Raw genomic sequence first — 57223 nt, 5'->3', positions numbered from 1 at the left:
GCCAGGGTCAGCCGAGGCTCCACGACCGCCTCGGTGACGCGGCCATTGACGGTGATTTCGACGGGTAATTCATGCATTGCTAGGCCTCGGTGCTTGCGGAGGAAAGTGCTCGGGTCAATGCGCGTGCCACCATGGTGGCGCCCACCCGGGCGCGGTAGGACGCCGATCCCTGCAGATCGGCGGGGATTCCATCGAGTGCGCGCATCGCCAGTTCGCCGACATCTTCCGTGTTGATCTCGCCGGCTGCCCGGCCGAGCACTGCGTCCTCGGCCGCCGAGCCCCGCAGCGGGGTGGATCCCAGCCCGAGCAGCCCGATGCCGCAGCGCGAAATGCGATCGTCGTCGTCGAGTTTCACCGCGACCGCTGCGCCCGCGATGGCGAAGTCGCCGTGGCGGCGGGCGAACTCCTCGATTGCGAAGCCGGCCCGCTTGCCCCACGTCCGAAAACGCACAGCGGTAAGGATTTCCGCGGGTTGCAGCGACGTCTCCCATAGCCCGGTGAAGAAGTCGGTGGCGGGAATCCGTCGGGAACCTCGGGTGGACACCGCCTCCATTTCGGCGTCGAGTGCGACAGCGACCGCCGCGTACTCGGCGGCGGGGTCGGCGTGCGCGATCGCCCCGCCGAGCGTTCCGCGTGTACGAATCTGGAAGTGGCCGATGTATGGGGTCGCCAGGGTCAGCAGCGGCACCGAGTCGGCTACCTCGTCATCCATCCCGACGAACGCGTGCGGTGTCGCCGCGCCGATCCGGATCTCGTCGTCGCACAAGTCGATGCTATTGAGTTCGTCGATGCGCGAGATGTCGATGAGGTGCTCGAAGGACGTCAGGCGCATCGCAAGCATCGGCACCAGGCTTTGGCCGCCGGCCAGGACCTTGGCGTCGTCTCCGTACTCATCGAGAAGGGCCGCGGCCTCGTCGACAGAGTCGGGCCGGTGATACGCGAACGCTGCCGCCTTCATGACACGAGCCGCGACAGGGCTGCCGCAAGATCGTCGGCGCGCAGGGCGGCCGGATGTGGCCGGGCCTTACGGCGCCCCAGCAGGAATCCCAGAGCGACCCCGGCAGCGAGCCCTACCACGACGGGAGCGGCGCGCTTGGCCAGGGGCAGCGCGACCACTTTTAGCATGTCCACCGCAGGGCCCTCATCGGATCCGCGGTCCGCGGCGAGTGTGGTTGGGGGCGTATCGCTTCCAGTGAAAGGTGTGTGGTCTGCGCCGGCCACGTCGGCCTCCAGGCGCTGGGCGAATTGTGCGATCAGGTTGCCCGACACATCGGCGAGTACCCCGCGGCCGAACTGTGCGGCCTTGCCCGAGATGGTCAGGTCGGTCGTCAGCACACAAGTGGTGTGGTCGCCCTCGTCTTTGAGCTGTGCTGTCATCACCGCCGAGGCGTTGCCGCTGCCGCGCGTCTCTTTGCCGTTGGCGCTGATCACCGCGCGGCGATTCGACGCGTCCTTCTGCTGAAACGAGGCGTTGCCTTGGTAAGACACCGTGATCGGGCCGACCTTGACCTTGACTGCGCCAGTGAACTCGTCGCCGTCAACCGAGAGCAGCTGCGCGCCCGGGATACACGGTACGACGCGCTGCACGTCGGTGAGTACATCCCAGGCCTGGTCGATCGACACGGGCACCCGAAACTCATTGACTAGCTCCATTTTTGTCCTTACTTCGAGGCTTCCTCGATCAGGTCGACGATGGCGGCAGGGCTGGCGGGCAGTCGGGTGAGTGTTACGCCCAGCGGTGCCAGCGCGTCGTTGATCGCGTTGATCACCGCCGGAGTCGAGCCGATGGCCCCGCCCTCACCCACGCCTTTGTAGCCGCCGACCCCAGGGCCAGGGATTTCGATGTGCCCGAATTCGATTGCCGGCACCTCGGTTGCAGTCGGCAGCAGATAGTCGACGAACGTCGACGACAGCGGATTGCCGTCATCGTCGTAAACCATGTTTTCGAGCAGAGCACCGCCGATGCCCTGCACCGTGCCCCCGGCGATTTGGCCTTCGACGACGTTGGGGTTGATCATCGGGCCCACATCCTCACTGACGATGTAGCGCGTCAGCTTTACTTGGCCAGTCTTGACATCGACTTCGCAGGTGCAGGTGTGCGTAGCGTTGGCCCAGGTGAACGGCGCCACGGATGTGTAGCGGGCAGTCGCTTCCAAGGTCGCGGACATACCTGGCGGCAACTGCTGCGGCTCGTAGTAGGCCAGATAGGCCAGATCGGCGAAAGTAATGCTCTTCGACGAGTCCTCGCGCACAATGGCTTTCGAGCCGCTCAGCTCCAGCTCGGATTCCTCGACGCCTAATCGGTGGGCCGCCATCGCGATGATCTGCCTTCGCAGAATGGTGGCCGCCTCGTTGACCGCACCGGCGGTCATCGGACCGCTGCGGCTGCCCTGGGCCCCGGCGCCATACGGCGTTACTGCGGTATCGCCCTGTATGGTTCCCACATCTTCGATGTCGGCGCCCAGCGCATCCGCGGTCAGCTGGATGACTGTGGTCTCGATGCTGTTACCGGTCGAGCCACCGTTGACGTAAACGTTGATCTTCCCAGTTGACTCGATCCGAATCGTCGCACCTTCGGCTGCCAGGTTGCCGGTCGCGCCCGCGGTCGGCTCGATGTAGGTCGAAAAACCGAGGCCGATATAGCGACCCTGCGCCAAGGCATCGCGCTGCTCTTTGCGGAACCCCTCGTGGTCCAGAATCTTCACCGCCTGCTCGAACGTGTCGCTCGGGGCGACATGGTCGTAGGGCATGCCATTGGGGTTGAAGTACGGCATCTCGTCGCCGCGCAACAGGTTGCGACGCCGCAGCTCGACGGGATCCAAGCCCATCTCGCGTGCCGCCACGTCCAGAAGGATCTCGCGGGCGAGCGTTTCGTACTGCCACGGCCCCCGGTACGCGGCCAGACCGGCGGTGTTGGAGAAGACCGTCTTGAAGTTGAAGCTGGCCTTGGGCACCCGGTACGGGCCCGGGAAGAACATGCCGATCGCGGCCGCCGTCAGCACCGGGTAGGGCGTCGGATACGCGCCGACGTCCTGGAGGTAGTCGATATCGGCGGCCAAGATGTTGCCGCCGTCGTCAAAGGCCATCCGCACGGTGCCGTCGACGTGGCGGGCCTGCCCGGCCGACATCAGATTCTCGCGACGATCCTCGATCCACTTCAGCGCCGCCGGCACCTTCCGCGCGGCCAACAAGATGCACATGTCTTCACGCAGCGGAACGACCTTTTGCCCGAAACCGCCGCCGGTGTCACGCATGATGACCCGCACCCGTTGCGCCGGAATCGCCAGCAAACGCGCGGCGAAGGCCCGCAATTCGTGTGGGATCTGCGTCGACGCCCAAACGGTCAGCTCATCTGACGCGGCCTCCCACTCGACCACCAGTCCCCGCGTTTCGATCGGCACCGGCGCATAAATCTGCTGGTAAACATTCGCCGAGGCGACGTGCGCGGCCGAGGCGAAGGTCTCCTCGTCCGGCGGGGCACCGCCCATTCCGCCCGCGACGTTGTCCGGGTAGGCCTCATGGACCACCACCTCAGCCCCCACAGCTTTGGTGAAATCAGCGAGAGCCGGCAGCGGCTCATAGTCGACCTCGACCAGTTCGATCGCGTCTTCGGCGATGTACCGGTTGTCGGCGACCACCAATGCGACCGGGTCCCCGACGAACTTCGCTTCACCTTCGGCCAGCGGAGGGCGCGGCGTGTCCGGAACATCCCTGCCGACGACGGCGTGCCATGCCTCACCAATGTCGGAATTCAGATCAGCAGCAGTGAAGACGCTGTGCACCCCGGGAAGCGCCAAGGCTGCCGAGGCGTCGACGCCATTGATCCGAGCCCTGGCGAACGGGCTACGCACGAAACAGGCGTGCAGCATGCCGGGCCGCTGGACGTCGTCGACAAAGGTGCCGCGACCCGTGAGCAGCCGCAAATCCTCCACCCGTGGGACTCGACTACCCGAATATCGTGGGGTGACCGTGTCTGTCATCGGCTGTCATTCCAATCGGTCAGAATTTCCGCGCGTAGACGTCCAGTCCCAGCTTCGGGCTGAACCGCCTTAAGGAGTATAAATCCCGAGCAATACATGCGCATTGCTCGGGAGGGTGCAGATGATGTTACGGGCATCGGTCTATGCCGCACCTAACCATGATGGCGGCGGCTATTGCAACTGCGCAATTTGCCTCAAGGTCGAGTGAGCGTGAGGTGACATCCCACCGTGACCTAGATCCCCGGGTGCGCGCCACGGCCGAGCCGGACCCGTAGCCCTGTGTCGGCCCCAGGCTGCCAAGCCAACCGGAGAAACCGTTCGCTCGGCGACAAGCCGGACAGGTGATGGTCGATGGCGTCAAACATCGGCAACACCCGAAAGGCCGTTATGCTGCGCATACCGCCGCCGTCAGGTAATTCGGCGATGGCGAGAGGGCTCCGGGCAACGGGGTCTATGAGGCTAGTTGATCCAGACGTGACCCCAACCTGGTCTTTGCCGATCTCGTAATCCGCCTAGTCAAGTCGCCGCTCGTCATCGGTTGCCGGTCGGTAAATATTGAGAACACGTTGTTAGTTAGGAACCTTCGCTGTAACCCGTTGACATCTTCCACGATGTCCGGCTCTAATACATGCGTAATGAACTGGTCGTTGTGCGGTGCGACCGTATCGCTGCCTGATCGGTGCCAAGGAGGTAGCAACCGGTGTCGACACCAAGGCTGGCGATGTTTCAACTAGCTCGTTATGCCTGCCCCGCTGCTGGGTTGCTGTCACCGGACCCGGTCTCCTTACCGGCGCGGTCGCATGAGGAGCACGGGGTGGTGAAAGCGACGTGCGCGCCTACGCCGGGTGCTACGTTCTGTCAACCGAAGGACCACTTGGGGGGGCATTACAAACGGCAACCAGGTAGTTCGTCTGTTGCGGAAGGCCTTGGGGTGCAGGCCGTTAGGGGAGGCTTCGATGTGGCGTGACGGGGATTCATGACTGCTCGCGTCGACAGTCGTCGGCCGCAGCAGGTGTCGAGTGCACACCCCGGCGTGGCGGGGCGGTCGCGTCCCGACCCTTACTTGCTTCGCATACACCGAGCTGCCCAGCGGATAGTCAACATCCCGGGTCGCAGCGCGGCCACGACGGGTCGCGGTATGCAACTGTTTGCGTCCGTGTTGCGCTACGTGGTCACCGACTCCATTTCTATGCGGCTCCCGGTAGGCGACGTCCTTGTGGAGGCGTGGACGTTGCTGAAAGTGACGGCAACACCCGGGCTGCTGATGGCCATTCCGTTCGGCGCACTGTCCACCGTCGTGACTTCGGGACTGGTCAACCAATTGGGGGCAAGCTCACTGCTTGGTGCGGCGGCTGGGATCGGTGTTGTTCGGCAGGGAGCGCCGATCACGGCGGGACTGTTGATGGGCGGCGCGGCGGCCTCGGCCATCGCCTCGGACTTCGGGGCGCGGGCAATCCGTGAGGAACTCGACGCAATGCGGGTATTGGGTGTGGACCCGGTTCGCCGCCTAGTGGTACCGCGATTTCTGGCGTTGCTATTGATAGCTCCCATTCTGTGTATGTTCATCGTGGTGGCCGGTGCTGCAGCCGCATTCTCAATGGCAGTGGGGGCCACCGGTGTGGCGCCGGGAAGTTTCTGGATGTCGTTTGGGACATTCGCGAAGGTCGTGGACGTATGGTTTGCGATCGCCAAGACCATCGTCTTCGGGGTGATCGTGGCAATAGTCTCATCGCTGCGCGGAATGGAGGCAAAGGGTGGGCCGCGCGGTGTCGCCGACGCGGTGAATTCATCGGTCGTTCTCAATGTCGTTTGCATCGTGTTTGCGAACCTTGCGATCACGCAATTACAAACGATGTTTTTTCCGATGGAGATCGCCTAGTGACCTACCAGAGCGGCGCAAAGCCCAGCACGTATTTCACCACCCGATTGGCGACCGCGACAACGCGGCCACTCCGTGAGACATTTCGAGCGACCGGGCAGTGGATAGTATTCATCACGCAGACGTTCTGGCTGTTGCCGCTGACTGTCGTCAAGTACCGGCGGCAAACATTGGAGCAAATGAACAGCCTCGCGTGGGGACGAGGTTCGATCATCGTGGACGGCGGCGTGGTCAGCGTATTGCTCCTCCTCGGTGTCGCGGTGGGTGGCTCGTTGGCTGTTGAGGCATTCGCGGTGTTAAACATTATCGGGTTCGGCGCCTTATCGGGGATTGTCGCCGGCATCGGAAGCGTTCGTGAGATCGGGCCGCTTGTGGGGGGTATCGCGTTCACTGCACAAACAGGATGCCGGATGACAGCCGAGATTGGCGCCATGCGCATCTCCGAAGAGATCGACGCCGTCGAGGCGATGGCCCTGCGGCCCATACCGTTCGTTGTCGGTACTCGGCTGATGGGCGCTCTGTTGTGTTTGGTCCCGGGATACACCGTGACGCTGGTGACCAATTTCTTTGTCATGGACACAGTTATCCGGGTATTTCACAACCAACCAGGCGGTACATATAAACATTACTTCGTCGAATTTCTGACACCACGAGATCTTGCGTACTCTGTGATCAAAGTGGCTGTCTTCTGCGCGGCGGTGACGCTAATCCATTGCTATTACGGATATTTTGCATCGGGTGGTCCGGTCGGTGTCGGTCAGGCATCGGGACGTGCCGTGCGGGCAAGTCTGGTGACGATCATGGTCCTCGACCTCACAATGACCGTGGCACTGTGGGGCCTCCAGCCAGTGTTTGTGTTCAAGGGCTAGGTGCAGAGCCATGTTATTCCAAGCGTCAGAACACTATGAGCACCGAATGTTGACCGTTATCGGCGCAGGGGTGGTGTCATGCGTTGTAGCCGTGGCGGGTTTGCTCGAAGTATTCAACCCATTCGGCGGGCGGCCGGACAACTTGATTTCCGTGGTCATCGACACGCCCTATGTGGGGCCGGGTGTCGCCAAGGGTACGGCGGTGGTCATGCATGGAGTAAAAGTGGGCGAGGTCACGGCCATCTCCAGCTTTCCCCGAGGCGGAGTTCGCATCAATACCGACCTACAGAAAACTCCGATAGCCGGATTAACCAACGCGATGGCTATCGATTTTCGTCCGATCAACTATTTTGGCGTCACCGGTATCAACCTGATCATGGGAACAGGCGGTCAACCACTTCGCGATGGGATGCAGATAGAGATCGTTCCAAAGGGTAATTTTGCACTTCAAGTGTTGCTGTCTCGGCTCGGTAACCTTGCCACGGGCAAGTTAACGAGGCAGTTGATCGAGGTGGTCGACAAAGCTACTCGATATACCGATGCGCTGAATCCGCTGATCGAGACGGCATTGATTTCAGCCAATGCAGTCGCCGAGACGCAAACAGTGAGCACCGCGCGATTGTTGACCAACGTCACCGGACTAAGTGTTGCATTTCCCCCATTTGTCAAAGCGGCGATAGATGTCGGCGATAATTCGGTCCACGGTAATAATATTTCAAATTGGGGCACATGGAATATCGACGACGCCACCTACAACCGGGTGTTTGTGCCATACATGGACGAGGCATCGAACGGCCTCTTCGGAGCGGTGGGCAGGTTGGAGGCCACGCATGTCGATGATCTGCTGCCCGTGATCGACTCCGTCAAGGCGCTGACCGACGTGGTGCCGCCATTGATCAGGCCCGAAGGCATTACCCAGATGCTCGTTGAGTTGCGTTCGCGGCTTGAGAAGATGTACGCCGGTACGCCGGAGCAGCGTGCAATGCAGGTTCGGATTGTTCTCGACAGCCTTCCCGGTGTGGCCGCTCCGCTCGCTGCCATGGGAGGCAATTGATGAAGCCCAGAGCAGCACTGTGGCGCCTCGCGATAAGCGGTGTCATCGCGATCGTCTTGTTTATTCTGGTTGCGAATGCACTGACGCAACCTACCGCAACAGATAATCGGCCGTACACTGCGGACTTCACCGACGCATCCGGATTGCATTCGGACGCTGACGTACGTGTGCGCGGAGTTCGGGTCGGAAAGGTTCGATCGATCGAACTCGAGCGAAAGCATGGCCAAAGCCTTGCCGTGGTCACGTTTACACTCGACAAACGATACGGCGTAGTAGCCGGGACCAGGATTGCCATCAAATTCCAGGCTCTGACCGGATTGCGGTATGTAGACGTCGTGGACGCGACCGAGACGTATTCGAAGGCAGAGCTCGTGAGCCATGCGACTACTTCGATGACCCAACCTTCCTTTGACGTCACCTCATTGTTCAATGGGCTGCAACCTGTGATCGCCACCTTGAGCCCCGACGAGTTGAACACCTTCACGGCGAATGCAGCAACATATCTTTCCGGTGATGGCACTGGCTTGGCGCCGATGTTGGACAGCATCCGCAAGCTCACCAAGTTCGTCTCAAATCGTGAGCAGGTCATTGCAACCTTGATGCGTAATCTATCGGAAATTGCTGACTCCATGGGAGGTCACTCAAAAGATGTAATCAAGCTCATTGATTCGCTTAACAAGCCAATCAACGGTGCTTTGTCAGTGCTAGATGAGTTCCGGAAATCCGAACTCTACGGCGTTGACTTCATGGGTACAGTTCGTCAAATTCTGACTAATGTGGGCTTCTCGCCTGATGTGAATAACAGCGATCAATTCATCTACGGCACCCCCAACCACAATGCCAGCGACATAAACGAGGGGATCGACCGTGCGTTCACCGTCATCGATGATTTTACAGACGCATTCAAGTTAGTTCCGGCGATGTGGGACAACATCCCACCGCCGCCTCAGGCCGGCGCGCCGCTTCCATGCGCGCGGGGGCGTGCCCAGCTACCAGAGCAAATGGATATCCTTCTGAACGGGCAAAAAGTGGTCTTATGCAACCGATGAAAATCCTGCGCAACTCCACTCTGTGGGGTGGTGGTGCCCTCATTCTTCTGCTCGTGGTGGCGCTGGTCGCGGCCATGCTGTATACGCATCCCCTGGGGCAGAAAACCGTCACGTTCTACACCGATGATGCGGCGTCGATCCGTCCCGGGGACCAGGTGCGAATCGCCGGAATCAACGTGGGCAAGGTGCAAGACCTCGCTTTGGAATCGAACCAGGTGCGGGTCCGTGCGCAGGTCGAGGGCAGCGCATTTGTCGGTGACCGATCGCAGGTAGAAGTCCGCATGCTTACCGTAGTCGGGGGCTATTACGTCAGCATCACATCGCTCGGCGATACCCCGCTCGGCGCCAGGCCCATTCCGGTGGAACGGGTGACGATGCCGTATAGCTTGATACGGACGCTCACCGACGCGACGAAAATCACCGACACCGTTAACCCAAAGCCGATCAATGAATCACTGAACCAGGTGCAGAAGGGGCTTGCCGGCACCAATGTCGAGTCGCTCGCAGCAATCATCGATGCGGGCAACAGCGTTATGTCCACAATTGACAAACAGCGGGGACAAGTCACAGCGATCTTGAATTTATCGGACGAATATATCCGCGCCTTGAATAATTTCAGCGGAAACTTCAAAGAAATGATTGAAAAGATCTCGATCGTCGAGCAGTCGCTTACGCTCTACAGTAAACGCCTCACCGCTGCGCTTACGTTGTTTAGCCAAGTCATGGATGGGCTATCGCCCCTTGGCGTTTTTTACCGGGACCATCGCGACAAATTTATTACCAAAGTGCGGGACTGGACGCAAAAGGCACGAATGTGGTCCGACCGCAACGGCGTGATAATACGAGCGCTGCGGCTGGGGCGGAGGAAGCTTGAACGCATCCTGGACGCGCAGAATGCGCCGCCGGAGCTACTCGCCACTGACCTATGCATACCGATACCGGGAAGTCCGTGCTGATGGCCGTGTCGTCGGGTGTGCGCCGCATTTGCCGGGCCGCTGCCATCGCGCTCACCGTAGTGTCCCTGGCGGGCGTCGGCACTTCGTGTGGGCGGCTCCCGCCGACGCAGCCGCACGCCGAATACTGCGCTGTCATGCCGGACAGCATCGGGCTTTATGTCGGGAACTCGGTCACTCAGATGGGCTATCCGATCGGTAAAGTCACCGGCATCACCCCTGGTGCAACCGACGTCCGTGTCGATTTCAGCGTGACCGAGCGGCGTATGTTGCCCCGTGATGTCAAGGCGGTCATCAGGTCGACATCCATCCTCGCCGACCGGTCGCTTGAACTCGTCGGCAACGCCGGGCCGGGTCCGCAGCTCCGCGGGGGCGAATGCATTCCACTTAACCGGTCAGCGACCCCGAAGAGCCTGTCCGAAGTGATCGGCTCGGCGACCAATTTCCTCAACACGATCAACCCGGACGGTTCGAAGAATGTCGGCGATGCCGTGCATGAGCTTGATCTGGCACTGCACAACAATGGAGCCGGTGTCAATCGGCTGCTTAGTACGTCGTCAACAGTGCTCGATAGCCCCGATCAAGCGATCAGCGACATTGGATCCGTTATCACCAACCTCGCTCAACTGACCACAGCGCTCACCGAGATCGAGGGGCCGCTGAAGGACACCTTGTTGAACGCGCAACAGAACATGTCTGACGTCGGCGCCGCCCTCAAAAACGGCAGCCGGATTCTTGGCGGCACAATCCCGCTTATCCAAATGGCCGGGGAGATCGAGGCCGAACTCGGCGACGAGATTCAGTTCACCCTCGACGCGACCGGGGTTGCCACGCGGAAGTTCAGTGCACACGCCCCATGGCTGGCGAATCTCCTCAATCCCGTGCCCTGGTGGGTGAACACGTTGGCCAACCACTACAACAATCGCGAGTTCCACATCACATACCGTCCGCCGCTGTATCGCATCCGTACTCCAAATGGACTCGCGCTGTGCGGCATCATGAATGCGTCGATGCCCGGCAGCTGTGCGGACGTGGCCGGTCAGCCGTACGCCGTCGATGTGGCGTTGCTCCAGTACGTACTGAACCAGGCGCACCGATGAACCGCCGGATGTGGCCGGTGGCCGCGGTTGTTGCCAGTGTCGTTGGGATCTCATCGTGTGCGTCGATCAATGTCAACGCGTTGCCGCAGCCCGGCGCTTCCTATCGCGGCGGATACGACATAGTGATCGAATTCGACAATGTCCTCAATCTTCCTGAGCGCGCAAAGGTGGTCATGGACGGCACGGCTGTCGGGATCGTGACCCAGGTGGCACTGAAGAGCCATGAAGTCGACGTCACAGCACGCATCGCCCCCAGTGTCGTGGTGCCGTCGAACATTCACGCGGTGCTGCAGCAGGCCACCGTCCTGGGAGACATGTATGTCGCCCTCGAGCGACCGCAAACCGATCACCCGGAAGCAACACCCGCGTTGGCCCACGGCGCTCGCATCCCGCTGGTTCGGACCAAATCCTCCCAACAACTGGAAGACACCATCGCGAATCTGGCGACCTTTGTATCGAGCGGGTCCATACAGCGGATACAGAACACGATCATCGGTATCAACAGAATCACGCCACATGACCTGGGTGCGGTGCAGAAAGTGGCTTCGCAAGTGTCCGCTGACCTCACCGACCTATCGGACAACATGAACCTGGTCGACCAATGGTTTAACGGAGTATCCGGGACGGTTGATGTCATGCACAGCCGACTTGACGCGCTTCACTACCTCGTCACAAATCAAGGAATGATGGCCTTTGACCATTTCATTACTCTGATGGGCTATATCGGTAAGCTTCTGCCGTCTGTGGGTAGCATCTACAGTGGCGGGTACTGGCTCATGCCGTTACTGTATTCACTTCGTGATGCGATGGGCGCTCTCCAGCATTCTAAATGGGCCTTTGAAAGAGAATGGCCGGCGTGGCGACAACTATTCACGCGTTTCTTTCTTCCAGAGGATAAATATCCGGCGATCAATATTACTTCTATAATCGGGCCAGACGGGCGGGAAATGTCCGGCAATGTGCAAGATGTACTACGGATATTAGGTGCGGCACCATGAGGATACGAGATGTGTTGTCGTTCATTGTGTTCGGCCTGATGATTGCAGGGTCGGTGGGCTATGTCGGGTCACTGGGGGTCCGGGTCGGTGCTCCTCCTGGCCGCACCAATGTCTCCATGATGGTCGCAGATGTCAACGGTCTTGCCGTCGGTTCAAATGTATTACTGCGCGGTGTGGCCGTCGGCAAAGTCAGCAATATCACGACATCTATCGGCGGAGCTACGATTGATTTTTACATCGAGCGCCAATATCGCGTGCCCGCCGATTGCAAAGTGCGGCTTGATAATTTGTCTGCGCTCGGTGAAACTTATATCGGACTGTTTCCACAGCGGCAGGATGGACCACTGTTCCGCGACGGCCAGCGCATAACAACAGAATCGGTGATACAACCGCCATCGATAACGGAGCTGGCGGTCACCGTCGCGCGGATACTCAGTCAGGTTGACTCCGAGGCGGTCGAGCGGATCCTCGGTGAGGTTAACACCGCAATGCCGAACGAACGCGCGGTGCTCCCCAACCTGTCCCACGCCAGCAAGCTGCTGCGAAACACCGCGGCCGATATGCACGGCAAAGGGCGAGTGCTGCTCGGCAATTTTCAGACGTTGTTACGTAACTCGGGGTGGCTCGGACCCGCGGTCGCCGACATCACACCTGGGACCGAAGAATCCGCCCCGGCCGTGAAATACATCATCGACGGTACCGGAGAATTGATTTACGAGCGTGGCGGGATGGGGCAAAATTTATACAGACTCGATCACCTGGTGGGCAGGCTTCAAAAGTTTCTCGATAATCAAGGCGGGGACTTTAAGGTGCTTGGTGAAGCGTTTCGGCCGAAGGTCAAGGCTATCGCTGGTGCACTGTTGAATGTCGACCCCAGTGAGATCATGGCCAATATCCTGGCCACGGTGCCCGAGGACGGCGCAATTACGTTGCACGTCACCATCCCCCAAAACTAATTAGGCAGCTATGGCCGTGCAAGACGGCGAATCGAGGAACTTGCAAGATGATTGATTCGGAATCAGGCCTCTCGGAACCAGACGCGGTCGAGGCCGATCCGGCCGAGTTGGGGCCGGAGACAAAGGCCGAGGACGGGCCGGCGGTGGAGGACGGGCCGGCGGTGGAGGGTAAGTCCAGCGAGAAAAAGGCCCGACGACTGCAGCTCTCGATTTCCCTTCGTAGTCTGGTGGTCACGGTGGTCATCGTCGCTCTTGTGGGCGCGGTCGGGGTCATCACCTGGTTCTACGTCGGAGCGCAACGCAAGCTCGATGAGCAGGTTCGTCAATCCGACAATAAGGCTCATGCCGAGAGCGTCGCGTTGCATTACGCGGTGGAAGCGGCCGCGATGAACTACCAGGACCTTAATGCGTGGAAGGCCAAACTTGTCGCGGGTACCAGTCCTGAGCTGAAAGAGAAGCTGACCAAGGCGGCGACGTCGATGGAACAGATCCTGGTCCCTCTCCAATGGAATTCAACGTCGCGCCCACTCGCGGCCAAAGAGCGCTCCGTATTCGGGACATCGTATGTCGTCGACGCGTTTGTCAGTGTCCAAACCAAAACCGTGCAAGCACCAGAGCCGCTGCAGTCTACAGCGACGTACAGTGTCACGATCGATAGCAGCAAGGATTGGCAAATTACTGACGTCGGTGGGGTTGGCGACACGTTAGGCGCTAAATAGATCAGCCGGGAAAGGACCGCTACGATGACTGGAATTGCGCAGCATGGTTCAGGTCGCGTTTCGTCGAAGTCTAGTTAACGGGTGAGAAATGTTGGCCCTGCAAGACTTGACGAAGCGTAAGACAGTTCATCGCTGCACGTGTGCGGTCGCATGCGTATTACTCGCGTTGTCGGGTGTCACGGTCATGATGGGACCCGTCTCTCTTGCCGATCCGTCCGATTACGATCGGCCTCCGGTGCCCTTACCGATAGTCACGCCGACGCCGTCGAATTGGGCACCGAAGTTTCCCTTCCCGTATGACGAAACACGGGCAAGCGTCACTGATGCGGATATCACCGCCGAGCGGGAGATGTGCCAGTGGTACAACGCCCAATACGACGAACTCACGCGTCAGATCAACAGGCTGCAATTCCACAGGATCACACCTAACGGACCGGGGGTCATATCGGGCTCGGGTTCTGACTGGGACTACAGCCAAGGCGATCTTCAACAACAAGCCGATATCGTCACCGCAAATATCGACCACTCGGTGGATTTCCTTGCCCCCCGCGCCCAGGCGCTCACCCAAACCCAGGACCACGCGGGTGACGTGTACTTCCCGATATATGAGGGTAAGAGTTTCTACCTGCTGTGGCAGCACTTGTCGAATGTGAACGACGGGATCAAAAGCCATCAGCCCGATTGGTTTACCGGCCCATCGGTCCAGAGAGTGTTGCGGTGGGGAGAAAGGATCCATCGTTCGCATGTTTGCCAGTAGCAGGAATGTGTCAGGCGGCTGGGGGATGCTGCATGGAGGATCAAAGGGTGCGTAACCGTATTGGTAGTTGGCGGTGGTCCGCGACGGCCGCGTCTGCCATGGGACTGATATTCGGGATCGTCACTCCCGCGCATGCAGATCCGCCCGCCGATGCTCCGGTGAATCCGTTTCCCGATATGGCGCATATAGAGTCGTGGTACAACCAATTGGAGCCGGACAGATTCTTCATTCCCGACCACCCGGGTGTTTGGTTTTTGACTCCCTCTGGCCTCAACTGCGGCATCTGGGATAGGGGAGGTTTTGGGTGTGCCGGCGATATCCCGGGCGCACCCCCGGGAGATAATCACATCGCCTGGTTCAACGGAAATCGTGCCGTGCACCACGGCTGGACCGCGGCCATCCAATTCCCCGCCGGGCAAGCGGCGCAGACGCTCCCGCCGCGCAGCTACGTGACGTACAACTCGACGACCTGTGCGATCACACCCGACAGCAATACGTACTGCACGCACGGTGAGTTCAAGTTCTTGATAACGCCGAGCGGGACTTGGTTCAAAGCGTGGAACGACAGGCTGTCCTATGTATGCAATGCGTACCAGTCTTGTCCGCCGGGGTGAGGGGATGATCAATCTGCGCTCTCGCCGCCTGGTGCACGCGGCTGGGCTGCCCGTCGTTTCATCCATCCGCGGAAGGGGGTAAATTGTCAACACGGTCAGTTGCTGCGTTTGGCGCCGCTAGGCCAGCTTCTATCTTTCACCGCTGCAGTCGGTCGATCAGGTCGGTAATTCCGGTCGTCACGGTTGTTTCGGCCGGTATCGTGCTGGCGCCGCCGGCGGTCGCGGATTCAGTAGTGGTATTGCAAGACGCCGTCGCGTCGCTGCGCAGTGGAACTTCCTGCGGACCGCTGCGCTACAGTCCGGTTGTCGAGCAAGCAGCAGATATCGTCAATAAGTCGACCTCTGACTACCTGGACAACAACGCAACCCACGTCCCGATCGCCGACCCACTACCGGGGCTGAAGGATCTGGGCTATGGCGGCAACAAGGCGGTTCTGCTGCAGGGCGCCCATAAAAACGAAGCCAGCGCGATAAAGGGCGCATTGTTGCAAGGCTATAACGCATTCCCCGATTGTTCCTACACTGACTTCGGTGCAAGCATAGTTCGGAACGAAAATACTGGCTACAATTTGGTTTCGTTGGTGTTGGCCGGCGGTTAGGTAATGGCCATCAGATGCGTTTCGCTAGCTCGTGCCGTTGGTGCTGTGAGAAATTTTCGGTTCGGCCCGATACTCACCGGAAGACCACTATGATTCGCATCTGTTTCGTAATTCTTTCGCTGATTCCCGCCATTTCTGCCGGGGTATTGGCACCACGCGCTCAGGCAGCGGACAGCGTGACATACGAGGTTGTTTCCAACGACGTCGCCACAGCGAACGTCGAGTACTTCGACCTCTCCCAGCGAAAAGTGCTCGACGGTGTCCAGCTGCCATGGCGGACCAACGTAACGGTGATCGACGCTCACAGCCCGTCAACCGACGGCGCGGAAGTGCGCGCCGACTGGCGAAGCAGTATCGCCGCTCTGCCAGTATGGCGACCTGGTAAGTGGGTCACCGTGCGAATCTATTTCCAAGGAAAAGTCATCTGCCAAAACACCCTCGACGTTGGCAATGCGGCATGCTACGGGAGCACCACCTTCAAGAACTGACTGCGACGTGATCGCAAAATCGCATCGCGCCCGGTGGACTGATGTCGAGACTTTTCAGTTTGGTGCGTCGCGCGACGACGCGGGAGGGCCGTCGCTTCCGGTAAATCGACTCGTCTGTGTTGAGTTCACCTGCGCGCCGATGGAATGTCGCTCGCCGTGCGCCAATGGCAGCGACTCGCAGCGTGAGGAAATCCAGGATATTATATACCGCCTGGGATCGGAAAGGGGTTACCCAGTGAGCGTTGAGACTGCAAGGCCGACCTTGGACTCGATCGACCTCGGCGATCCGGAACTGTTTCGGCACGGGTTTCCGCACGACGTATTCACGGTGCTTCGGGAGCAGGCCCCGGTGTGGCGCCACCCGGAGACGCCGGGAACCAAGCATGTTGACCGGCCGTTCTGGGTGGTGTCGCGCCACGCCGACATCGACACGGTAAGTCGCGATCATGAGAACTTCCGATCGTATGAAGGCCCGAGCATCCCGGACTGGGACCCGAACGCGCGGGGCATGACGCTCATTGCCATGGACCCGCCCGATCACTCGCGGCTGCGCCGGCTCGTCAACCGAGGCTTCACGCCCCGGATGGTCGCCAGGCTTGAGGACCAAGCACGGGCCTGGGCGGTCACAGTGGTCGATCAGGCACTGACGAAAGGGGCGTGCAACTTCGTCGACGAGGTCGCCTATCAGCTGCCGATGCACATGATCGCCGACATCGTCGGAATTCCCCAGGATGACCGGGCCGAGCTGTTCGGGCTGGTGACAAAGGTCCTGGACACTTTTGACCCGCAATCTGGACGCACTGAAGTCGAACTTGCCGAGAGCCTTGGCAAGACGTACGCCTACGCGCACGAACTTGCCGAGAACAAACGCCGGTCACCGCAGGATGACGTGTGGAGCAAACTCACAACGGCCGCGGTCGAACACCTCGATGGCACAACCACACGGCTGAGCGAACTCGAACTTGACCTGTTCTTTATTCTCCTGGTGTTCGCGGGCAGCGAGACCACACGCGATTCAATCGCGGCGGGATTGCTGGCACTGCTTGAACACCCAGCCCAGATGGATCGAATGCGGCGTGACCCATCGGTCCTGGACACCGCGGTCGACGAAATCGTCCGCTGGACCTCGCCGACGTCGTATTTCGGTCGAACCGCAACGCGAGACGTTACCCTGCACGATGCGCGGATCCGGTCGGGGGATCGGGTCAGCATGTGGTACGCGTCCGCCAATCGCGACGCAGCGGTGTTCACCGATCCGTTCCGCTTCGATGTCACTCGAAACCCGAACCCTCACTTAGGTTTCGGCGGACACGGCGTGCACTATTGCCTGGGCGCCAACCTGGCGCGGCGCAACATCAAAGTGATGTTCTCCGAACTTCTCGCCAGGGTGAAGGATATCGAGATGCTGGGCGAGCCGTCGTATCGCTCGGTCGGCATCACCAACATGATCACCTGCTCGCTGAAGGATCTCCCCGTGCGGCTGGTGCCGGCCTGATGGTCGCCCATGACGGCGGGTGAAAGTCACGCCGCGACGGTGGGTGCCCCTTCTACGGCCTCGAGAGCGAGCCGCTCGATCTCGCCGAACATCAGCGCGAACGTCTCCACGGCAGTCTTCGCTGCCCAGAGCATCTCTCGCTGGATGCGCGGGTCGGTGCCGTATTTGGCCAGCAACTCGAGCTCACCACCGCCGTGAAACTGGTCCTTGTAGCCGTGCAACGCGTTGAACAAGAGGTCGTCGCCGGGAATACCGAGTCGCTCGGGCAGCGACGAAGACATTGCAGCGGTGGCGTCGGCCAATTGTTCGGGGGTCATCAGCTTTACTCGCAGCTCCACTGCAGGTTTGGAATTGACAATCTCCAGCCCGGCGATTGCGGCGTAGGCCGCCTCCCAGGGCAGCGTCCGGGCAAGGTCGTCCAGAGCCAGGATGCAGGCGTGCAGAAGCGGGGTCGGGGGAGTCGCGGCGACGTCCTCACGTGCGACGCCACAGGCTTCGGTCTCGTCGTAGAGGACATCGACGTGGCAGCGACCGTTGGCGTCTTCGTCACCGACCTCTTCGTCGACGCAGTCTTGAATGATCTCGCGGCGTACGTCCTGGTATGGACAGCGTGACGCGATCTCCAGCAACCAGCTCGGGAAGCGCCACGCGAAGAACGAGAAGTACTTCATCGAGGTTGCGTGGTACAGGCGGGCCTGAGTCTGGTCGTAGTGATCGGGGATGACGAACGGGCGCTTCATGTGCTCCATCGCGGTGGTCACCACGGTCTCGACCAGCTGAGCCTGGAAATCTTCAGGGGAAATGCCGCTGGTCCGCTCTGGCGCGCGCCGATCTCGGCCGTCGTACGGCAGTCCGGTCATGAGCAATCCTTTCGCTGGGCACCCTTCAAAATCCGGATACTATCACTAGATATAATATTAAATCGTCACGCACACTTCACGCATACCGACGTCAGGACTCCGAGATGCCGATCGACGCAGCGACGATCGCGAAGCGCTGGCTGAATTACATCGATGGGCGATGGACCGCCTCACATCGCGGCGACTTCATTCCGGTGGAGGATCCGTCGACGGGTCAGCACCTCGCCGAGGTCGCCCAAGCGAGCGCGGGTGATGTCGATGCAGCGGTAGACGCTGCCCGTCGCGCCTTCGACTCCCGTGTGCTGGTCGACATGCGGCCTGCGGAGCGCGGCGCCATGATGTTGGAGATCGCCCGGCAATTGCAGGAGATGGCCGAGGACATTGCCGTCGTCGACTGCCTGGAGAACGGTAAGCCGATCCAGAGCGCCAACAATGAGCCGATGGCAGCAGTGCGCTATTTCACCTATTACGGCGGTCTCGCCGACAAGCTCGAGGGCGTGTCGATCCCGCTTGGGCGAGACTACGTCGACTACACTATCCGCGCGCCGTTCGGCGTTTCCGCGCAAATTGTGCCCTGGAACTTCCCGTTGCAGCTCGCCGCGCGGTCGATCGCGTGTGCGATCGCGACCGGCAACACGGTGGTGCTCAAGACGCCCGAGCTCTCGCCGCTGGCGTGCACCTTTCTTGCCGAGGCGTGCAGCCGTGCCGGCGTTCCCGATGGCGTCGTAAACATTGTCTGCGGCTATGGCGACGAGGCTGGGGCAGCGCTCGTGGCGCACAACGGCATCGACCACATCGTGTTCACCGGTAGCGTCGCCACCGGTCAAAGCATCATGTGCGCCGCCGCGGCGCGGGTCATCCCGACGGTGATGGAGCTGGGCGGGAAGTCCGCTGCCGTGGTGTACCCGGATGCCGACCTGGCACAGGCGGTGGCATCGACGACGGCGGGAATTTTCACCCACGCCGGGCAGGTATGTTCGGCCGCTTCGCGACTCGTGGTGCATCGTTCGGTGCACGATCGTGTCGTCGAATCGATCGCCGAGCGAGTGGGCCGGTTCACGATCGGGCCCGCTATTGAGGGCCCGGATTTGGGTCCGGTGATCTCCGAACAGCAGCTCGCCAAGGTGGAGGGGTTCGCGCAGCGCGCGTCGGCATCCGGCGGCGAGGTGATGACGGGTGGCAAGCGCGTCGGCTACCTGCGCGGGCACTTCATGGAACCGACGATCATCACGAACGTCGCATCGGATTCGGAGATCGTGCAGAGCGAGGTTTTCGGACCTGTTCTGGTGGTGCAGTCGTTCGAGGAGCCCGAGGAGGCGGTGGCGCTCGCCAACGGCACCGAGTACGGCCTCTGCGCCGGCGTGCATACCAATGACCTGAGCCTTGCGCACTGGACGGCGGAACGGTTGGTCGCCGGGCAGGTCTTCGTCAACGAATGGTTCGCCGGCGGTGTGGAAACGCCGTTCGGCGGGACGAAACGCTCGGGGTTCGGACGCGAAAAGGGTCAGGAAGCACTGCTCAATTACGTGCAAACCAAGAATGTTGCGATTCGCATCGGTGGTACAGGAACGGGTAGGCCAGGCGGCTGAGCCGGCCGCACCGTGTTGAGACGTTGACTGGAGGTCGTGATGGGGCGTGTGGCGGTGGTGACCGGCGGCGCATCGGGGATGGGGCTGGCGATCTGCAGGCACCTTGCGCAGCAAGGAAACTCGGTCGCTGTGCTCGACCTTCAGGGCGAGGCGGCGGCGAAAACCGCGGCCGAACTGTCGTCCAGCGGTCCTCGCGCCATCGGCGTCGAGGTCGACGTCGCCGACAAGGAGTCGGTTGACGCCGCCCTCGGCAACGTGCGGCGCGAACTCGGGACGGTCTCGATCATGGTCACCAGTGCAGGCATCGCGCCCTACGACTCGTGCCTCGACATCAGCCTCGAGTTGTGGCGCCGGGTGATCGACGTCAACCTCACCGGCACCTTCCTTTGCGTCCAGGCAGTGATTCCCGACATGACCGACGCAGGGTGGGGACGGATCGTGACGGTATCGTCAGCGGCCGGACAATGGGGCACTGCCAGAATGGCGCACTACTCGGCTGCCAAGGGCGGTGTCATCGCGCTGACCAAGGCCCTTGCCCGTGAACTCGCGCCGTGCGGCATCACGGTCAACACGGTCCCTCCAGGGGTGATCGACACTCCGATGAGCCGGCACGCGCAGGCTGCGGGAAACATTCCCGACGACGGGATCGTCTCCACCCGTGTCCCGCTCGGCAGAAAGGGGACGGCCGACGAGATAGCGGCGACCTGCGCCTTCCTCTGTAGCGAGGCCGCCTCGTACATCACGGGTCAGGTTTACGCCGTCAACGGTGGGATGGTCATGTGAGCCACCTTCGGTGGCGCGTCTCGAGACGACCGCACCCATCCTGTACGATAATATATAGTATCTAAAACGACGTGAGGCTATGGCAAATGACAGCGGAGTTCCGCGCAACGGCGCCCAGCGATCAGACTGCCCGCGAGGCGACCGAAGAGGTCGTCATCACCTGGAACGGCCGGCGGTATCGACAGCCGTACACGGCGGGGGAGAGCCTGCTCGAGACCGCCCGGCGAGCCGGGATCTCGCCGCCTTTTTCATGCGAGGCCGGCGAATGCGCCACCTGTATGGCGCTTCTCAAGGAGGGCCAGGTGGAAATGCAGGCCAACACCGCGTTGATGCCCGACGAGGTCGACGAGGGGTGGGTGCTGACTTGCCAGGGATATCCGGTGACGAAACGCGTCGTCGTTGAATACCAGGAGTGACAACGTGAGCTTCTCGCAGTGCCTTGACCTGCGAAAATATACGATATACTTTAGCAGGATGCTGGGCCAGGATGGCGCGTTGCGAAAGGACCATTGGGCATGACATCAGCGCAAATCTCGGGTCTGACTGAGGCTGAAGCCAAGGGTATTGAGACCTTCGAGAAGCCTCCTGTCGGCAGTTGGACGGAAGCGTTCGGCCTCGACACCGGAGCGATCGCCTACGAGGATTCGTTCTCGCGTGAGTTCTACGAATTGGAAACCGAAGCCGTCTTCCGGCGCTCGTGGCTCAACATCGGACGGGTCGAGGACCTACCCAGACGCGGGAGCTACTTCACCAAAGAGCTGAGATTCCTCAACGCGTCACTGCTCATCATCAGAGGCATGGACGACGAGATCCGCGCGTTCCACAACGTCTGCTCGCACCGTGGCAATCAATTGGTGTGGGATGAGTTTCCCGGCCAGGAGACCAAAGGGACGTGCCGGGCGATCGCCTGCAAATTTCACGGCTGGCGGTACGGGTTGGACGGATCGATCCAATATGTCCACAACGCTGCGGAGTTCTTCGACCTCGAGCCCGAACGTCTTGGTCTGCCCAAGGTGCACCTCGAGGTGTGGGCCGGCTTCATCTTCATCAACCTCGAGAAGGAACCGCGCCACTCACTACGCGAATTCCTCGGCCCGGACGTGGTCAAGCTCGAAAGCTATCCATTCGAGAAGATGACGCAGACCTATGTGATGGAATCCACCATCAAGGCGAACTGGAAGTTGTTCCTGGACGCGTTCCAGGAGGTCTACCACGTCCCGTATGTGCACGGGAAACTGAACAATCCGACCGGTCCCGCGACCGGAGTGGACAAGGTTCCGTTCATGATCCCGTTCTTCGGAAAGTACGGCAAACACCGGCTTTTCACCTCGGGCGGCCAGAACGCGAACGCCAACGTCCGGAGCGCGCGACCCCTGGACGAGCTGTTCAAGGGGGGCTTCTTCGGGCCAATCCCGGTGCCCGACATCGGACCGCTTGGGGATGGCATCAACCCGGCCCGGCTGCCCAACTGGGGCCTCGATTCCTGGCAGCTATACCCGAACTTCGTCATCTTGTGCTGGTCGCGGAACTGGTACATCACGTATCACTACTGGCCGACCGACGTGAACGAGCACAAGTTCGTGTTCTCGGCCTACTTCGTGCCGCCCAGGAATGCGACAGAGCGTCTGTCGCAGGAGTACACCATTTCGACCATGCGTGAATTCGCGATCCAGGACGCCAACACGCTCGCGGCGACCCAGCGCATGATCGAGACAAACGCGCGCCGGGAGTTCTTTCTCAACGACCAAGAGGTGCTGATCCGTCATCTGCATAAGGTAGTGACCGACGACGTGGCGGCATACCGCGCGGAACTCGACTCGGCGGGAAACGGCAACGGTAGGAACGTGAACCGATGATGGTGACCGAGACTGCAATATTCCCAACCGAATTCGCTGATTTGGAGCCGTTCGCGGACTGGTCGATTGAGAAGGATCACGACCGCTACCAGAAGAGGCTCGCAAGCTCCATCGGCGATATGCAGGCGCTGTACGATGCGCTCGTACCGCGGGCGCCTGCGGCGATGGAGTACCTGGACCAATTCGACTTGAAAGAGTTGCCTGACGACGCCCTTCGTCTGCTGTGGCTGCTCTATTCGCTCACCACGATCTCGTTTGCCGTGGACATCTTCAAACAGCCGAGGATCCCCGATTCCGGTTCGGCCTACATCCAATTCGTTCGGGAGCCCAGTCCGTAGACGAGACCGGCTCCAGCTGAATTCACCCCCCGGAGGCAAGAGGATGAGATTATGAGCCGCGACTTCGAATCGGTGGACTTCTTCCGTGACGAAAAACTCGTCAGCGACCCACAGCCATACTACGAATACCTCAGAAGTAAATGTCCAGTACACCGGGAGTCTCACCACGACGTGGTGATGGTCACCGGCTACGACGAGGCTTCCGCCGCCTTCACAGACAGCGATTCGTTGTCGGCATGCATCGCTCCGGGCGGTCCGTTCCCCGGCTTTCCCGTCTCACTCGCGGGGGATGATGTCGCGGACCTGATCGAGCAGTACCGGGATCAGTTGCCGCTGAGTAAAGAGATCATGACAATGGATCCGCCACAGCACACCCGGCACCGGGCACTGACGAGGCAACACTTCACGCCCCGACGCGTCAGCGAGACCGAGCAAGCCATGCGGGGCCTCGCGGACCAGGAGATCGATCGGTTCATCGACAACGGCGCGGTCGACCTCATGCACGAGTTCGCCGCCCCGTACGCGCTCATGAACATCTGCACATTGTTGGGTATCCCGGAAGAAGACTGGCCTGAATTTCGCGTCGAGATGTTGGGCGAGCACCGGGACCGCGGGCTGGGCAGCATCAAGAGCGAGATCGCCAGGGATGCACATTCTTTCGTCCATGATCGGTTCACCCGCTACATTGAAGACCGGCGCGCCGATCCTCGCGACGACATCTTGACGCGGATGGCCACCGCCCCGTTCCCGGACGGATCGACGCCAACCATCGAAGATGTCCTTCAGCTGGCATCGGCGTTGTTCATCGGCGGCAGCGGCACCACGGCTCATCTTCTAGGATCGGCTTTCCTGCGGATCGCCGAGGACCCGCAATTGCAGCAGCGCCTCCGGGACGAACCCGGTCTCATCCCAAACTTCGTCGAAGAGGTGCTGCGACTCGAAGGCCCGATCAAGGGGACGTTCCGGCTGACGAAAGTGCCCACCAACATCGGCGGCGTGGAAGTCCCGGCCGGCTCCACCTTGATGCTGGTCTGCGCTGCGGCCGGACGGGATCCGCGCCATTTCGACAACCCCGACGACCTCGACCTCGGACGTCAAAACGCGCGCCAGCACCGGTCTTTCGGGTTAGGTCCGCATGTCTGCCCGGGTGCTGCCCTTGCCCGCGCCGAGGCGCGGGTCGGCATCGAAAGTCTTCTTGACCGGCTTGACCAGATCCAGATCAACGAAGCCATTCATGGTCCGGCCGGCGCACGGCGATTCAATTATTTGCCCACATATCAGATACGTGGCTTGCAGGAGCTACATCTCACGTTCAAGTCAGCATAACTAGCGCGGATCTAGTCAAGGTCGACGAGGGAGCAATGGCGAAACGCACGCGATTCGAGGACTACAAGGACAGCTACGCGAACTTTCAGTTCGAGTTGAGCGACGAGGGCATTCTTTTGATGCGTTGCCACACCGAGGGCGGACCGCTGGTGTGGGACGCCGAATCGCACGACCGGATGGCGGATGCGTTCGCAGACATCGCCGGTGACCGCGACATCAAAGTCGTCATCCACACCGGAACCGGGGAGAACTACAACGCGGACTGGGGTTTCCTGGCGAAAGGCTCTACCGACGACGACACCGTCGCCAAATCTGAAGTCCCAAAGGGATTCAAGCCGCCCGTGGAATTCATGGATGAGCGTGCGTGGTACGGCCGGATGCTGATCATGAACCTGCTCGACATCGAGGTGCCGATCATCGCGGCGGTGAACGGGCCTTGCAACATTCATTCCGAGGTCCCGCTCATGTGCGACATCGTGATCGCCTCCGACGACGCGACTTTCCAAGACGCACCGCACTACCGGCGCGGCATGGTTCCGGGCGACGGCCAGCACATCGCGTGGCCAATGGTGGTCGGCCCGAACCGGGCGCGATACCTGATGCTGACCGGCCACACGCTGTCCGCTCAGCAGGCTATGGAGTGGGGTGCGGTCGCGGAGGTGTTGCCGAAAGACCGTGTCCTGGAACGCGCGTGGGAACTGGCGCGCGACATCGCCAAGCGGCCGCCGCTGGCAACCCGCTACACGCGGATGCTCTTCACCCAGAACTTCAAGCGCGCCTGTATCGACGAACTGAGTCACGGCGTCGGGCTCGAGCTGTACGCGCAACGGCAGTTCTACCCGGTCGGCGGCGGCATGGGCCCCCTCAAACAGTCATGGGACTCGGACGACCCGATGGCCGACTAGGCGCCGCGCGGTAGGTTAGGAGCCGCAATGCGCGACGTCCTGACGGAATTGACGGCGGTGTGGCGAGGTGGTGGTACGGCCGGCCTCGCGACAGTGGTCCGCACCGTGCGGTCAGCCCCGCGGCCGCAGGGCGCCACCATGATGGTCGCCCCCGACGGAACCGTCGCCGGGGCGGTCTCCGGTGGCTGCGTCGAGGCGGCCGTGTACCAATTGGCGACCGAGGTGGTGCGGACCGGCCGGCCTCAGTTGCAGCGCTACGGCGCCGACGCTGACGATCCGTTTGCCGTCGGTCTCACCTGCGGCGGGGAGATCGATGTCTTCGTCGAAGCGATATCCTCGGACACCTTCCCCCAACTGCAGGCGGTCGCCGACCACATTGCTGAACACCGCCGGATTGCCGTGGCCACCGTCATCGCCCATCCCGAGCCCACCAGGCTGGGCCGCAGGCTCATCATCACACCGGAGTGGGTCGACGGGACGCTCGGGTCGCCACGGTCCGACGCGGCCATCACCGACGACGCCCGGGGCATGCTTGCCGCCGGACGCACCGCCGTGCTGACCTACGGGCCGGACGGCCAGCGCCAGGACGCCGGCATGGAAGTCTTCGTCGCCAGCCACGCGCCGGCCCCCCGGATGCTCGTATTCGGTGCGACCGACTTCGCCGCGGCCCTGGCGCGCCAGGGCACCTTCCTCGGCTACCGGGTCACCGTGTGCGATGCCCGCTCGGTCTTTGCCACCACGGCCCGATTCCCGACCGCAGACGAGGTCCTCGTGGACTGGCCCGACCGCTACCTGGCGGCGCAGGCCGAGCAGGGCGCGATCGACGCCCGGACCGCCGTCTGCGTGCTGACCCACGACCCCAAGTTCGATGTCCCGGTGCTGTGCGTGGCGCTGCGCCTGCCCCAGGTCGGCTACGTGGGGGCGATGGGATCCCGCGACACCCACGACGACCGGCTACATCGGCTGCGTGCGGCGGGCCTGACCGAGGCCGAATTGAGCCGGCTTACCAGTCCGATCGGCCTGGACCTCGGGGCCCGCACGCCGGAGGAAACCGCTGTCTCGATCGCCGCGGAGATCATCGCGCGCGGCGGGGGCGGTGGTGGTCGACCGTTGGCTGAGATCGAGGGTCGCATCCACCACGATATGACGCCGTGAGCCCGCGCATCGTCGGAGTGCTGCTGGCCGCCGGCGCGGGGCGACGTTACGGCAAACCGAAGGTACTGGTCGACGATTGGCTGGACATCGCGGTGCGCGCGCTGCGGGACGGCGGGTGTGCCGACGTCATTTTGGTGCTTGGTGCCGCCGAGGTGCCGGCCCCGGCGGGCGTCACCACGGTGACCGCGTCGGACTGGAGTGAGGGACTCAGCGCATCGGTTCGCGCCGGCCTCGCCCAGGCAGGTCACCTGGCGGCGGCCTACGCCGTGCTGCACGTCATCGACACCCCCGATGTCGGGCCGGAGACGGTTGCGCGAGTCCTCAACCGCGCATTGAGGTCTCGCAGCGGGCTTGCCCGCGCGTATTTCGGCGACCAGCCGGGCCATCCTGTCGTGCTGGCTCGCCCGCACTGGCCCGGTGTGCTGGCCGCAATGTCCGGCGACCAGGGCGCGGGTGTCTACCTGCGCAGCCGCACAGACGTCGAGAAGGTCGACTGCAGCGACCTGGCCGGCGGTCGCGACCTCGACGAGCCGGCTTCACCTGGATGAGCTGTCGTCAGATCGCATCATCCGGGCTATTTGTCGGCAACCACTTCGCGTATCGCATCGATGATCTGCTTTGGGCCTGGGAGCCAGATCTGTTCTAGGTCAGGCGAATACGGCGCAGGGGTGAATGGCGGTGTCACACGTTTGATCGGGGCGTCGAGATGCCATACACCTATATCGGCGATCTGCGCCGCGATCTCGGCGCCGAGCCCGCCCTTGCCGTGCGCCTCGTGAGCAATCACGAGCCGGTTCGTCTTTCGCACAGATCGCAGAACGCACTCCAGGTCGAATGGTGCCACGGTGCGCAGGTCGATGACCTCGACATCGATGCCTTCGGAAGCAATCTGATTCGCCGCGGCCAGCGCGGTTTGCGCCATCCGTGACCAACTCACCAGCGTGACATCGCAACCCTGGCGCCGGATCGCCGCTTGGCCCAGAGGAACGACATAATCGGGGTCCGGCCGAATGCCCTTGAGCCCGTATTGGAGTCGGTGCTCGACGAAAATGACGGGATTGGGATCCATTATCGCTGCGCGTAGCAGGCCGTAGGTGTCTTCGGCGGTGGACGGCATCACGACGGTGAGGCCGGGTATGTGGGAGAGCAGAGCTTCGAGGCTCTGCGAGTGCTGTGCCGCAGACGACCGCCCCGAGCCGAACTGCGTCCTGATCACCAGCGCGGCGGGCGCTCGGCCACCGGTCATGAAGTGAATCTTGGCGGCCTGATTCATGATTTGATCGAACGCTACGCCGATGAAGTCGAAGTACATGATTTCGACTATCGGCTTACAGCCCGTCATCGCCGCGCCTACGGCCAGGCCCACGACGGCACTTTCTGAGATCGGGGTGTCGAAGACTCGTTGTCCGAAGCTGTCGCGCAATCCGCGAGTCAGACCGAAGACATTGCCACCGCCCACATCGACGCCGGCTACGAAGACCGTGGGGTCTGTTTGCAGCGAATACTCAAGTGCCGCATGCACGGCGTGCATGACCTTGAACCCGCGATCCCCATCTGCGGTGACCGGCTCCAGTCGCGCAGGAGCAGCGGCCACTCGCCCAACCTCGACCGCATCGGACAACATCGACGGGTCCGGTGGTGCGGCGCCGCTGGCCGCAGTCTCGGCTTCGGCGGTCACCCGTTCAGCTCGCGCCTCGACCGAGGACATAGCAGGGCGGTCAACCCGGTCGCGCAACGCCGAGGCCAGCGCAGCGATCGGATCCCGCTCTTTCCATTGCGCCAACTCCGCATCGGTCCGATACGGCATTGGGTCGCCTTCATAGTGGCCGTGCCAACGGTAAGTGATCGTTTCGAGGAGGAACGGCCCCTCGCCGGCACGCATACGCGACACGAATGACATTGCGGCGGCCGCGACCGCGACAACGTCGTTGCCGTCGACCGACGCACAATCGATCCCGTAGGCCGAAGCACGGGCGGTGACCGGCACGGGGTGCTGCTCGTCGAAAGACGAGAACTCCGAATACTGGTTGTTCTCACACACGAAAAGAACGGGAAGGCCGCGCACGGCAGCGAGATTCACGGCTTCGTGGAAGGCGCCTTGGGCAATGGCGCCGTCGCCGAAGAACGCAACCACGACGTCATCGCGATTCTGCTGGCGGAAACCCTCGGCAACGCCCACCGCGATCGGCAACCCTGCGCCGACGATTCCGTTGGCACCATAAATCCCACGGTCGAAGTCGGCGATGTGCATCGACCCGCCCATGCCGCCGCCGGTACCGATCGCCCTGCCCATCAGCTCACCGAACATCGATGTGGGATCCGCGCCCTTGGCGAGGCAGTGTCCATGGCCCCGATGATTCGAAACGATTCCATCCGTTGAGCGCAACGGCCAGCAAGTCCCAACGGCCGATGCCTCTTGTCCGATCGACAGATGCACAAAGCCCGGCACCTGGCCCTCGGCGTAGAGCCGTGAGGTGCGTTGCTCGAAATTCCGGATGAGCAACATCCGGTAATACATCTCTAGCAGTTCGTCCGTTGAGAAAGAGCCTGACACGGTCAAATTTTTCCTATCACCGACCGCGCGATGACGTTGCGTTGAATCTCGCTGGTACCTTCGCCGATTTCGAGAATCTTCGCGTCGGAGTAGAACCGCGCGATCTCCGACTCCCGCATGTAGCCGTACCCCCCGTGGATCTGCAGGCTGGCACTCGCAGCGCGGTTCGCCACTTCGGACGCGTGCAACTTGGCCATGGCCGCGGCTCGGCCGAAAGGCTGGCCGGTATCGGCCAGCCAAGCAGCTCGGTACACCAGCCAGCGGACCGCTTCGACCTCTGTTGCCATATCGGCGACCTTGTGGGCGATTGCCTGAAACGCCGCAATCGGCCGGCCGAACTGCTCCCGCTCCCGGCACTGCCGCACGGCCAATCGAAGCGCCGCCTCAGCCAGTGAAAGGCTCAGCGCCGCAACACTGATTCGTCCCGGATCGAGAACTTCGAGAAACTGCCGAAGACCCGTTCCGTCATCTCCAATCAGATGGTCGTCGGGAACCCAACAGTCTTCGAAGACCAATTCCCGGGTATCGCTGGCGTTCCATCCGAGCTTGCGCAGTGGCGCTCCGAGCGTGAAACCCTCAGTGCCCGAGGGCACGAAAAATGTCCCGTACCGTCTGGCCGCGCCGTCGTCGTCCGTCACTGCCAGCAGGCTGACGCCGAGGCTCATGTCGGTGCCCGCGTTGGTGATGAACATCTTGGTGCCGTTGATGAGCCATCCTCCCGCCTCGCGGCGGGCCCGCGTGCGGATCGACGCAGCATCCGAACCGGCGGCCGGCTCAGTGAGGCCGAAGGCACCGATGTGGGTGCCTTCGGCGAGCGGGCGCAGCCATTTCTCCTTCTGCTCGTGCGTGCCGTACCGGATCAGCGGCAGCGACGCGATCGTTGTGTGAGCGTTCCAACTCGTCGCCACTGATTGATCCGCGACGCCGATCTCCTCCATCGCCGCCACATAGGGAACGAATCCCACGTCGGTGCCGCCGTATTCCTCGGGAGCCAACATGCCCATGAGACCGAGTTCGCCCATTTTCTTGAACACCTCGGTGGGGAAACGGTGTTGTTCCGACCACTGGGCGGCATGTGGAGCAATTTCTTTTTGGGCGAAGGCGCGACACAGGTCGCGAAGTTCGCTCGTCTGCGTATCGAACGAAAAATCCATGGTCACCCTTTCGGGGTCAAAAGAACTTTGAGTTGGTCGGCCGGCGAGGTCGCCAGTTGCACAAACGTGTCGATGGCGCTCTCCAGCGGGCGAACATCGGTGATGAACGGCTGGGGGTCGAGGCGGCCGGTAGCCATCAGCTTGAGCACTCGTTCGATGTCATGGTGGTAACCCAGCGCGCCCAGCACGCTGCGCTCGAAAAGGACGACCTGTCGGAGGTCGACGTCGAGTCGCTGGTCGGAGATGCCGACGATGCTGACGCGGCCACCGCGCCGGACCGCGGTGATGGCGAGCTCGAATGCTTCGGGGCGCCCGGTCGCTTCGATCGCGGCATCTGGTCCGACTCTGCCCGACCGCAGGAATACCTCCCGTCGGACGTCTGTCGTGGTCGGGTCGAACGCTTCGGTAGCCCCGAACCTGCGTGCCAGTTCTGCTCGCTCGGGCAGCGGTTCGCTAACGTATACCGCTGCGGCGCCGCGGCTGAGCGCACCGAGCAGCGATGCGATCCCGATCGGCCCGCCACCGGTGATCAGCACGACGTCACCGGGACCGACATCTGCTCGTGTGGCGGCGTGCAATCCGACCGCGAGCGGCTCAGCCACCGCCGCCCATTCCGCGGGAACCCCGGCTGGGACGGGTAATACATTTACTCGCGGGACCAGAACGTGGGATGCGAACGCACCGTCGGAGGCCAACCCCACCGAGCCGCCTTTCGTGCAGAGGTGATAATCGCCCCGGAGGCAGGACGGACACGACCCGCAGCGGAGACACGGGTCCACGGTGACCAGTTGGCCGACCTGTAGATCGGTGATCGTGTCGCCGACACTGACGACATGGCCGCTGAACTCGTGGCCCAGGGTGAGTGGCGGTGTGACGCCACTCAACGGATGGGGGGTGTGTCGAATCATGTTGGGGCCGTGCTGGAATTCGTGAAGATCGGTCCCGCAGATTCCACATGCCGATACTTCGATCACGACGTCGTGCGGTCCAGCATCGGGTGTCGGCACCTCCTCGAGTCGCAGGTCGTTGTTGGCATGCCACCGGAGTGCTTGCATGGGGTCCTCCCGGGTTGGTCTTGCGTCAGTGGATCGTTCAGTGGCGACGGTGCAGGAATCGGGTCATTGCCTCGTCTCGATCACCGGTGGCGAACATGCCGGCCAATGCCGAGCGTTCCAGAGCCAGCGCGGTGTCGTCGAGTGGCACGGCGGCGTCCACGCATTCCTTGATGGCTCGTACCGCATAACGCGGTGCGGCAGCGAGGGTTTCGGCTAGCTGACGGGCGCGTCCGACGGTGTCATCGGGCTCGACGACTTCGTCGAGAATGCCCAGGCGCAACGCCTCGTCAGCAGCGATCTGCCGGCCGGTCATTATGAGCAGTTTCGCGGTGCTGCGGCCGACGATTTGTGAGAGCCGCTGTGTACCGCCTGAACCGGGGACGATCCCCAACGTCACTTCGGGAAGCCCGACCTTGCATGCCCGCGAGCCGATCCGGAAGTCGGCGGCAAGGGCGAGTTCGAGGCCGCCGCCGAGGGCATAGCCGTTGACTGCCGCGATCACCGGTATGGGTAATTTGGACAGCGCGGTGAATGCGTGATGCAGACGTTCGTTCCACGTCACAATTTGTTCGTAGCCCATCGCGGCCAGCGCTTTGATGTCGGCGCCGGCGGCGAAGTTCTCCGCACCGCCGTGCACGATGCATGCTCTGGCGTCAGGATCGTCGGCGACGGCCCGAATCGCCACGATCAGCGCGTCCCGCATAACCGTGCTGAGCGGGTTCAGTGGCGGCCGGTGGAGCTGAATGGTCGCGATGCCGTTATCGGATTCGATCAGCACCGGCGGATCGTCATGAGTCGAGTTCACCATGCCTGCCACCCTCCATCGACTGTGAGCGTTGCGCCGGTCACGTAGCTAGACGCATCGCTGAGCAGAAAGCTGACCGCGCCGGTCAATTCGGCGGGTTGGCCAACACGTGCCATCGGGATTCTGCGGAGTACGTCTTCGCCCCAACGACTTTCCAGCAGGCCGCGACTGAGTTCGGTGGGGAAGTAGCCCGGCGCCAAGGTGTTGACCCGAACACCGCGTTGGGACCATTCGACGGCGAGCGTCGCGGTGAGAGCCTCGACAGCGCCCTTGCTGGCGGCGTAAGCGGCGATCCGCGGATAGCCGGCGCGGGCGTGTACCGAACTGACGTTGACGATCGACCCACCCCGAGACTGGGCGAGCATGACCTGCGCAGCCGCACGAGCGCACAAAAACGTCCCAACTGTGTTCGTTGTGAGGATAGAACGGAAGGTGTCGGCGGCGAGATGTTCGCTGCGCACGAACGCCGGACTGATGCCGGCACAGTTGACCAAACCGTCCAACCGACGTTGCCCCTCATCGGATTCCGGTAGTGACTCAATGATTCGGGCAATATCGGCTTCGTCGGCGACCGAACCAGGTGCCGGCACAACCGCACCCGTGGGGTGTTGGCCCACCAGCGACTCGAGTGTTTCGAGGGTGCGCGCGGTCGCGATCACGGTGGCGCCGTCCGCGACGAGTCCCGTGGCGATCGCGCGGCCGAGACCCTTGCCCGCGCCGGTGACCCAGACGACTTTTCCGTCCAGTGGTCGCACCGGCGCGCTCATCGGCTCGCCCCTTCGCCGCTAGCCGCCAGGCGGAGTTCGCGTTTGAGCACCTTGCCCGAGGGCGTACGGGGGAGCGCGTCGATGAATTCGACATAGCGGGGCACCTTGAAGCGGGCGAGACGGTCGCGACAGAAGTCGATCAGTTCTCCGGCGGTTGCTTCGGCGCCCGTCCGCAGCACCACGATCGCCTTGGGAACCTCGCCCCATTTTTCATCGGGGTGCCCGACCACGGCGGCCTCGAGCACCGCGGGATGCTCGTAGAGTACGCGTTCCACCTCGGGGGAGGCGATGTTCTCGCCGCCGGAGATCAGCATGTCCTTCTTGCGGTCCTCGACGTAAAGGTAGCCGTCCTCGTCCCTTCGGCCCATGTCCCCAGTGTGGAACCATCCATCGCGGATCGCAGCCGCGGTCGCGTCCGCGTCTCGCCAATAGCCGCTGAACACCTTGGGTCCGCGCACGGTGATCTCACCCACCGTCCCGGTAGACACGGCTTCGCCTGCGTCGTCGACGATCCGGATCTCTTGGTGCGGGAGTGGTAACCCAACCGAACCGAGCTTGGAGACCATATGGTCGCGATCGAGAAAGGTGTCGCTGGACAACGTTTCGGTCAGGCCGTAAGCATCGGCGAACCAGAGGTCGGGAAGCACCTCCAACAGCTGTCGGAGCCGAGCTTCGGGCATCTTCTCGCCGCCACTGAGAATTGTTCTCAGACTGGATAAGTCGTGCTTTTTCAGCAATGGCGATTGAAGGATGCTGTTGACCATGGCAGGTGCGAGCCAGCAGTTGGTTGCGCGGTACTCCTCAATGAGCGCGAGCAAACCGTCAGCGTCGAATTTCTTCTGTAGCACCAGACTTCCGCCGACGTGCAGCGTGCTGATGCCACCCATGTCGAGTGCTCCGACGTGGTAGAGAGGTCCACCCACGACCGTGATGTCGGTGTGATTCCAACCGAACTGCACGAGTAAGCCGAGTGTTTTCCACGCGAAATTCGAATGCGTGATGCATACGCCTTTCGGGCGGGCAGTCGTGCCCGACGTGTACATCAGGCGTTGCAGTGTTTCTGGCGAGACATCCACGGGCGCAACGAACTTCCCCTGATGCCGGGCCACGACATCGTCATAACGGTCGAATGCTCCCGTTGCGGGCCGGTCGATTGTCAGTCGGACGCCGATGGGGAGTCCCTCGATCACGCTCGTGAGATCCGTCTCGAACAGCGCTTCGGTCACCACCGCCGCAGCCCGGCCATGGTCGAGGATGTAGCGCCATTCAGCCGGGGCGAGACGGAAGTTGAGCGGCAGAAACGCCGCGCCTAATCGATTGGCGGCGTAGACCGTTTCGATGAACTCCGGGGTGTTCTGCATCAGAAGCGCGACATGGTCGCCTTCGCGGATTCCTCTCTCCGCCAGTGCGGCGGCGACCGCATTCACCCGCTCGAGCAGCTGGGCATAGGTGTACTCGCCGCCCCGCCAGGCTAGCGCGATCTTATCTGGGCGGATCGCCGCATGGTGATCAAGGACGGCAGCGGCGTTGATCACGGGTATTCCTTTGAATCCACCGGACCCCAAACTCTAGTCACCGCTGACAATTTCGGTTTTAGACCGCCGTCAGCCCGCCGTCGACGACAAAATCCGAGCCGGTGATGTAGCTGGCCTGGTCCGAGGCGAGGAAAACCGCAAGGCCCACCACATCTGCCGGTGTACCGATTCGGGGCAAAAGGTTTTGACTGACCGCCTCAGCACGCACCTCGGGAACGGCGAGCAGGTGGGCAATGGCGGGCGTCTCGATTCCGCCCGGGCTGATGCTGACCGCGCGGATGCCTGCGGGTCCGCCTTCGGCGGCCATTTGCCGTGTCATCGCGATCACGCCGCCTTTTGCCGCCATGTGCGCCACCAGCTGTAACGACCGGTTGCCGACCCACCCGGCGACCGAGGCAACATTGATGATCGTGCCGCCGCCAGATTCGACGAGGAATGGCCAAGCGTACTTCGTCACAAAAAAGACGAGATCAAGCTCGTTGCGCACGGTAAATCGCCAGTCTTCAACGGACATTTCAGCGATCGAGCCCATGCGTGCCGCCGAACCGTTGTTGTAGACCACGTCGATCCTGCCGTGTCGTTGCGCGGCCGCCTCGACCCATGATCGTGCTTGCTCGGGCTCACCCAGATCCACGTCGTCAACCGCGATGTCCGCGTCCAGCCCCGCCCCGTCGACCGCCAGTTTCGTTTCTCGTGCCGTGCTGCCGTTGATGTCACAGCCAACCACCACGGCTCCTTCGGCGGCGAAGCGCAGCGCCGCCTCCCGCCCTTGTCCGCCGCCGATGCCGGTGATGAGCACTACCTTGCCGCACAGCATCATCGATTACGTTCCTTCCCCACGACGGCAAGACGGCTCGGCGCATCAACCTCAGCGCATCGGGGCTTGGCCGCCGTCGAGCGCGAGTGTGGTTCCGGTGACGTAACTCATCTCGGGTCGGCACAACATGGCAACAGCACGACCGATGTCCTCGACAACGTCGCCTATCCTGCCGAGCGGGACGGTTTCGGCAGGGTTGTGCCGCCCGGAAGGGATGTTCTCCATGTATGCCTGCATGGCAGGCGACAATGCCAGGGGTAGCACCGCGTTTACACGGATCCCGTCGGATCCCCACTCACACGCCGCAGCTCGTGTCAGTGTCCGCATGGCCTCCTTGACCATTCCGTAGGCCCCGACGCCGGATAGGTTGGGCAACAATGCCGAACCTGTCCCCATGTTCACGATGACCCCGTCGCCCTTGAGATGCGGATAGCACGCACGCATATACCGAAACGCCGCGAGCGGCCCTGAACGCCACCCTCGCTCGAGGGCGTCTTCTTCCAGGTCGTTCAACCGGCCAGCCGGTGGCTCCACCGCGTTGTTCACCAGAATGTCGATGGTGCCGAAGCGCTTGAGTGTTTCGTCCACGCTCGCGCGGATGTCGTCGGGGTCGGTCACGTCGGCGCGGACCGCGATCGCGGACCCGCCACGGGATTCGATCGTTTCGACTATTCGTTCGACCTTTGACAGCGTGCGACCGACGCAGGCAACGGCTGCGCCCTCGTCGGCCAACGCGATGGCGCAGCCCTCGCCAACCCCTTGGCCCGCACCGGTAACCAGCGCGACTTTGCCCGACAGTGCGCTATCCATCGATCAACCTTTCAGAATTTGACGTTGCGTCCGAAGAGCATCGGTAGGTCAAGCGTGCTCAGCAGGCCCGGGGCCGCATCGCACACATAGGGGATTGCGTTGACCACCCGCATCGCACACGCGATCAACAGCCCTCGGGTGCCATCCTCGGCGAGCATCTCGATCTCGCACTCGATGCGAGGCCGGCCCTCGATGATGACCTTGTAGCATTTGTCGCCGCGCGTGCCGCGCGGCCAGTCGGGGGCGGCGTCGTCGTCGATCCGCGACGAATGTTCGATCACGATCGCGGGACCGCCGTTCACGAGTCCCTGGAGTTCGAACCGCATGGCGCCGACGGTGCCCGCTTCGATACGGCCGATAGCCGCGTCGACCGTGTTTATCGCCGGTGCCAGCTCACCGATTTGACGGATCTCGTCGAGCTTGACGCCGAGTTGATCGGCGATGAGGTGAATCATCCCGCCGAACCATTCGGTCAGCTTTCCGCCTGCGAAAAAAGGGGATTCGAAGTCCAGCGGTTGCCCGTAACCGACGATCTTTCGGAGCAGCTCCGGGTGATCGTAATGTTTATAGTTGCTGATCTCCTGGATGCGGACCTCGTCGATGTCGTCCATCAGTGACAACAGCGTCAGCGGCATCAGGTCGCTGGCATAACCCGGGTCGGCGCCGTTGCAGAAGAACGTCGTACCTCCTGCCGCACAGGCGCGTTCGATTGGCTCACGCCGATCAGCCGGTGCGGCCGGCGGATACACCAGGTCGAGGAACGACGTCGACACCACGTTTCGGCCGGCTTCCAGGAAGCGGCACACATCGGCGATCGCTTCGGCCGGGCGAAGCGGATAGTCGCCCATGTAGACAAGGCAGTCTGCGTCAATGGCGAGTAACGCGTCGGGGTCGTCGATGGCCTTGACCCCTACCGGGTCGATTCCGCACAGCTCGCCGGCGTCCTTGCCCACTTTTCCTTTGCTGTGAACCAGCAGCCCGACGAGATCCAGATCGGGGTGGTTGATCACCCCTCGCAGCGCGGGGCCGCCCGTGTTGCCGGTACCCCAATGCACAACCCGATACGCCACTTCTGCTCCTTTGCAGTTTGCGTAGATAGAATATTATATCTAATACGATTTGGCGAGGATTCCCGAAGACGTTGCCGTTCCACGTCACTGCTTCGCGAGTGCTCGCGCAATCGCCTCCGACAGTTCGGTGAGTGGGCGGCCCACGAGACGACGGAGTTCTCCGGTCTCAACCAGCGCTTCGCCGGCGGCGGCAGCACGATCGTAATCGGCGAGGTTGACCGCCAGGCGCCGTTGTAGCCCCGCGCCGACCAGCCGCGCCTCGAATTCGTCGACGTCGACGTCAACGTAGGGCAGCCGATCGCCGGTTTGGCGACTGAGCTCCGCGGCGAACTCCGACAGCGTGTACGGCTCATCGCCCGCCAGCTCGTAGATCGCCCCGTCATGGCCGTCGGTGGTGAGCACCACCGCCGCCGCAACGGCGAGATCGACCCGCGACACCGAGCTCACCCGCCCATCGCCGGCGGCGCCGAGCACTTCGCCGAGGGTGCGCCAGAAGGGGATCATCCCGGTTCGGGCCTCGAAATAGCCCGCGCAGCGCAGCACCACCCGAGGCGTGCTCACGCTGTCGAGCGCCTGCTCGGTTGCCCGATGGTCGACGGCGACCAGCATCGTGCTGGTATCGGCATGGACCCAGCTCGTATAGGCGAGAAGTTGTACGCCGGCGGCTTCGGCCGCTTGAATGGCGTTGCGGTGCTGTAACTTTCGATGCGGGTTGCCCGGCGCTGAGACCAATAGGACGCGATTGGCTCCGTCGAAAGCTGCCCGTAGCGACGACGAATCGTCGAAATCGATTTGTGCCACTCGGACGCCCCGAGCCGCCAGCTCCGCGAGCCGGCCTTTGGCACGCCCCGCAGCGACGATGTCGCTGGGCTCCACACCGCGGTGCAGCAGTGCGTCGACGGTGAGCGCGCCCAACTTGCCGGTCGCGCCGGTGATGACGAAGGTCACCGGTTGCTCACCGTGGGGTCACATCGACGGCTCGAGCACCCAGTCCAGCGTCGCCGCGTTGGAGTCCGGGATCTGCGGCTGCTTGAACACGTCGACGCAGAACGAGACCGTGCTGAAGGACGCGAGCAACCACATGAGGTGGCGTGCGGGGTCGGGCATGTCGGCGAGATCCTCGAACTGCTCCAGGTAGGCCAGCGCCTCCTCGCCGCGCGCCACCACGGCGTCGTAGAACGGCTGGATCTCGTTCATGCTGGCCGTCAGCCTGGCCTGGTAGCGCTCGGGACCGGTTGGCAGCGCCCATTTCTCGGCGAATGGCTGCAAGTCCGCGAATTGGTCCGGTAGCTGCTTTGTTGTGCTCATCAGGCCCGGGTTCCCTTCTGCTGCAGCTCGCGTCGATAGTCCTCGACATCATCCTGGATCACCTTGTGGAAATGGCGCACTGCCACCTCCTGGTCTCCGATGTAGTAGTCGTCGCGGACTCCGGTGGCGACCATCTGCTGGGTGGCCTCGAGGGTGTTGGCGTCCTGGATCAGGAACTCGCGAGTGGTGATCAGGCAGTGCTCCTGCGCCAGCCGTTCACGGGCGTTCTTGGGTGGCACGAAGTTGACGGTCCACACGAAGCGGTTCGTGCTTTCATCAACGGGCCAGTACTGGTAGGTGATGAACCAGTTGCGGCCCCACGTGATGATGTCGAAGTTCGGATAGATCTTCCAGGAATCGAGCCCCCAGTTCTCGATGCCACCAGGGTTCAACGCGTCGCCGAGTGGGCCTACGTCCGGCACGTCGAGTGGCCCGTAGAAGGTGGCCCCGAACATAGCGTCGGCCGGACGGGCCTTGCGGACCTTCACGTTGGCCAGCGGGCCACCCGAGGTGAAGAGCCGGTGTTTGCCGTACGCGGCGAAGTACGGAACCATGGTCGGAATTTTGTCGACGCCGGTCTGCGGAAGGTTCGGGTCGTTGAGCTTCCCGTGCACGAACGGGTTGTGGTACACCTCCTGAAAGGCGTCCATGAACAGCTTCCAGTTCGATTTGATCGTCGAATCGAAGACATACCGCTGGGTCATCTTGTGGAACGGATAGGTTTCCAGCTTGGTGACCGCCGGCGTCAGGAACTCGCGGAGGCTCTGCGTAGGCTCCTTGGCCAGGTTTATGAAGATGAACCCGGCCCAGACTTCGAGGTTCACCTTCGGCAGGGCGAGCTTTGCCGGGTCGAGGTCGAAGAACTCCGGGGCGTTGTGGACGTAGCTGATCTCGCCGTCGAGCCCGTAGCGCCAGCCGTGGTACTTGCACGCGAGCGCACGGCAGGTCCCTTTGGCCTCCTTCTTGGGGTGCTCGTCCCAGACGAGCTTGTTGCCGCGGTGCGAGCAGACGTTGTGGAACGCACGGATCTGGTCGTCCATCCCTCGAACGACCAGGATTGACCATCCGAGAAAGGTGAGCTCCCGGGTGAAATAGCTGCCCTTGCGGGGTAGCTCCTCCACCCGCCCCAGGTGCAGCCAGGAGCGTTTGAACACCGCCTCCTTCTCCAGCCGGTAGAACTCCGGATCGTAGGAGTCCCGGAAAGAAACCGCCCCGGTGTCGAGCCCGAAAGACTTGGTCCAGGACCCCTCTGGCGGCTTTTGGAATTGCTCGGCGCCCTCGTTGCCGGTCGGGATGAAGGGTCTGCTCTGGACGTCCGTCATGTTGTCACCCTTTCGTCTAAGCGCAGGAGGATCGTTGGCCGGCCACGGGGTAAGAGTCACCGCGGAGCCGGGCCTACATGAGCAATAGTATATAGTATTTTTCCATCTGGAAAGCCTGGGGACTGACGCGGTTGCTGATGCCGCTGGGAGGAGGGGTGATGGCCGGCAAGGGCATCTTCCTCGTGGTGTCGCGGCCGACCTCGCCAGAAGACGATGTCGAGTTCAACCGCTGGTACAACGAGCATCACGTCCCCGATTCGTTGCTGCTGCCCGGCTTCGTCCGGGCCCGGCGGTTCCGGCTTGCGAAGGAGCAATTGTTGCCGGAGCGGGCCACGGCACCCGGCTTCGAGTACGTCACGATCTACGAGATCGACGACGTCGATCTCGTTCCCGACGCTCGAGCGCTGCTGCCTCGTCTGATGGGGGTGTCGGCCCAGTTCTTCACCGATGCGCTGGACCGCGACACCATGCGCGCCTTCGTGTTCGAGCAGGTGGCCGATATCGATGAGCCCACCGTGTTGCCCGACGGTGTCGCAGCCCTCGCCGACGTGCCCTCGCCCAGCTCACCCTGACTGCTGTGTCGCGACCTGAGGTCGTGTGGTCGCCGCCGGCCGACGTGTTGGAGCGCAGCCGGGTCGGGCACTATCTGACATTCCTGCGCGACCAGCACGGCCTCGCCTTCGACGGCTATCCGGAACTCTGGCGGTGGTCCGTCGACGATCTCGATGCGTTCTGGGGGACGTTCGCCGAGTGGGCGGGCGTGCGGTGGCACGAGTGTCCGAGTGAGGTGCTTGCGACGCGCACAATGCCGGGCGCCCAATGGTTTCCGCGCGGCACGCTGAGCTTCGCCGAGCACGCCCTGGCCCGCGCCGACGACCAGCCGGGCGCCGTGGCGGTCGTGGCACGCAGCCAGACCCGCGATCCGGTCGAGCTGACCTGGGCCGAACTGCAAGACGCGGTGGCCCGCTGCCGCGCTGGATTGCGCCGCCTTGGCGTCGGCCGCGGCGATCGCGTGTGCGCCTACGCCCCCAACATCCCCGAGACGCTGATCGCGTTCCTGGCAACCGCCAGCCTCGGCGCGATCTGGGCCAGTTGCGCACCCGAGTTCGGTACGCGAGCGGTGATCGACCGGTTCGGCCAAATCGAGCCGAAGGTGTTGCTCGCCGTCGACGGCTACCGCTATGGCCAACGCTGCATCGATCGCCGCGGCGAGGTGGCCGCAATCGAGGCCACTCTTCCGACGCTGCAGCACACAATCCACCTGCGCTACCTCGACGTAGGGCCGGACGGCTGGGCGGGCCTCCTCGCCGAGCAGGAGCCCATGGTCTATGACCCCGTCCCCTTCGACCACCCTCTCTGCGTGTTGTTCAGCTCGGGAACGACCGGTCTGCCGAAGCCGATCGTGCACGGCCACGGCGGCATCGTCATCGAACATCTGAAAACGATGGCGCTGCAACACGATCTGTCGCCAGGCGATCGCTTCAGCTGGTTCACCACGACGGGCTGGACGATGTGGAACTACCTGTTAGGCGGCCTGCTTGTCGGGGCGACGCTTGTGCTGTTCGACGGGGACCCGGGATATCCCGACCTCTCGACGTTGTGGCGGCTGGCCGCCGAGACCGAGCTTGACGTCTTCGGGGTCAGCGCGCCGTTCATCATGGCGTCACGCAAGGCCGGCGTCCAGCCGCCTGCGCATCGGCTGCGGGTCCTCGGCTCGACCGGCGCGCCGCTGCCGCCGGACGGGTTCCGCTGGATTCGAGAAGTGCTCGGCGCAGGCGTGCAGCCGTGCTCGATGAGCGGGGGCACCGACGTCGCTGCCGCGTTCGTCGGATCCACGCCGCTGCTGCCCGTGCGAGCCGGCGAAATCAGCTGCCGGATGCTCGGTGTGGCCGCCGAGGCTTTCGATCCTGCCGGGAGCCCTTGTCCCGCAGGCGTTCAAGGCGAGCTGGTAATCACCCAGCCCATGCCGTCGATGCCGGTCAAATTCTGGGGCGACCTCGATGGTGAGCTGCTGCGAGCCGCCTACTTTTCCACCTACCCGGGCGTGTGGCGCCACGGCGACTGGATCACCTTCACCGACGATGGCGCTTCGGTGCTGTCCGGTCGCTCGGATGCCACCCTCAACCGCGGCGGCGTGCGGCTGGGGACGTCTGACTTTTACGCCGTGGTGGAGGAGTTGCCCTGGGTGCGCGACTCGCTGGTGGTGCACCTCGAAAGCGATGCCGGGTCGCTGGGCACACTGGCGCTGTTCGTGAGCACGGACGAGGGGAGCGATCTTGACGATGTGAGACGCGGGGAGATCGTCACGACCCTGCGTTCGCAGCTGTCGCCGCGGCACGTCCCCGACCTGATCGAGCGGGTCCCCGACATTCCGCGCACTTTATCCGGCAAGAAACTCGAGGTGCCGGTGAAGCGGATCCTTGCCGGCGCTGCCGCCGATGCCGTTGCCAGCCGCAGCTCACTCGTCGAGCCCGACTCGCTGCTCTGGTTCGAGGCTTACGCCAGACGGTGGGCTCAGGGAAAGGGTTCGATAACCCAGTCGAGGTAGGTCGCTCCCGAGTCCGGCGTTTTCGGCTGTTTGAACAGGTCCGTGGCCATCGACACGATGCTCAACGAGTAGAGCAGCCGCATTAGGTTGATTGCCTGGTCCGGCAGGTCATCGAGTGGCAGCGGGTCGAGGTATTCCAGGATCGCTTCAGCCCTGGGAAAGACAGCATCATAGAACGCCTGGAGTTCTGCCATCGTGCTGCGCAGTCGCTGCTCCCAGCGCTGCTGGCCGGTCTCCAACGACCAGATTCGGGCGAACGGTTCCAGGTCGGCGAACTGCTCGGGCAGCCTCGCGGTAACGGCGGTCACCGGTCGGTCCCGTTGCCGGTCAGGCCCGCCTCCCGGGCGTAGGCCGCGACGTCGTCCTGCGCAACCTTATGCAGGTGCCGGATGGCGACCTCCTGGTCGCACAGGAAGAATTGCTTGCGAGCGCCCGACGCGATGCCCATCTGGGTGGCCTCGAGCGTCGCGGCGTCCTGCAGGCCACCCTCGCGGATCACCATCGCCGCGTGCTCCTGGGCGAGTCGCTCGCGGGTCGTGGTAGGCGGCACGAAGTTGACTGTCCATTCGAATTTGTGCCTGGTCGGGCTCAGCGGCCAGTAGTGATAGGTGAAGTAGTGGTTGCGATTCCAGGTGACCACCACGAAATTGGGATAAATCTGCCACGAGTCCGCGCCCCAGCGATCGATGCCGCCGGGGTTGACGCCGTCCCCGAGGGGACCCACATCCGGCGTGTAGTCGGTGCCGAGCAGCCCGGCCTGGAACAGCGCGTCGGCCGCCTTTCGCACCCGCAGGTTGGCGTTGCCGAGCGGACCGACGGAGGAGAAGAGCCGGTGCTTCCCATAGGGCGCCCAGTACGGAATCATGAACGGGATTTTGTCCACCCCGGTCTGTTCAGCCGCCGGGTTGTTGAGCTTTCCATGCACATAGGGCACGTGGTACACCTCCTGGAAGGCGTCCACAAACAGCTTCCAGTTCGCCTCGACCTCGGATTCGAAAACATAGGTCTGCGTCATCTTCTCGAACGGGTAGGTCTCCAGCTTGGCGACCGTGGGCGTCAGGAACTCGCGAAGGCTCTGCCGAGGCTTCTCGTCGAGGTTGATCCAGATGAAGCCGGCCCAGGTGTCGAGGTGGACCTGCGGAAGCGCGAGCTCGTCGGCATTGAGGTCGAAGAACTCCGGCGCATTGTGGACGTAGGAGATCTGCCCATCCAGGCTGTACCGCCAGCCGTGGTACTTGCAGGAAAACGCCCTGCACATGCCACGAGTCTCCCGGTCCGGGTAGTCGTCCCAGACCAGGCGATTGCCCCGGTGCGAGCAGACATTGTGGAACGCACGGATTTTCTCATCCATTCCACGCACCACGATGATCGAGATGCCCAGGAACTTGAGCTCCTTGGTGAAGTAACTGCCGCGCCGCGGTAGTTGCTCGACGCGGCCGAGGTTCAGCCATGATTTGCGGAACACCGCGTCCTTTTCCAGCTCGTAGAACGCGGGGTCGAACGAGTCCCGGAACGATACCGGGCCGGTGTCGAGCCCGAACCACGACGTCCATGAGCCTGCGCCAGGCTTGTCGAACACCTCGATGCCGGCGGCTTCGCTCTCAGTCAGGCCCCGGACGTGCGGCGCGTTCGTGCGCTGGGTCACCTGGTCCGTCATCTGCTCACCTCTCTGAAGCCATCTGCGCCTCGACCCGAGCCCGGATCTTTTCCACCAGCCGGGCACCGCCGGCCATCAATCCGCCGTCTACGGTGAGCGCCTCACCGGTAATGAATCGGGCGTCGTCGCTGGCGAGGAACTCCACTGCTGCCGCCACGTCTTCCGGCAGACCGGCCTCCGGCCACGGCTGAAGCTTCTCCAGCCACCTCCGCGCGCCCTCGAAGTCGCCACGGGCAAGCATCGGGGTCAACACCCCGCCCGGGCAGATCACGTTGACCCGGATGCGGGACGGTGCCAGCTCCACGGCCGCTACCCGGGTGAGGTTGATGACCGCAGCCTTTGCCGCCGAATACGACGGGAACCCGGACGAAGCCGACAGGCCGTCGATCGAAGACGTGTTCACAATCGCGCCCCCGTGCCCGGCGGCCAGCATCGCGCGAGCTCCATGCTTGATGCCCAGGAATACACCGCGGGCGTTGACGGCGAATACGCGGTCCCAGTGCTCGACGGGGACGTCGACAATCGGGTCCAGAGTGTCGTTGATGCCCGCGTTGTTGAACACGATATCCAGGTCGCCGAGTTCGTTGACGGCCGCTTGGATCAATCCGGCGACGTCCGCCTCGACTGAGACGTCCGTGCGCCGGAAGCGGACCTGGTTGGAGTGCCCGGCCCCGTTCGCCTCGGCCAGCAACTGCTCGGCGGCCGCTTCGTCGACGTCGCCCACCATGACCCGCGCCCCTGCTTCGCACAGGCGCAGTGCGGCGGCCTTGCCGATCCCGCTGGCTCCACCCGTTACCACCGCCACCCGGCCCGCCAAGCGCTGTTCGCCCATTATCCCCTTGCTTTCGGTCAGTGCGACAATAATATACAAGATATTCGTTCAGAAAGCGGAGGGACTTTTTATGACGAGCACATCGGATGTGGCCGACATCGACCTGTCCACGGTCGACCTCACCGACCTCTCGTACTGGCAGGATGGTCCGCCTCACCAGCTCTTCGCGCGGATGCGGGCGCAACCGGCGCCGCATTGGAACGCCCTCACCGGGGTCAGCGAGCCCGGTTTTTGGTCGTTCACACGATTTGCCGACATCGCGACTATCAGTCGCGACCCGCATACGTTCTCGTCAGCTCGCGGGGGCGTGTTCACCACGAGCGACGGCGGCGCGGTGCCGCTCGAAGCGCTGCGCGAGATCCTGCTCGGCATGGACGACCCCCGTCATGGCAAGCAACGCAGGGTCGTGCACGGTGTCTTCACGCCCAGGCTGGTGGCACGACGAGAGACTCATGTCCGCAACACCGTCACGTTGCTGCTCGACGACGTGATCGAGCAGGGCCGGTGTGACTTCGTCCAGGACATCGCCGTCGAGTTGCCACTCCGCGTGATCGCCGACTTGCTCGGTGTTCCCCATGACGACCGCCCGAAGCTTTTCGAATGGACGAATACCGTGTCGCTCGCTCAGGCGACCAGCAATAAAGAGTTGGGACTAGGCGCGATATTCGAGATGGGCGCCTACCTGACTGCACTCACCGCCGAACGAAAGGCCAACCCCACCGACGACCTGGTATCGCTTTTGCTCGCAGCGGAAATCGATGGTGAAAGCCTGACCGAGGATGAGGTGACCTTCTTTTTCGCCACCCTCATGTTCGCCGGCAACGACACCACGCGGAATACCGCCTCCGGCGCCATGCGGGCCTTGATTGAGCACGAAAGCGAGCGGCGAAAGCTGATCGCCAATCCCGGTCTGGTCCCCAACGCGGTCGAGGAGATGTTGCGTTGGGTGTGCTCCGTGGTCTACTTCGCTCGTGTATCGCAGCGTGACACTGACATCAACGGGCACTCGGTTCGCGAGGGCGACCGGTTGGTCATGTGGTACTCGGCCGGGTCCCGCGACCCAGCGGTGAACGACGACCCGGAACGGTTCAATGTCACTCGCGACAAGCCCCAACATCAGGCGTTCGGCGGTGGGGGAGCGCATTTTTGCATAGGCGCCGCGCTTGCTCGGCTGGAACTGCGGGTGCTTTTCGAGGAACTGGTGCGGCGCGTGCCCGACATGCAGATCGCCGGCCCGGTCACACGCCTGGAAACGAACTTCCTGAACGCGCTCACGTCGATGCCGGTCGCCTTTACCCCGGGCAAACGCGAAGCCGTTGCGCCCTAACAAAATTGGTTGACCGGTTCACAGCCGAAACAGGCGCTCGGCGTTTCGGTGCGCGATCTTGTGTGCTTCGTCTTCGGTGATCGGCAGATTCTCCAAGAACTTGCGCGTGCCATCGAGGCTGAGGTACGGATAATCGACTGCCCAGATAAGGCGGTCGATGCCGATGACGTTGCGGATGAACTCGAAGTGCGGCTCGTAGAACATGCCGCTTGGCGTGACCCATACGTGGTTGCGGTAGGTCTCGGTGATTGTGGTGGACAACCCGGTGAGTTTGGGAAGTAACACGTCATCGAGGCGTTGCAAGTAGAACGGCACCATTTCGCCCCAATGGCCACTGATCACTTGCAGTTTGGGGAATTTTTCAAAGACGCCCGCCAGGATCAGGCGTAGTACATGCACACCTGCCTCGTGGTGCCAGCCCCACCCGCCGAGCGAGAACATGGCACTCACTTCGGGTCGAAAGCCTGCGTAGTAGGCCTTTTGAACTTCGGGCACTGGGTAGAAGGGGTGCAGGTAGAGCGGCAGTTCCAGGTCGTTCAGCTTCTGCAGAACCGGCGCATACTTGGCATCGTCCAGAAACGCGTCGCCCGGGCGTCCCGCGATCATTACGCCTTTCAAGCCGAGTTCGCCGGCTGCACGATCGAGTTCGTCGACCGCGGCGTTCGGGTTCTGCCACGGCAACGCCGCAAAACCACCTAGGCGGGTCGGATTCGCACGGATCGCGTCGGCGAGCCGATCGTTGGCGGCGCGGGCGATCGTCACTGCCTCGTCATGCGGCACTAGTTGTGCGGGACTGCTGTAGGACACGATTTGCATGTCGATGCCATACTCGTCCATGTTCTGTATGCGGCCGTCGCTCAGGTCGTTGGCCAGCTGGATAGCCTCGCGGAGCTCGATCAGGCTTGGTCGGTCGCCCCTACGAATGTCGGCGATCGCATCCGGGGAGCCTTGGAGCCCCATGTACGGCGCCTCTCGCTGGAGGACGGGTCGCGCCGCGTTCGCGATCGCCGCGTCGATGGCGTGCTCCTCGATGCAGATTAATTTCATTCGGCTGACTCCTTGAACAACCTAGCGAGCGGTATGAATACCGTATATTGTATATCGCATGATTGGTGCCTTGGATGGCCAGCTGAAGCATAGCTTGACCCCGCTGGCTGACGGTTTCTGCCTGGGTAAAAGTCCGAGCTGGTTCGAAGGTCTGCTGTGGTTTTCCGACGAACTCAATCAGGCGGTGCATACCGTCAACCTGCTTGGCGCTATGACCACTCTCCCACTGCCGGGCCACGCTCCGTGTGGGCTGGGCTTTCGCCCCGACGGCTCGCTGTTGATCGCGTCTGCCGACGATCGCCGAATACTGCGCTATGACGGCGAAACCGTGGTGCCGATCGCTGATCTGAGTGGCGTCGTATCGGGAGATCTCGGCGATATGGTCGTCGATGACCTTGGCCACGCCTACGTTGGCTGCGAGGCGGCACGCGGGTGCGGTGTCATCGTGAGGGTCGATCCGGACGACTCCACAACTGTTGTCGCCGACGTTCCCGGCTCTCCTGCCGGCATGGTCATGACGCCCGACGGACGGACCCTGATCGTGGCCGAGCCGAGCAGCCGACGGTTATCCGCCTTCGAGATCGACAGTGATGGCGCGCTAGCGGACCGACGAACCTTTGCCGATGGGCTCGACGGTTCGCCAGACGGCATCACCTTCGATTCCGACGGTGGCGTCTGGGCGGCGATCGCATCGGCTCGACAGTTTCAGCGGATCGTGGCCGGCGGTCTCGTAACCGACCGAATTGATATGCGAGATCGGACCCCGACCGCGTGCACGCTCGGCGGACCAGGGTGCCGAATTCTCTTCCTGATGTCTGGCGAAGAGGACCGCCCGGGACAACGTATCGGCCGACGACGGGGCCACCTCGACGCGGTGACGGCGGACATACCCGGTGTGGCCCTGCCATAACGCCGACACAACACAGCTCGGCGGGCGCCGCCTTGACGGCGGATGAAAACTTAATATTATATTTAGAGATCACATCGACGACGTCAGGTTCAGCCGAACGTGCAACAGCGCGAACTCGACATGGAGAGAGGAACGTTATGACCGGACTGCCTTATGACGGCCGGGATCGGGGTGCGCCGGAGTGGACTAGTTCCATCTCCCCGGAGGAATTCCAGGCCCAGCTGGTCGAGGTCATTGTCAAGACGGCCGCAGAGCACATGAAGAAGCCCTTCGCCATTCCCCAGCACTACGACCAGACCCAAGCGCGGCTGTATCACGCGACGGCGATGAAGTACTTTTCCTTTTTTGCGTGGCGCTTCCCGAGCTGGCTGCTCGAGGTTGCGTCACGGTGTCCCTACCAGGATGTGCGCCGCGAGATCATCCAGGATTGCGTCGACGAAGAGGTGGGCGATGAAGACGCCAACGGTCGGTGTCACGTCGATGTTCTCTACGACGAGGTCGAGGCTTGTGGCATCGCACGTGAGGATGTCGCCGCGACCCCGCCCAGCCCGCTGATCCAAACTTGTGTCCTGGCCCTCGACGACCTCGCGCGGACGCTACCTTGGGAGGCCGCCTACGCGGCGATCGCCGGCCTGGAGATCATGAACTCCAAGCCTGCGGTGGAGCTTCGGATGAAGCTGATGACACCCGAGCAGATCGAATCGGCGATGTCCGCGATGTCCTCGTCGTTGCCCGAGCGGCTCGGCATCCCCGGCGACGATTTGCTGTTCGCCGCGTTACACGCGTACAAGGATCAATTCCACGGCGGCGGGGAGCTCGAGTTGTTGGCCAAGTACGGCTGCGACAACCGGATTCAGCAAGAGATGTTGTGGGCTGCAAAGACCGGGTTTGAGACCTTTGCTCTCATGGTCAACGAGATCGACCGGCTCGCTCTCGCGACGGTTGAGGGCGCGCTGCAGACCGTCGACGGCTGAACCTGTTCCGAGCCCGCTACTCGCCAGCCACTCGGAGGGCACGGGTAGCGGGCTCGGGCTCTTAGTCTCTTATTTTCGAGCTTCGACTGGTGCCGAGCGGGTTGTAATCGCTTGTCGTAGTTCTTCTTCCAAGATGTCGATACAGTCACGCCAGTCGGCGACGATGCCTACGTCGGCGTGGTCGAACACGGGGGCCATTCGGTCAGCATTGATCGCTAACACGGTCCCTGCCGAGCGCACCCCGGCCATGTGGTTGAACTTCCCGCTGGTGCCGATGGCGAAATATAAGCGCGGGGCGATCGATCTCCCGGTGATTCCGATTTGGCTGGAGTGCGGCATCCATCCGTGATCGGTGATCTTGCGGGTGCAGCCAATTTCGGCGTTGAGCAACTCGCGCACCGCCTCAAGGCGGGGCAGCTCTTGCTGTGCGACCCCGGTGCCAACGCCGATAACTACGTCGGCCTCGCCGAGGCGCTCGAGGGGGGTGTCTTGGCGCCGCACCCGGATGTTCACCCGATTACGCGGCGTGGCAGCGATCGAGACCACCTCCGCCAGATGGCTGCGCAGCCGCGGACGCGGCATTACACCAGCGCGAACCGTGGCCATCTGCACTGGTGACGTCGCGGCGATGGCGGCGACGAGCAGACCCCCAAAGGCGGGCTTCCAGGCTATCAGTCGGCCTTCCGACGCATCCAGCTCGATGGCGTCGCCGGTGAGCCCGGCACTGACCGCGGCAGCGAGTCGGGCTGCGATCTCGCGCCCGGCGGTCGTTGAGCCGGCCAGGATCGCCCAGGGCCGCTCGGCGCGCGCCCAGCCGGCCATAGCGGCGGCGACGTCCTCCTCCGCTACCGCCCCGTCGATGTGCACGAGCCGGTCCGCACCCCAGGAACCTGCTGTCGCGGCATCGATCGCGTGCGGGGCCACCATAACCGTCGAGCCGGACAATGATGCGGCCAAGTACGTTGCAGCACCGCAAAGTTCCCGAGCGAGTGCATCGTGGCCAGGCTCGGCGAGGACGGCCACGACCGGGCCGGGCCCGCCGGTGGGAGCCAGGACGGGTGGTTCCGGTGACGTTGCGGCGTTGAGCGCGCCCCGGTCTAGCAGGCTCCGCACGGCGTTTGCCACCTGAGTCGCGACCGGGGCGTCGGCATCGAGCTGATGGCTTCGTTGCATCGTCAGCCGCCGGACGTCACCGACCACCGTCAGGCTTGCCGCCGCGCCCCAGGGTCCGGGCCCAAGCTGCGCAGCGCGAATCGTGCCGATCTTGTGGGCCGGCACCGCCGCACGGCCCTCCGGTGGAACCTTCGCCGGATCGCACAGGCGCTCTGCGCAAGAAATGACAGCCGGTATGCGAAACTCGGCGTCGATCCAGCCGTCGTCGTGTTCGCAGCCGACGGTGAGGATGTGCCCCGCTAGGGTGAGAGTTTTGACTCCCGCCGCGAATGGCAGATCGAGCAGTTCGGCGAGCTGCGGCGGCACCTGTCCGGTATCCGAGTCAAGCGAGTTCTTGCCGGTGAGTATGAGATCGAAGGACCCCTCGCACTCGATAGCCGCAGCCAGCAACCTTGCCGTAGCGATGGTGTCGCTTCCCGCGAACGCGGGATCGGTCAAAAGGACGCCCCGGATCTCGACGCCACGCTCAAGACCCCAGGCGACCGCTTCGCGAAGGGCGTCCTCCGCTGACGGCGGACCGAGCGTGAAGACGACGACGGACCCGCCGGTAACGCTCGCTGCAAGCTCGACGGCTTTGCTCACCGCTCGGCGACAGTACGCGCTCATCTCCAGGGCAGTCCCGTCGCGAACCAAACGGCCGCCAGGGCCCAGCGCCATCTGCTCGAATGCAGGGATCTGCTTGACGAGGACTGCGAACCGCATCATTCGTGAAACGCCCTCCTGTTGTCGGGTTCAATCCGATTCAGCGCGGTAAAGCCGTCCAGCGCCATGATATTTTATCCATATGCCGGTGCCGTCGGGGATCCGTATCCATAGCGTCGGTGCTGCCGCGCCATCGCTTCGTCTGTCGGCTGCGGATGTTGCCGCCGCGTGGGGTTCCGGGGGCGGTAAAGGTCAGGCCGCGGTGTGTGCGCCAGATGAGGACGTGCTGACGTTGTCGTGGCTCGCGGCCGTGCGAGCGTTAGCCGGCGCCGCCCGTACGTCGGAGGAGGTCGATGGTCTGTGGTGGGGGACCAGTCGGCCGCCGTTCGCCGAAGGGCCCAGCTTCGCGGTGCTGGCCGCGGCCCTGCGACTCCGGGCCGAAGTCGGCGGTGCACTGATCAGCGGTTCGGCGCATGCCGGCATGGAAGCCCTCGTGGCCGCATGGGATGCGATAGCCGCCGGACACGTCCGCACGGCGTTGGTCGTTGCCGGCGATGCGCTTGTCCCCGGCGCGGGTACCTCGTGGGAGCCGCGGGTCGGGGCGGGAGCGGCCGCTCTGGTGCTCTCGCGCGACGCCGGCCCTGCCACGCTGGCGTCTAGGACTCAGCGGACCCGGCCGGTGTTGGATCGCTACCGCGGCGATGGAGAGGCGGCGACCCGAGACCTGTATGACTTCCGCGTATTTCGTGAGGAAGTGTTCCTGCCGTTGCTCACCGAGGTTGCGGGCGCCACAGGTGAGGCGGACTCGTGGTCGCTGCCCGATCCCGATGGCAGGCTCGGCGCAGTGCTCGCTCGCCGGCTCGGGGTGGATGCTTCGCCTTCGGCTTCGGTGTATGCGGATTTGGGCGATACCGGTGCGGCGGCACCGTTGCTTGGGTTGCGCGGCGCGCTGCGTGCGCCTGGGCGGGCCGCGGTGCTGGGTTACGGCGGGGGACGGGCGACCGCCGTCGCAGTTGACGTAACAGAGGCCGTCCCAGGTTCCGGGGACGATCTTGGTGCCGGCGTGGTCGTCAGTTACGTCGAGTCGCTGCGGGCCCGAGGTCTGCTATTGGCCTCGGGTGAGCCGGTCCCGATGGGCGTGCCGCCGGGCAGCGCCGCCTTCGTGCGCGGAGGCGTGGAGATGCTTGCGTTGCAAGGTGGCCTCTGTGTCGACTGCGGCGCCCTCAACGTGCCGCCGTCGGTGCATCCGGCATGCATCGGATGTGGCGGCGAGAAGTTCGAAGTCCGTGACCTGAAGCGGACCGGCACGGTCCATACCTTCAGCGTGAACCACTCGATGCCTGCGCCGTTCGTGGCGCCGCTTCCGCTGGTCATCGTCGACCTCGACGACGGGGCTCGCGTGCAGTTCCAAGGCCTGCCCGAAGACGCGCCGAGCCTAGCGGTGGGTGATCCGGTGGAGCTCGTGTTACGGCGCTACGCGGTCGAGCGTGGCGTGCCGGTGTACGGCTACAAGGCAAGGAGGACCAGCTCATGAGCTGGAATCGCGTCGCTGTCGTGGGTGCCGGCCTGATCAAGTTCGGCGAGCTGTACCAGCAGAGCTTCGAGCAGATGGCAGCCAGCGCTTTCGAGACTGCGCTGGCCTCCGTCGACAAAGGGATGGCCCGTGCCGCAATCGACTTCGCGGTGGTGGCCACTCAGCGGACGACGTTGTGGGGACATGAGAGCATTTCGGGCAATACCTTGCCGTCGGTTTTAGGCCTGAACGGCATCGCGTGCACCCGGGTCGAAAACGCTTGCCCCACCGGCAGCGACGCGTTTCGGATCGGCGCCATGGCTGTCGCCAGCGGCGTTTATGACTGCGTGCTGGTCATCGGTGTGGAGAAGATGCGCGACAAGTCGCCCGAGGAGGGGCTGCTTTCGCGTGCCGCGGGCGGCCATCCGCTCTACCAGCGCGGCGAGTCGGCGCCGGCGCTGTTCGCGCCGTTTGCGACCCGGCACATGCATGAGTTCGGCACCACGCGCGAGATGCTCGCCAGCGTGGCGGTCAAAAATCACCACAACGGCGCGTTGGATCCTTATGCGCATTTTCAGAATGAGGTGACTGTCGAGCAGGTACTCGGCGGTCCAGCGGTGTGCCACCCGCTGCACCTGTTGGACTGTTGTCCGCAGACCGACGGCGCGGCCGCGGTGATCCTGGTGTCCGCCGAGCGTGCCGCCGAGTTCACCGATAAGCCGGTTTATGTTGCGGGTTTCGCGATGGCGTCGGACCACCCATGGATGCACGAGAAGTCCTCGTATGTCGGCTTCAAGGCCACCACACTGGCCGCCGAGCGCGCCTACCGGATGGCCGGGCTGACGCCGGCCGACATCGACATGGCCGAGGTGCACGACTGCTTCACGATTACCGAGATCCTCGACATCGAGGACCTTGGCTTCGTCGAAAAGGGCAAAGGCGGCATCGCCTCCATACAGGGTGACACCGCGATTGGTGGCCGCATCCCGATCAACACCAGCGGGGGGCTGCTCGCCAAAGGCCACCCGATCGGGGCTACCGGCGTGGCCCAGCTCACCGAATGTTGGTGGCAGCTGCGGGGTGAGGCCGATCAGCGCCAGGTTGACATCCGCCGCGGCAACGTCCTGCAGCACAACGTCGGCGGACGAGGATCCGGCGTCGCGGTCGTCAACATCCTCACGACGAACGCCGGATGACAGGTCCAACTCACATGCAGATCGGCGTGGTGCTTCCTCAGACGGAACTTGGCCGCGACGTCGGGGCGGTCCGCGCCTACGCCGAGGGCGTCGAGCAACTCGGCTACACGCACATCCTGGCCTATGAGCATGTCGTTGGCGCAGACCGAGAAGTGCATGCCGGCTGGGACCTGCCCTATGACGTGCACAGCGAGTTTCACGAGCCGTTCGTCTTGTTCGGATATCTTGCCGCGATCACGACCATCGAGTTGGTGACCGGGGTGCTCATCCTGCCGCAGCGGCAAACGGTCCTGGTTGCCAAGCAAGCGGCCGAGGTGGACATACTGTCAAACGGCCGCTTCCGGCTTGGCATCGGTCTGGGTCGCAACCCGGTCGAATACGAAGCTCTGGGCAAGGACTTCCGCGATCGCGGTTTGCGCAGCGAGGAGCAGGTTGCATTGCTGCGCAAGCTGTGGACGGAGCGCAGCGTCACTCACGATGGAGCCCGCGAACGAGTGACCGGCGCGGGACTGGCCCCCGCTCCCATTCAGCGACCGATCCCCATTTGGTTCGGCGGCGCGTCGACGCCGGCATACCGGCGCGCGGGCCGCCTCGGCGACGGGTGGTTTCCGGTGGTACGCCCGGGCCCCGAACTCGACCAAGCCAAGTCGACCGTCGAGGCGGCCGCTGTTGAGGCCGGTAGAAACCCGGACGCTCTCGGGATGCATGCTCAAACGAGCTGGGCTGCGGGCGGTCTCGACGCGGTCGCGCAAGACGTGGTCTCATGGCGCGACGCCGGTGCCACGCACCTGTCGATCAACACGATGAATGCCGGTTTCTCGTCCGTGGACGAACACCTCTCGGCGTTGGCCGCGGCCGAGGCATTGGGTCTTACCCAGCCGCCCGCCCGCGCAGCGGGTCCCTGAGGCAACGATTGGCACGAACCTGTAGACCTCGCGCTTTGAATCAGATATATAATATCGACGCATGCGGCAAGAGGGAACTGCGAGAGTGTCATGAGGCGGGCGGGTAACGGGGAGGTCTGGCGGTGGCTTTAACAGGCGAAGCGTTGAAGCCGGTGCGCGCGATCGGCGGTTTCTTCGCAATGGCGCTTGACGCCTTAGTCCTGTTGCCAAGGCGGCCATTCGCATGGCGCGAGTTCCTGCATCAGACGTGGTTCGTGGCGCGGGTCTCGATTTTGCCGACGCTGATGTTGTCGATCCCGTTCATGGTTTTGATCGTCTTCATGCTGAATCTGCTGCTCACCGAGTTCGGCGCGGGAGACTTGTCGGGGTCTGGTGCGGCGCTGGGAGCGGTCACTCAAATTGGGCCCCTGGTTACGGTGCTCGTTGTTGCCGGGGCGGGCGCGACAGCGATGTGCGCCGATCTCGGTGCCCGCACCATCCGCGAAGAACTTGACGCGCTGCGAGTAATGGGTATCAACCCGATCCAAGCGCTGGTGGTGCCAAGGGTGCTGGCGGCCACAGTGGTGGCGTTGGCGTTATCGTCGTCCGTGACACTGGTCGGCTTGACCGGCAGCTATTTCTTCTCGGTCTTCATCCAGCACATCACGCCGGGTTCGTTTGCAGCGAGCCTGACCTTGCTGGTGGGCCTACCCGACATGATCGTCGCGCTCGCCAAGGCTGCGTTATTCGGTATGGCGGCGAGCCTGGTCGCTTGCTACAAAGGCATCTCAGTCGAAAGGGGACCGGCCGGGGTCGGTAACGCCGTCAATGAGACCGTCGTCTACGCATTCATGGCCCTGTTCGTGATCAACGTCATCATGACCGCTATCGGGGTCAAGGCGGCGATGTGAGCATGGCCATCCCAAGCACGCTCTATCCCCGACTCCGTCGCACGTTGAATAGCGGTGTCGAGGCCTGGAACCGCATCGGAGTACAGACGCAGTTCTACGCCAGGACGCTGAGCTCGTCAGGAGCTGCCGTCGCGTACTACAACGCGGAGGTGGTGCGGCTTATCGCCCAGATGAGCCTGGGCACCGGCGCGTTGGCAATCATCGGTGGGACAGTTCTCATCGTCGGCTTCCTGACACTCGCGGCCGGCTCGATAATCGCGATCCAGGGTTACAACTCGTTGGCCAACATCGGCGTCGAGGCGCTAACGGGGTTTATCTCTGCCTACGTCAACGTCCGCCTGATCGCGCCGCTGGTAGCCGGCATCGGCTTGTCTGCCACCATCGGTGCCGGTTCCACCGCGCAGCTGGGCGCCATGCGGATCAATGAGGAGATCGATGCGCTCGAGGCGATGGGAATCCGATCGATCCCCTACCTGGCATCAACGCGGGTGCTTGCGGGGGTGATAGTGGTAGTGCCGTTGTACTGCGTAGCGGTATTGATGTCGTTCCTGGCGGCGCGTTTCGGTACCACCTTCGTCTACCACCAGTCGGTGGGCGTGTACGACCACTATTTCTATACGTTTTTGAATCCGACCGACCTGATTTGGTCTTTCTTCCTAGCGTTGTGCATGGCCACGATCGTGATGCTCGTGCACACCTACTACGGATATACCGCTGTCGGTGGGCCAGCCGGTGTAGGTGAGGCGGTCGGCCGTGCGGTGCGGTCCTCGCTGGTCTCGGCGGTTTTGGTGACCTTGTTCGTCTCCCTGGCCATTTATGGCCAGACCGGTCACCTGAATTTCTCGGGGTAGTCCTATGGCAGCCAGAGAGGGGATCGGGCGTATCCGTCCGGCATGGTGGACGCTGATTCTGATCGTCACGCTGGTCAGTTTCGTGGGGGTGTGCTCCGCGCTATTCACTGGATCGTTCGACTCGTATGTGCCGGTCACGCTGGTGAGTGACCGCTCGGGTTTGGTGATGGAATCCGGCGCCAAGGTCAAGCTGCGAGGGGTTCAGGTCGGACGGGTCGCCGCGATCAATGGCGGCACCCAATCGGTAAGCCTGAAGCTCGATATCGACCCCGGTCAGATCAAGGACATACCAGCCAATGTGCAGGCTCAGATACGGGCGACCACGGCATTCGGCGCGAAATACGTCGACCTGATTTATCCGGAGAACCCCAGCCGCCAGCACCTGGCCGCTGGGGCGGTGCTGCGGTCACGCAACGTCAGCACCGAGGTGAACACCGTGTTCGAGAATCTCGTCGGGGTGCTGCACCAGGTCGAACCCGCGAAGCTCAATGCGGTGCTGGATGCGGTCGCCGAGGGTGTTCGCGGCCAGGGCGAGCGTATTGGCAAGGCCACTACAGACGCCAACCAGGTGCTGTTGGCACTTAACCCTCGGATGGACACGGTGCAGAAGGACTTTCAATCGCTCACGGGGTTCAGTGACACCTATAGCGCCGCCGCACAAAACATCCTGGCCGTGCTGAAAGCCGCCAGCACCACCGCCACCACCATTACAGATCACACAAATGCGCTGGACGCGCTCCTGCTCAGCACAATCGGATTCACCCACTCCGGCATCAATCTGCTCGGCCCCAACAAGGACAACCTGGTCCGCGCCATAAATCTGCTCGAGCCAACGACCAACCTATTGATGAAGTACAACCCTGAGCTGACCTGCGTACTGCTCGGGGGAATGTGGATTCTGAAAAACGGCGGCTGGGAGATAACCGGCGGCGGGAATGGCTATTCGGTCGTCACAGACGCCGGCCTACTGTTCGGCGACGATCCTTATCAATACCCGGAAAATCTGCCGATTGTCGCTGCCAAGGGCGGACCCGGGGGGGAAACCTGGCTGCGGGTCGCTGCCGGACGCGAGCAAGAACTACCCCGTGCGGGCCCTGGTCACCAACACCGGCTGGGGCACCGGACTCGACATCCGACCCAACCCCGGTATCGGCCACCCCTGGTGGATCAACTTCTTCCCGGGTACCAGAGCGGTTCCCGAACCGCCGACCATCCACGGCTTGCGTCCGCCGGCTATCG

Annotated in this window: 55 protein-coding genes and 1 pseudogene (2 of these 56 cut by a window edge); 34 read left to right on the top strand and 22 right to left on the bottom strand. The window is 62.8% G+C overall.

Annotated features, from left to right (window positions below):
• The 4 genes in view from G6N50_RS10815 to G6N50_RS10800 are tightly spaced (at most 8 nt apart) and all read right to left on the bottom strand, a layout consistent with a single transcriptional unit that may run on beyond the window.
• On the bottom strand, positions 1-77 hold the 5' portion of the coding sequence (locus G6N50_RS10815) for a (2Fe-2S)-binding protein (RefSeq protein ID WP_083097075.1). Its footprint begins 394 nt before the window's first position; 77 of the gene's 471 nt are visible here — the first part of the coding sequence; its start codon is at positions 75-77; its stop codon lies beyond the left edge, outside the window.
• Positions 78-79: 2 nt separating this feature from the next.
• Positions 80-958: an FAD binding domain-containing protein gene (locus tag G6N50_RS10810; protein ID WP_083097077.1), complete on the bottom strand. Its 879-nt coding sequence runs from the start codon at positions 956-958 to the stop codon at positions 80-82.
• Positions 955-1653: an SRPBCC family protein gene (locus G6N50_RS10805; RefSeq protein ID WP_083097079.1), complete on the bottom strand. Its 699-nt coding sequence runs from the start codon at positions 1651-1653 to the stop codon at positions 955-957. The genes G6N50_RS10810 and G6N50_RS10805 overlap by 4 nt, the downstream gene beginning before the upstream one ends.
• An 8-nt stretch (positions 1654-1661) precedes the next feature.
• On the bottom strand, positions 1662-3980 hold the full coding sequence (locus tag G6N50_RS10800; RefSeq protein WP_083097081.1) for a xanthine dehydrogenase family protein molybdopterin-binding subunit: 2319 nt from the start codon (positions 3978-3980) through the stop codon (positions 1662-1664).
• Between the two features lie 976 nt (positions 3981-4956).
• Here G6N50_RS10800 and G6N50_RS10795 point away from each other — a divergent pair.
• The 14 genes from G6N50_RS10795 (at position 4957) to G6N50_RS10730 (ending at position 17510) form a co-directional block, all read left to right on the top strand.
• Entirely contained in the window at positions 4957-5859 is a 903-nt protein-coding gene (locus tag G6N50_RS10795) for an ABC transporter permease (protein WP_083097083.1), read from the top strand.
• On the top strand, positions 5859-6728 hold the full coding sequence (locus tag G6N50_RS10790; RefSeq protein WP_232068939.1) for an ABC transporter permease: 870 nt from the start codon (positions 5859-5861) through the stop codon (positions 6726-6728). The genes G6N50_RS10795 and G6N50_RS10790 overlap by 1 nt, the downstream gene beginning before the upstream one ends.
• Before the next feature lie 46 nt (positions 6729-6774).
• Positions 6775-7782 (top strand): MlaD family protein, encoded by a 1008-nt coding sequence (locus tag G6N50_RS10785; RefSeq protein WP_232068938.1) that lies wholly within the window; start codon positions 6775-6777, stop codon positions 7780-7782.
• Positions 7779-8831, top strand: coding sequence for an MlaD family protein (locus tag G6N50_RS10780; RefSeq protein ID WP_083097087.1), 1053 nt, complete (start codon positions 7779-7781; stop codon positions 8829-8831). Before G6N50_RS10785 ends, G6N50_RS10780 begins: the two co-directional genes overlap by 4 nt.
• A complete protein-coding gene (locus G6N50_RS10775) occupies positions 8828-9787 on the top strand; it encodes an MlaD family protein (RefSeq protein WP_083097090.1) in 960 nt (319 codons plus the stop codon). The genes G6N50_RS10780 and G6N50_RS10775 overlap by 4 nt, the downstream gene beginning before the upstream one ends.
• Entirely contained in the window at positions 9757-10884 is a 1128-nt protein-coding gene (locus G6N50_RS10770) for an MlaD family protein (RefSeq protein ID WP_083097092.1), read from the top strand. Before G6N50_RS10775 ends, G6N50_RS10770 begins: the two co-directional genes overlap by 31 nt.
• Positions 10881-11882 carry an MlaD family protein gene (locus G6N50_RS10765; protein ID WP_179970114.1) on the top strand — a complete coding sequence of 334 codons (1002 nt, stop codon included), beginning with the start codon at positions 10881-10883 and terminating at the stop codon, positions 11880-11882. Before G6N50_RS10770 ends, G6N50_RS10765 begins: the two co-directional genes overlap by 4 nt.
• Positions 11883-11893: 11 nt before the next feature.
• Positions 11894-12838: an MlaD family protein gene (locus tag G6N50_RS10760; RefSeq protein ID WP_232068937.1), complete on the top strand. Its 945-nt coding sequence runs from the start codon at positions 11894-11896 to the stop codon at positions 12836-12838.
• A gap of 47 nt (positions 12839-12885) precedes the next feature.
• The gene (locus tag G6N50_RS10755) at positions 12886-13557 is read left to right on the top strand and encodes a hypothetical protein (RefSeq protein WP_083097096.1); all 672 of its coding nucleotides are present in this window, start codon (positions 12886-12888) and stop codon (positions 13555-13557) included.
• Between the two features lie 184 nt (positions 13558-13741).
• Positions 13742-14314 (top strand): hypothetical protein, encoded by a 573-nt coding sequence (locus tag G6N50_RS10750; protein WP_179970113.1) that lies wholly within the window; start codon positions 13742-13744, stop codon positions 14312-14314.
• Between the two features lie 98 nt (positions 14315-14412).
• Positions 14413-14928 (top strand): hypothetical protein, encoded by a 516-nt coding sequence (locus G6N50_RS10745; protein WP_163650838.1) that lies wholly within the window; start codon positions 14413-14415, stop codon positions 14926-14928.
• A 233-nt stretch (positions 14929-15161) separates the two neighbouring features.
• On the top strand, positions 15162-15527 hold the full coding sequence (locus tag G6N50_RS10740) for a hypothetical protein (protein WP_232068936.1): 366 nt from the start codon (positions 15162-15164) through the stop codon (positions 15525-15527).
• Positions 15528-15616: 89 nt separating this feature from the next.
• Positions 15617-16015 carry an MmpS family transport accessory protein gene (locus G6N50_RS10735; protein WP_083097099.1) on the top strand — a complete coding sequence of 133 codons (399 nt, stop codon included), beginning with the start codon at positions 15617-15619 and terminating at the stop codon, positions 16013-16015.
• A 7-nt stretch (positions 16016-16022) separates the two neighbouring features.
• Positions 16023-17510: a cytochrome P450 gene (locus tag G6N50_RS10730; RefSeq protein ID WP_158086092.1), complete on the top strand. Its 1488-nt coding sequence runs from the start codon at positions 16023-16025 to the stop codon at positions 17508-17510.
• 26 nt (positions 17511-17536) lie between these two features.
• Here G6N50_RS10730 and G6N50_RS10725 read toward each other — a convergent pair whose 3' ends face one another.
• A complete protein-coding gene (locus G6N50_RS10725) occupies positions 17537-18370 on the bottom strand; it encodes an iron-containing redox enzyme family protein (RefSeq protein WP_083097103.1) in 834 nt (277 codons plus the stop codon).
• 104 nt (positions 18371-18474) lie between these two features.
• On the opposite strand from G6N50_RS10725, the gene G6N50_RS10720 reads away from it, so the two are divergent.
• The 9 genes from G6N50_RS10720 to G6N50_RS10680 all read left to right on the top strand — a co-directional run bounded on the left by G6N50_RS10720 (position 18475) and on the right by G6N50_RS10680 (position 26870).
• Positions 18475-19959 carry an aldehyde dehydrogenase family protein gene (locus G6N50_RS10720; RefSeq protein ID WP_083097104.1) on the top strand — a complete coding sequence of 495 codons (1485 nt, stop codon included), beginning with the start codon at positions 18475-18477 and terminating at the stop codon, positions 19957-19959.
• A gap of 39 nt (positions 19960-19998) precedes the next feature.
• Positions 19999-20742: an SDR family NAD(P)-dependent oxidoreductase gene (locus tag G6N50_RS10715; protein ID WP_083097107.1), complete on the top strand. Its 744-nt coding sequence runs from the start codon at positions 19999-20001 to the stop codon at positions 20740-20742.
• 86 nt (positions 20743-20828) lie between these two features.
• Entirely contained in the window at positions 20829-21158 is a 330-nt protein-coding gene (locus G6N50_RS10710) for a 2Fe-2S iron-sulfur cluster-binding protein (RefSeq protein ID WP_083097109.1), read from the top strand.
• Between the two features lie 99 nt (positions 21159-21257).
• The gene (locus tag G6N50_RS10705; protein WP_083097111.1) at positions 21258-22598 is read left to right on the top strand and encodes an aromatic ring-hydroxylating oxygenase subunit alpha; all 1341 of its coding nucleotides are present in this window, start codon (positions 21258-21260) and stop codon (positions 22596-22598) included.
• Between the two features lie 2 nt (positions 22599-22600).
• Entirely contained in the window at positions 22601-22936 is a 336-nt protein-coding gene (locus tag G6N50_RS10700; RefSeq protein WP_163650954.1) for a hypothetical protein, read from the top strand.
• A gap of 51 nt (positions 22937-22987) precedes the next feature.
• On the top strand, positions 22988-24262 hold the full coding sequence (locus tag G6N50_RS10695; RefSeq protein WP_083097115.1) for a cytochrome P450: 1275 nt from the start codon (positions 22988-22990) through the stop codon (positions 24260-24262).
• A 35-nt stretch (positions 24263-24297) separates the two neighbouring features.
• Positions 24298-25167: an enoyl-CoA hydratase/isomerase family protein gene (locus tag G6N50_RS10690; RefSeq protein WP_083097117.1), complete on the top strand. Its 870-nt coding sequence runs from the start codon at positions 24298-24300 to the stop codon at positions 25165-25167.
• Between the two features lie 27 nt (positions 25168-25194).
• Entirely contained in the window at positions 25195-26322 is a 1128-nt protein-coding gene (locus G6N50_RS10685) for an XdhC family protein (RefSeq protein WP_083097119.1), read from the top strand.
• Complete coding sequence (locus tag G6N50_RS10680) at positions 26319-26870, top strand: nucleotidyltransferase family protein (RefSeq protein ID WP_083097121.1); 552 nt, start codon at positions 26319-26321, stop codon at positions 26868-26870. The genes G6N50_RS10685 and G6N50_RS10680 overlap by 4 nt, the downstream gene beginning before the upstream one ends.
• 26 nt (positions 26871-26896) lie before the next feature.
• Here the strand turns inward: G6N50_RS10680 and G6N50_RS10675 are convergent, their stop codons facing one another.
• The 12 genes from G6N50_RS10675 to G6N50_RS10620 all read right to left on the bottom strand — a co-directional run bounded on the left by G6N50_RS10675 (position 26897) and on the right by G6N50_RS10620 (position 39519).
• Positions 26897-28828, bottom strand: coding sequence for an alpha-ketoacid dehydrogenase subunit alpha/beta (locus tag G6N50_RS10675; RefSeq protein WP_232068979.1), 1932 nt, complete (start codon positions 28826-28828; stop codon positions 26897-26899).
• A 50-nt stretch (positions 28829-28878) separates the two neighbouring features.
• Entirely contained in the window at positions 28879-30030 is a 1152-nt protein-coding gene (locus tag G6N50_RS29330; RefSeq protein WP_083097123.1) for an acyl-CoA dehydrogenase family protein, read from the bottom strand.
• A 2-nt stretch (positions 30031-30032) separates the two neighbouring features.
• Positions 30033-31085, bottom strand: a complete 1053-nt coding sequence (locus G6N50_RS10665) for a 2,3-butanediol dehydrogenase (protein WP_083097125.1) — start codon at positions 31083-31085, stop codon at positions 30033-30035.
• 37 nt (positions 31086-31122) lie between these two features.
• Positions 31123-31893, bottom strand: coding sequence for an enoyl-CoA hydratase/isomerase family protein (locus G6N50_RS10660; protein ID WP_083097127.1), 771 nt, complete (start codon positions 31891-31893; stop codon positions 31123-31125).
• Positions 31887-32657: an SDR family NAD(P)-dependent oxidoreductase gene (locus G6N50_RS10655; protein WP_142275651.1), complete on the bottom strand. Its 771-nt coding sequence runs from the start codon at positions 32655-32657 to the stop codon at positions 31887-31889. The genes G6N50_RS10660 and G6N50_RS10655 overlap by 7 nt, the downstream gene beginning before the upstream one ends.
• Positions 32654-34192 (bottom strand): acyl-CoA synthetase, encoded by a 1539-nt coding sequence (locus tag G6N50_RS10650; RefSeq protein ID WP_083097129.1) that lies wholly within the window; start codon positions 34190-34192, stop codon positions 32654-32656. Before G6N50_RS10650 ends, G6N50_RS10655 begins: the two co-directional genes overlap by 4 nt.
• 58 nt (positions 34193-34250) lie before the next feature.
• Positions 34251-35012, bottom strand: coding sequence for an SDR family NAD(P)-dependent oxidoreductase (locus G6N50_RS10645; RefSeq protein WP_083097131.1), 762 nt, complete (start codon positions 35010-35012; stop codon positions 34251-34253).
• A 48-nt stretch (positions 35013-35060) separates the two neighbouring features.
• Positions 35061-35819 (bottom strand): SDR family NAD(P)-dependent oxidoreductase, encoded by a 759-nt coding sequence (locus tag G6N50_RS10640; RefSeq protein WP_083097133.1) that lies wholly within the window; start codon positions 35817-35819, stop codon positions 35061-35063.
• Positions 35820-35830: 11 nt separating this feature from the next.
• Positions 35831-36889 (bottom strand): NAD(P)H-dependent amine dehydrogenase family protein, encoded by a 1059-nt coding sequence (locus G6N50_RS10635; protein WP_142275652.1) that lies wholly within the window; start codon positions 36887-36889, stop codon positions 35831-35833.
• Positions 36890-36973: 84 nt separating this feature from the next.
• The gene (locus tag G6N50_RS10630; RefSeq protein WP_083097137.1) at positions 36974-37837 is read right to left on the bottom strand and encodes an NAD(P)H-binding protein; all 864 of its coding nucleotides are present in this window, start codon (positions 37835-37837) and stop codon (positions 36974-36976) included.
• An 18-nt stretch (positions 37838-37855) separates the two neighbouring features.
• Complete coding sequence (locus G6N50_RS10625) at positions 37856-38197, bottom strand: hypothetical protein (RefSeq protein ID WP_083097139.1); 342 nt, start codon at positions 38195-38197, stop codon at positions 37856-37858.
• The gene (locus G6N50_RS10620) at positions 38197-39519 is read right to left on the bottom strand and encodes an aromatic ring-hydroxylating oxygenase subunit alpha (RefSeq protein WP_083097141.1); all 1323 of its coding nucleotides are present in this window, start codon (positions 39517-39519) and stop codon (positions 38197-38199) included. Before G6N50_RS10620 ends, G6N50_RS10625 begins: the two co-directional genes overlap by 1 nt.
• A gap of 137 nt (positions 39520-39656) precedes the next feature.
• Here G6N50_RS10620 and G6N50_RS10615 point away from each other — a divergent pair, with 137 nt between their 5' ends.
• Both G6N50_RS10615 and G6N50_RS10610 read left to right on the top strand, forming a co-directional pair.
• Positions 39657-40091 (top strand): DUF4286 family protein, encoded by a 435-nt coding sequence (locus tag G6N50_RS10615; protein ID WP_142275653.1) that lies wholly within the window; start codon positions 39657-39659, stop codon positions 40089-40091.
• Positions 40092-40096: 5 nt separating this feature from the next.
• On the top strand, positions 40097-42067 hold the full coding sequence (locus G6N50_RS10610; RefSeq protein WP_083097145.1) for an acetoacetate--CoA ligase: 1971 nt from the start codon (positions 40097-40099) through the stop codon (positions 42065-42067).
• Here the strand turns inward: G6N50_RS10610 and G6N50_RS10605 are convergent.
• Genes G6N50_RS10605 through G6N50_RS10595 form a run of 3 tightly spaced genes read right to left on the bottom strand, consistent with a single transcriptional unit; the run spans position 42034 to position 44556 of the window.
• On the bottom strand, positions 42034-42375 hold the full coding sequence (locus G6N50_RS10605; protein WP_083097147.1) for a hypothetical protein: 342 nt from the start codon (positions 42373-42375) through the stop codon (positions 42034-42036). The genes G6N50_RS10610 and G6N50_RS10605 overlap by 34 nt on opposite strands.
• Complete coding sequence (locus G6N50_RS10600) at positions 42372-43724, bottom strand: aromatic ring-hydroxylating oxygenase subunit alpha (RefSeq protein ID WP_083097149.1); 1353 nt, start codon at positions 43722-43724, stop codon at positions 42372-42374. The genes G6N50_RS10605 and G6N50_RS10600 overlap by 4 nt, the downstream gene beginning before the upstream one ends.
• A gap of 4 nt (positions 43725-43728) precedes the next feature.
• Entirely contained in the window at positions 43729-44556 is an 828-nt protein-coding gene (locus tag G6N50_RS10595; RefSeq protein WP_142275654.1) for an SDR family NAD(P)-dependent oxidoreductase, read from the bottom strand.
• Positions 44557-44644: 88 nt separating this feature from the next.
• Between G6N50_RS10595 and G6N50_RS10590 the strand changes: the two genes are divergently transcribed.
• Positions 44645-45883, top strand: coding sequence for a cytochrome P450 (locus tag G6N50_RS10590; protein ID WP_232068935.1), 1239 nt, complete (start codon positions 44645-44647; stop codon positions 45881-45883).
• Between the two features lie 18 nt (positions 45884-45901).
• On the opposite strand, the gene G6N50_RS10585 is transcribed toward G6N50_RS10590, so the two are convergent.
• The gene (locus tag G6N50_RS10585) at positions 45902-46930 is read right to left on the bottom strand and encodes an amidohydrolase family protein (protein WP_083097153.1); all 1029 of its coding nucleotides are present in this window, start codon (positions 46928-46930) and stop codon (positions 45902-45904) included.
• 58 nt (positions 46931-46988) lie between these two features.
• On the opposite strand from G6N50_RS10585, the gene G6N50_RS10580 reads away from it, so the two are divergent.
• Together G6N50_RS10580 and G6N50_RS10575 are read left to right on the top strand one after the other, a co-directional pair.
• Positions 46989-47840, top strand: a complete 852-nt coding sequence (locus tag G6N50_RS10580) for an SMP-30/gluconolactonase/LRE family protein (RefSeq protein ID WP_083097155.1) — start codon at positions 46989-46991, stop codon at positions 47838-47840.
• A 137-nt stretch (positions 47841-47977) separates the two neighbouring features.
• Positions 47978-48814, top strand: coding sequence for an iron-containing redox enzyme family protein (locus G6N50_RS10575; RefSeq protein ID WP_083097156.1), 837 nt, complete (start codon positions 47978-47980; stop codon positions 48812-48814).
• 69 nt (positions 48815-48883) lie between these two features.
• On the opposite strand, the gene G6N50_RS10570 is transcribed toward G6N50_RS10575, so the two are convergent.
• Positions 48884-50692, bottom strand: a complete 1809-nt coding sequence (locus tag G6N50_RS10570) for an FAD-binding protein (protein ID WP_083097158.1) — start codon at positions 50690-50692, stop codon at positions 48884-48886.
• Between the two features lie 199 nt (positions 50693-50891).
• Here G6N50_RS10570 and G6N50_RS10565 point away from each other — a divergent pair, with 199 nt between their 5' ends.
• The 6 genes and pseudogenes from G6N50_RS10565 to G6N50_RS10540 form a co-directional block, all read left to right on the top strand.
• A complete protein-coding gene (locus G6N50_RS10565) occupies positions 50892-52163 on the top strand; it encodes an OB-fold domain-containing protein (protein WP_158086093.1) in 1272 nt (423 codons plus the stop codon).
• A complete protein-coding gene (locus tag G6N50_RS10560; protein ID WP_083097161.1) occupies positions 52160-53338 on the top strand; it encodes a thiolase domain-containing protein in 1179 nt (392 codons plus the stop codon). Before G6N50_RS10565 ends, G6N50_RS10560 begins: the two co-directional genes overlap by 4 nt.
• Positions 53339-53352: 14 nt before the next feature.
• On the top strand, positions 53353-54243 hold the full coding sequence (locus G6N50_RS10555; RefSeq protein ID WP_083097162.1) for an LLM class F420-dependent oxidoreductase: 891 nt from the start codon (positions 53353-53355) through the stop codon (positions 54241-54243).
• Positions 54244-54422: 179 nt separating this feature from the next.
• Entirely contained in the window at positions 54423-55133 is a 711-nt protein-coding gene (locus G6N50_RS10550) for an MlaE family ABC transporter permease (RefSeq protein WP_083097202.1), read from the top strand.
• A gap of 2 nt (positions 55134-55135) precedes the next feature.
• Positions 55136-55984: an ABC transporter permease gene (locus G6N50_RS10545; RefSeq protein ID WP_083097164.1), complete on the top strand. Its 849-nt coding sequence runs from the start codon at positions 55136-55138 to the stop codon at positions 55982-55984.
• Between the two features lie 4 nt (positions 55985-55988).
• Positions 55989-57223 (top strand): annotated as a pseudogene (locus G6N50_RS10540) (MCE family protein); it runs 125 nt beyond the window's last position.

The organism is Mycobacterium mantenii (assembly GCF_010731775.1).
Classification (GTDB): domain Bacteria; phylum Actinomycetota; class Actinomycetes; order Mycobacteriales; family Mycobacteriaceae; genus Mycobacterium; species Mycobacterium mantenii.
This window is presented reverse-complemented; position numbering and strand designations above follow the sequence as displayed.

Excerpts from the sequence above, each read along its gene's own strand:
- G6N50_RS10810 (WP_083097077.1), bottom strand. The coding sequence starts at position 958 with ATGAAGGCGGCAGCGTTCGCGTATCACCGGCCCGACTCTGTCGACGAG.
- G6N50_RS10805 (WP_083097079.1), bottom strand. The coding sequence starts at position 1,653 with ATGGAGCTAGTCAATGAGTTTCGGGTGCCCGTGTCGATCGACCAGGCC.
- G6N50_RS10800 (WP_083097081.1), bottom strand. The coding sequence starts at position 3,980 with ATGACAGACACGGTCACCCCACGATATTCGGGTAGTCGAGTCCCACGG.
- G6N50_RS10795 (WP_083097083.1), top strand. The coding sequence starts at position 4,957 with ATGACTGCTCGCGTCGACAGTCGTCGGCCGCAGCAGGTGTCGAGTGCA.
- G6N50_RS10785 (WP_232068938.1), top strand. The coding sequence starts at position 6,775 with ATGTTGACCGTTATCGGCGCAGGGGTGGTGTCATGCGTTGTAGCCGTG.
- G6N50_RS10775 (WP_083097090.1), top strand. The coding sequence starts at position 8,828 with ATGAAAATCCTGCGCAACTCCACTCTGTGGGGTGGTGGTGCCCTCATT.
- G6N50_RS10770 (WP_083097092.1), top strand. The coding sequence starts at position 9,757 with ATGCATACCGATACCGGGAAGTCCGTGCTGATGGCCGTGTCGTCGGGT.
- G6N50_RS10765 (WP_179970114.1), top strand. The coding sequence starts at position 10,881 with ATGAACCGCCGGATGTGGCCGGTGGCCGCGGTTGTTGCCAGTGTCGTT.
- G6N50_RS10755 (WP_083097096.1), top strand. The coding sequence starts at position 12,886 with ATGATTGATTCGGAATCAGGCCTCTCGGAACCAGACGCGGTCGAGGCC.
- G6N50_RS10750 (WP_179970113.1), top strand. The coding sequence starts at position 13,742 with ATGATGGGACCCGTCTCTCTTGCCGATCCGTCCGATTACGATCGGCCT.
- G6N50_RS10745 (WP_163650838.1), top strand. The coding sequence starts at position 14,413 with ATGGGACTGATATTCGGGATCGTCACTCCCGCGCATGCAGATCCGCCC.
- G6N50_RS10735 (WP_083097099.1), top strand. The coding sequence starts at position 15,617 with ATGATTCGCATCTGTTTCGTAATTCTTTCGCTGATTCCCGCCATTTCT.
- G6N50_RS10725 (WP_083097103.1), bottom strand. The coding sequence starts at position 18,370 with ATGACCGGACTGCCGTACGACGGCCGAGATCGGCGCGCGCCAGAGCGG.
- G6N50_RS10720 (WP_083097104.1), top strand. The coding sequence starts at position 18,475 with ATGCCGATCGACGCAGCGACGATCGCGAAGCGCTGGCTGAATTACATC.
- G6N50_RS10715 (WP_083097107.1), top strand. The coding sequence starts at position 19,999 with ATGGGGCGTGTGGCGGTGGTGACCGGCGGCGCATCGGGGATGGGGCTG.
- G6N50_RS10710 (WP_083097109.1), top strand. The coding sequence starts at position 20,829 with ATGACAGCGGAGTTCCGCGCAACGGCGCCCAGCGATCAGACTGCCCGC.
- G6N50_RS10705 (WP_083097111.1), top strand. The coding sequence starts at position 21,258 with ATGACATCAGCGCAAATCTCGGGTCTGACTGAGGCTGAAGCCAAGGGT.
- G6N50_RS10695 (WP_083097115.1), top strand. The coding sequence starts at position 22,988 with ATGAGCCGCGACTTCGAATCGGTGGACTTCTTCCGTGACGAAAAACTC.
- G6N50_RS10690 (WP_083097117.1), top strand. The coding sequence starts at position 24,298 with ATGGCGAAACGCACGCGATTCGAGGACTACAAGGACAGCTACGCGAAC.
- G6N50_RS10685 (WP_083097119.1), top strand. The coding sequence starts at position 25,195 with ATGCGCGACGTCCTGACGGAATTGACGGCGGTGTGGCGAGGTGGTGGT.
- G6N50_RS10675 (WP_232068979.1), bottom strand. The coding sequence starts at position 28,828 with ATGTTGCTCATCCGGAATTTCGAGCAACGCACCTCACGGCTCTACGCC.
- G6N50_RS29330 (WP_083097123.1), bottom strand. The coding sequence starts at position 30,030 with ATGGATTTTTCGTTCGATACGCAGACGAGCGAACTTCGCGACCTGTGT.
- G6N50_RS10665 (WP_083097125.1), bottom strand. The coding sequence starts at position 31,085 with ATGCAAGCACTCCGGTGGCATGCCAACAACGACCTGCGACTCGAGGAG.
- G6N50_RS10660 (WP_083097127.1), bottom strand. The coding sequence starts at position 31,893 with ATGGTGAACTCGACTCATGACGATCCGCCGGTGCTGATCGAATCCGAT.
- G6N50_RS10655 (WP_142275651.1), bottom strand. The coding sequence starts at position 32,657 with ATGAGCGCGCCGGTGCGACCACTGGACGGAAAAGTCGTCTGGGTCACC.
- G6N50_RS10645 (WP_083097131.1), bottom strand. The coding sequence starts at position 35,012 with ATGATGCTGTGCGGCAAGGTAGTGCTCATCACCGGCATCGGCGGCGGA.
- G6N50_RS10640 (WP_083097133.1), bottom strand. The coding sequence starts at position 35,819 with ATGGATAGCGCACTGTCGGGCAAAGTCGCGCTGGTTACCGGTGCGGGC.
- G6N50_RS10625 (WP_083097139.1), bottom strand. The coding sequence starts at position 38,197 with ATGAGCACAACAAAGCAGCTACCGGACCAATTCGCGGACTTGCAGCCA.
- G6N50_RS10620 (WP_083097141.1), bottom strand. The coding sequence starts at position 39,519 with ATGACGGACGTCCAGAGCAGACCCTTCATCCCGACCGGCAACGAGGGC.
- G6N50_RS10615 (WP_142275653.1), top strand. The coding sequence starts at position 39,657 with ATGCCGCTGGGAGGAGGGGTGATGGCCGGCAAGGGCATCTTCCTCGTG.
- G6N50_RS10600 (WP_083097149.1), bottom strand. The coding sequence starts at position 43,724 with ATGACGGACCAGGTGACCCAGCGCACGAACGCGCCGCACGTCCGGGGC.
- G6N50_RS10595 (WP_142275654.1), bottom strand. The coding sequence starts at position 44,556 with ATGGGCGAACAGCGCTTGGCGGGCCGGGTGGCGGTGGTAACGGGTGGA.
- G6N50_RS10585 (WP_083097153.1), bottom strand. The coding sequence starts at position 46,930 with ATGAAATTAATCTGCATCGAGGAGCACGCCATCGACGCGGCGATCGCG.
- G6N50_RS10580 (WP_083097155.1), top strand. The coding sequence starts at position 46,989 with ATGATTGGTGCCTTGGATGGCCAGCTGAAGCATAGCTTGACCCCGCTG.
- G6N50_RS10575 (WP_083097156.1), top strand. The coding sequence starts at position 47,978 with ATGACCGGACTGCCTTATGACGGCCGGGATCGGGGTGCGCCGGAGTGG.
- G6N50_RS10570 (WP_083097158.1), bottom strand. The coding sequence starts at position 50,692 with ATGATGCGGTTCGCAGTCCTCGTCAAGCAGATCCCTGCATTCGAGCAG.
- G6N50_RS10560 (WP_083097161.1), top strand. The coding sequence starts at position 52,160 with ATGAGCTGGAATCGCGTCGCTGTCGTGGGTGCCGGCCTGATCAAGTTC.
- G6N50_RS10555 (WP_083097162.1), top strand. The coding sequence starts at position 53,353 with ATGCAGATCGGCGTGGTGCTTCCTCAGACGGAACTTGGCCGCGACGTC.
- G6N50_RS10550 (WP_083097202.1), top strand. The coding sequence starts at position 54,423 with ATGGCGCTTGACGCCTTAGTCCTGTTGCCAAGGCGGCCATTCGCATGG.
- G6N50_RS10545 (WP_083097164.1), top strand. The coding sequence starts at position 55,136 with ATGGCCATCCCAAGCACGCTCTATCCCCGACTCCGTCGCACGTTGAAT.